At 63.8% G+C, this 57,671-nt stretch carries 44 protein-coding genes and 1 tRNA gene (2 of these 45 only partly in view); 19 read left to right on the top strand and 26 right to left on the bottom strand.

Going from position 1 to position 57,671, the window contains the following annotated elements; translation table 11 throughout:
* The 4 genes from ACXAJV_RS07235 to ACXAJV_RS07220 all read right to left on the bottom strand — a co-directional run.
* Positions 1–15: the start of a M48 family metallopeptidase gene (locus ACXAJV_RS07235; protein ID WP_475083651.1), read on the bottom strand. The gene continues 714 nt to the left of window position 1, outside the view; only the first 15 of its 729 coding nucleotides appear in the window; it begins with the start codon at positions 13–15; its stop codon lies off the left edge, out of view.
* Positions 12–485: a GAF domain-containing protein gene (locus tag ACXAJV_RS07230; protein WP_475083648.1), complete on the bottom strand. Its 474-nt coding sequence runs from the start codon at positions 483–485 to the stop codon at positions 12–14. Before ACXAJV_RS07230 ends, ACXAJV_RS07235 begins: the two co-directional genes overlap by 4 nt.
* An 82-nt stretch (positions 486–567) precedes the next feature.
* Entirely contained in the window at positions 568–1,647 is a 1,080-nt protein-coding gene (locus tag ACXAJV_RS07225) for an SDH family Clp fold serine proteinase (RefSeq protein WP_475083646.1), read from the bottom strand.
* Between the two features lie 86 nt (positions 1,648–1,733).
* Positions 1,734–2,648 carry a S1/P1 nuclease gene (locus ACXAJV_RS07220; protein ID WP_475083644.1) on the bottom strand — a complete coding sequence of 305 codons (915 nt, stop codon included), beginning with the start codon at positions 2,646–2,648 and terminating at the stop codon, positions 1,734–1,736.
* A gap of 223 nt (positions 2,649–2,871) precedes the next feature.
* Here ACXAJV_RS07220 and ACXAJV_RS07215 point away from each other — a divergent pair, with 223 nt between their 5' ends.
* The 5 genes from ACXAJV_RS07215 to ACXAJV_RS07195 are packed head-to-tail and all read left to right on the top strand — an operon-like array spanning position 2,872 to position 10,398.
* Positions 2,872–3,441 carry a TetR/AcrR family transcriptional regulator gene (locus tag ACXAJV_RS07215; RefSeq protein ID WP_475083642.1) on the top strand — a complete coding sequence of 190 codons (570 nt, stop codon included), beginning with the start codon at positions 2,872–2,874 and terminating at the stop codon, positions 3,439–3,441.
* On the top strand, positions 3,438–4,517 hold the full coding sequence (locus ACXAJV_RS07210) for an efflux RND transporter periplasmic adaptor subunit (protein WP_475083639.1): 1,080 nt from the start codon (positions 3,438–3,440) through the stop codon (positions 4,515–4,517). The genes ACXAJV_RS07215 and ACXAJV_RS07210 overlap by 4 nt, the downstream gene beginning before the upstream one ends.
* Entirely contained in the window at positions 4,514–7,612 is a 3,099-nt protein-coding gene (locus tag ACXAJV_RS07205) for an efflux RND transporter permease subunit (protein WP_475083636.1), read from the top strand. The genes ACXAJV_RS07210 and ACXAJV_RS07205 overlap by 4 nt, the downstream gene beginning before the upstream one ends.
* Before the next feature lie 46 nt (positions 7,613–7,658).
* Positions 7,659–8,804, top strand: coding sequence for an alpha-hydroxy acid oxidase (locus tag ACXAJV_RS07200; protein ID WP_475083634.1), 1,146 nt, complete (start codon positions 7,659–7,661; stop codon positions 8,802–8,804).
* A gap of 43 nt (positions 8,805–8,847) precedes the next feature.
* Positions 8,848–10,398: an acetolactate synthase large subunit gene (locus ACXAJV_RS07195; RefSeq protein ID WP_475083632.1), complete on the top strand. Its 1,551-nt coding sequence runs from the start codon at positions 8,848–8,850 to the stop codon at positions 10,396–10,398.
* On the opposite strand, the gene ACXAJV_RS07190 is transcribed toward ACXAJV_RS07195, so the two are convergent.
* Positions 10,395–12,218, bottom strand: a complete 1,824-nt coding sequence (locus ACXAJV_RS07190) for an ATP-binding protein (RefSeq protein WP_475083630.1) — start codon at positions 12,216–12,218, stop codon at positions 10,395–10,397. The two genes, ACXAJV_RS07195 and ACXAJV_RS07190, sit on opposite strands and share 4 nt — an antisense overlap.
* Positions 12,219–12,455: 237 nt before the next feature.
* On the opposite strand from ACXAJV_RS07190, the gene ACXAJV_RS07185 reads away from it, so the two are divergent.
* Positions 12,456–12,863 carry a hypothetical protein gene (locus tag ACXAJV_RS07185; RefSeq protein ID WP_475083628.1) on the top strand — a complete coding sequence of 136 codons (408 nt, stop codon included), beginning with the start codon at positions 12,456–12,458 and terminating at the stop codon, positions 12,861–12,863.
* 98 nt (positions 12,864–12,961) lie between these two features.
* Here ACXAJV_RS07185 and ACXAJV_RS07180 read toward each other — a convergent pair whose 3' ends face one another.
* Positions 12,962–15,994, bottom strand: coding sequence for a TonB-dependent receptor (locus ACXAJV_RS07180; RefSeq protein ID WP_475083626.1), 3,033 nt, complete (start codon positions 15,992–15,994; stop codon positions 12,962–12,964).
* A gap of 239 nt (positions 15,995–16,233) precedes the next feature.
* On the opposite strand from ACXAJV_RS07180, the gene ACXAJV_RS07175 reads away from it, so the two are divergent.
* Positions 16,234–17,319, top strand: coding sequence for a sensor histidine kinase (locus ACXAJV_RS07175; protein ID WP_475083624.1), 1,086 nt, complete (start codon positions 16,234–16,236; stop codon positions 17,317–17,319).
* Complete coding sequence (locus ACXAJV_RS07170) at positions 17,316–18,086, top strand: LytR/AlgR family response regulator transcription factor (protein WP_475083621.1); 771 nt, start codon at positions 17,316–17,318, stop codon at positions 18,084–18,086. Before ACXAJV_RS07175 ends, ACXAJV_RS07170 begins: the two co-directional genes overlap by 4 nt.
* Positions 18,087–18,301: 215 nt before the next feature.
* Here the strand turns inward: ACXAJV_RS07170 and ACXAJV_RS07165 are convergent, their stop codons facing one another.
* From ACXAJV_RS07165 to ACXAJV_RS07130, 8 genes are all read right to left on the bottom strand, one after another.
* Positions 18,302–20,269, bottom strand: coding sequence for a site-2 protease family protein (locus ACXAJV_RS07165; protein ID WP_475083620.1), 1,968 nt, complete (start codon positions 20,267–20,269; stop codon positions 18,302–18,304).
* Positions 20,242–21,870 carry an efflux RND transporter periplasmic adaptor subunit gene (locus tag ACXAJV_RS07160; RefSeq protein ID WP_475083617.1) on the bottom strand — a complete coding sequence of 543 codons (1,629 nt, stop codon included), beginning with the start codon at positions 21,868–21,870 and terminating at the stop codon, positions 20,242–20,244. The genes ACXAJV_RS07165 and ACXAJV_RS07160 overlap by 28 nt, the downstream gene beginning before the upstream one ends.
* Before the next feature lie 8 nt (positions 21,871–21,878).
* Entirely contained in the window at positions 21,879–22,181 is a 303-nt protein-coding gene (locus ACXAJV_RS07155; protein ID WP_475083615.1) for a DUF3467 domain-containing protein, read from the bottom strand.
* A 51-nt stretch (positions 22,182–22,232) separates the two neighbouring features.
* On the bottom strand, positions 22,233–29,132 hold the full coding sequence (locus ACXAJV_RS07150) for a hypothetical protein (RefSeq protein WP_475083613.1): 6,900 nt from the start codon (positions 29,130–29,132) through the stop codon (positions 22,233–22,235).
* 106 nt (positions 29,133–29,238) lie between these two features.
* Positions 29,239–30,222: a BamA/TamA family outer membrane protein gene (locus ACXAJV_RS07145; RefSeq protein WP_475083611.1), complete on the bottom strand. Its 984-nt coding sequence runs from the start codon at positions 30,220–30,222 to the stop codon at positions 29,239–29,241.
* A 65-nt stretch (positions 30,223–30,287) separates the two neighbouring features.
* On the bottom strand, positions 30,288–31,109 hold the full coding sequence (locus tag ACXAJV_RS07140) for an efflux RND transporter periplasmic adaptor subunit (RefSeq protein WP_475083608.1): 822 nt from the start codon (positions 31,107–31,109) through the stop codon (positions 30,288–30,290).
* Positions 31,109–32,482, bottom strand: coding sequence for a TolC family protein (locus ACXAJV_RS07135; protein WP_475083606.1), 1,374 nt, complete (start codon positions 32,480–32,482; stop codon positions 31,109–31,111). The genes ACXAJV_RS07140 and ACXAJV_RS07135 overlap by 1 nt, the downstream gene beginning before the upstream one ends.
* A gap of 574 nt (positions 32,483–33,056) precedes the next feature.
* A tRNA-Ile gene (locus tag ACXAJV_RS07130) sits at positions 33,057–33,133 on the bottom strand.
* 212 nt (positions 33,134–33,345) lie between these two features.
* Between ACXAJV_RS07130 and ACXAJV_RS07125 the strand changes: the two genes are divergently transcribed.
* Complete coding sequence (locus ACXAJV_RS07125) at positions 33,346–34,053, top strand: SIMPL domain-containing protein (protein WP_475083604.1); 708 nt, start codon at positions 33,346–33,348, stop codon at positions 34,051–34,053.
* A gap of 91 nt (positions 34,054–34,144) precedes the next feature.
* Here the strand turns inward: ACXAJV_RS07125 and ACXAJV_RS07120 are convergent, their stop codons facing one another.
* Both ACXAJV_RS07120 and panD read right to left on the bottom strand, forming a co-directional pair.
* The gene (locus tag ACXAJV_RS07120; RefSeq protein WP_475083602.1) at positions 34,145–34,309 is read right to left on the bottom strand and encodes a hypothetical protein; all 165 of its coding nucleotides are present in this window, start codon (positions 34,307–34,309) and stop codon (positions 34,145–34,147) included.
* An 85-nt stretch (positions 34,310–34,394) separates the two neighbouring features.
* Positions 34,395–34,760 carry an aspartate 1-decarboxylase gene (gene panD, locus ACXAJV_RS07115; RefSeq protein WP_475083600.1) on the bottom strand — a complete coding sequence of 122 codons (366 nt, stop codon included), beginning with the start codon at positions 34,758–34,760 and terminating at the stop codon, positions 34,395–34,397.
* A gap of 314 nt (positions 34,761–35,074) precedes the next feature.
* Here panD and ACXAJV_RS07110 point away from each other — a divergent pair, with 314 nt between their 5' ends.
* The 3 genes from ACXAJV_RS07110 to ACXAJV_RS07100 all read left to right on the top strand — a co-directional run bounded on the left by ACXAJV_RS07110 (position 35,075) and on the right by ACXAJV_RS07100 (position 37,874).
* Positions 35,075–35,764: a hypothetical protein gene (locus ACXAJV_RS07110; RefSeq protein ID WP_475083598.1), complete on the top strand. Its 690-nt coding sequence runs from the start codon at positions 35,075–35,077 to the stop codon at positions 35,762–35,764.
* The gene (locus ACXAJV_RS07105) at positions 35,764–36,702 is read left to right on the top strand and encodes a M23 family metallopeptidase (RefSeq protein ID WP_475083597.1); all 939 of its coding nucleotides are present in this window, start codon (positions 35,764–35,766) and stop codon (positions 36,700–36,702) included. Before ACXAJV_RS07110 ends, ACXAJV_RS07105 begins: the two co-directional genes overlap by 1 nt.
* A gap of 221 nt (positions 36,703–36,923) precedes the next feature.
* Positions 36,924–37,874, top strand: coding sequence for a DUF4349 domain-containing protein (locus ACXAJV_RS07100; RefSeq protein WP_475083594.1), 951 nt, complete (start codon positions 36,924–36,926; stop codon positions 37,872–37,874).
* A gap of 60 nt (positions 37,875–37,934) precedes the next feature.
* On the opposite strand, the gene ACXAJV_RS07095 is transcribed toward ACXAJV_RS07100, so the two are convergent.
* The 6 genes from ACXAJV_RS07095 to ACXAJV_RS07070 all read right to left on the bottom strand — a co-directional run bounded on the left by ACXAJV_RS07095 (position 37,935) and on the right by ACXAJV_RS07070 (position 44,630).
* Complete coding sequence (locus ACXAJV_RS07095; RefSeq protein ID WP_475083592.1) at positions 37,935–38,357, bottom strand: secondary thiamine-phosphate synthase enzyme YjbQ; 423 nt, start codon at positions 38,355–38,357, stop codon at positions 37,935–37,937.
* A gap of 46 nt (positions 38,358–38,403) precedes the next feature.
* Positions 38,404–39,522 (bottom strand): serine hydrolase domain-containing protein, encoded by a 1,119-nt coding sequence (locus tag ACXAJV_RS07090; protein ID WP_475083589.1) that lies wholly within the window; start codon positions 39,520–39,522, stop codon positions 38,404–38,406.
* 85 nt (positions 39,523–39,607) lie between these two features.
* Positions 39,608–39,928: a hypothetical protein gene (locus tag ACXAJV_RS07085; protein WP_475083587.1), complete on the bottom strand. Its 321-nt coding sequence runs from the start codon at positions 39,926–39,928 to the stop codon at positions 39,608–39,610.
* Positions 39,929–40,076: 148 nt separating this feature from the next.
* Positions 40,077–42,179, bottom strand: a complete 2,103-nt coding sequence (rpoD, locus tag ACXAJV_RS07080) for an RNA polymerase sigma factor RpoD (RefSeq protein WP_475083584.1) — start codon at positions 42,177–42,179, stop codon at positions 40,077–40,079.
* A 53-nt stretch (positions 42,180–42,232) separates the two neighbouring features.
* Entirely contained in the window at positions 42,233–44,071 is a 1,839-nt protein-coding gene (gene dnaG / locus ACXAJV_RS07075) for a DNA primase (protein WP_475083582.1), read from the bottom strand.
* A 91-nt stretch (positions 44,072–44,162) separates the two neighbouring features.
* Positions 44,163–44,630 (bottom strand): GatB/YqeY domain-containing protein, encoded by a 468-nt coding sequence (locus ACXAJV_RS07070; protein ID WP_271188185.1) that lies wholly within the window; start codon positions 44,628–44,630, stop codon positions 44,163–44,165.
* Between the two features lie 380 nt (positions 44,631–45,010).
* Between ACXAJV_RS07070 and carA the strand changes: the two genes are divergently transcribed.
* Both carA and ACXAJV_RS07060 read left to right on the top strand, forming a co-directional pair.
* Complete coding sequence (gene carA / locus ACXAJV_RS07065) at positions 45,011–46,183, top strand: glutamine-hydrolyzing carbamoyl-phosphate synthase small subunit (RefSeq protein ID WP_475083579.1); 1,173 nt, start codon at positions 45,011–45,013, stop codon at positions 46,181–46,183.
* 277 nt (positions 46,184–46,460) lie between these two features.
* Positions 46,461–47,978: a peptide ABC transporter substrate-binding protein gene (locus tag ACXAJV_RS07060; RefSeq protein WP_475083577.1), complete on the top strand. Its 1,518-nt coding sequence runs from the start codon at positions 46,461–46,463 to the stop codon at positions 47,976–47,978.
* On the opposite strand, the gene ACXAJV_RS07055 is transcribed toward ACXAJV_RS07060, so the two are convergent.
* Both ACXAJV_RS07055 and ACXAJV_RS07050 read right to left on the bottom strand, forming a co-directional pair.
* Complete coding sequence (locus ACXAJV_RS07055) at positions 47,952–48,188, bottom strand: helix-turn-helix domain-containing protein (protein WP_475083575.1); 237 nt, start codon at positions 48,186–48,188, stop codon at positions 47,952–47,954. The genes ACXAJV_RS07060 and ACXAJV_RS07055 overlap by 27 nt on opposite strands.
* Entirely contained in the window at positions 48,185–48,754 is a 570-nt protein-coding gene (locus tag ACXAJV_RS07050) for a DUF2975 domain-containing protein (protein ID WP_475083573.1), read from the bottom strand. Before ACXAJV_RS07050 ends, ACXAJV_RS07055 begins: the two co-directional genes overlap by 4 nt.
* 412 nt (positions 48,755–49,166) lie before the next feature.
* On the opposite strand from ACXAJV_RS07050, the gene carB reads away from it, so the two are divergent.
* Together carB and greA are read left to right on the top strand one after the other, a co-directional pair.
* The gene (gene carB / locus ACXAJV_RS07045; RefSeq protein WP_475083571.1) at positions 49,167–52,427 is read left to right on the top strand and encodes a carbamoyl-phosphate synthase large subunit; all 3,261 of its coding nucleotides are present in this window, start codon (positions 49,167–49,169) and stop codon (positions 52,425–52,427) included.
* A gap of 54 nt (positions 52,428–52,481) precedes the next feature.
* Positions 52,482–52,958 (top strand): transcription elongation factor GreA, encoded by a 477-nt coding sequence (gene greA, locus ACXAJV_RS07040; RefSeq protein WP_475083569.1) that lies wholly within the window; start codon positions 52,482–52,484, stop codon positions 52,956–52,958.
* Positions 52,959–53,370: 412 nt separating this feature from the next.
* On the opposite strand, the gene ACXAJV_RS07035 is transcribed toward greA, so the two are convergent.
* Together ACXAJV_RS07035 and ACXAJV_RS07030 are read right to left on the bottom strand one after the other, a co-directional pair.
* Positions 53,371–55,521 (bottom strand): peptidoglycan DD-metalloendopeptidase family protein, encoded by a 2,151-nt coding sequence (locus ACXAJV_RS07035; RefSeq protein WP_475083566.1) that lies wholly within the window; start codon positions 55,519–55,521, stop codon positions 53,371–53,373.
* Positions 55,518–55,913, bottom strand: a complete 396-nt coding sequence (locus tag ACXAJV_RS07030; protein ID WP_475083563.1) for a BlaI/MecI/CopY family transcriptional regulator — start codon at positions 55,911–55,913, stop codon at positions 55,518–55,520. Before ACXAJV_RS07030 ends, ACXAJV_RS07035 begins: the two co-directional genes overlap by 4 nt.
* 109 nt (positions 55,914–56,022) lie before the next feature.
* On the opposite strand from ACXAJV_RS07030, the gene ACXAJV_RS07025 reads away from it, so the two are divergent.
* From ACXAJV_RS07025 to trxB, 3 genes are all read left to right on the top strand, one after another.
* Positions 56,023–56,961, top strand: a complete 939-nt coding sequence (locus tag ACXAJV_RS07025; protein WP_475083560.1) for a mitochondrial fission ELM1 family protein — start codon at positions 56,023–56,025, stop codon at positions 56,959–56,961.
* Between the two features lie 14 nt (positions 56,962–56,975).
* Positions 56,976–57,413: a protein tyrosine phosphatase family protein gene (locus tag ACXAJV_RS07020; RefSeq protein ID WP_475083558.1), complete on the top strand. Its 438-nt coding sequence runs from the start codon at positions 56,976–56,978 to the stop codon at positions 57,411–57,413.
* 126 nt (positions 57,414–57,539) lie between these two features.
* Positions 57,540–57,671: the beginning of a thioredoxin-disulfide reductase gene (gene trxB / locus ACXAJV_RS07015; protein WP_475083556.1), read on the top strand. It continues 813 nt past the right edge of the window; 132 of the gene's 945 nt are visible here — the first part of the coding sequence; it begins with the start codon at positions 57,540–57,542; the stop codon falls past the right edge of the window.

Here is a 57,671-nt window from a genome sequence, read left to right as displayed (position 1 = left end):
GGTCGCCGGCGTCATGCCACCGTCAGGAGATCGCCGCAAATGGCTTCAAGCCCCGCCCGGTCCTCGGTGTCGAAGGCCCCGAACTCGGTCGAGTCGACATCGAGGACCGCGACGAGCGCACCACTGGCATCACGCACAGGCACCACGATCTCGGAGTTCGACCGGCTGTCGCAGGCGATATGTCCGGGGAAGGCGTGGACATCCTCGACCAGCTGGGTTTCGCCCGTCGCCGCGGCCGCACCGCACACACCCTTGCCGAAGGGGATGCGCAAGCAACCGAGCGTGCCCTGATAGGGACCGACAACCAGTTCGGCCGGCTTGTCCGGATCGACAAGGTAGAAACCGGTCCAGAAGAAGCGCTCACCGAAAGCCTCGCGCAACAGGCAGGACGCCGTAGCATAGCGGGCGGTCAGGCTGGTCTCGCCGGCGATCACCGAGGCGATCTGCTTGCGGACATCGGCATAGGTTTCGGACTTCGCGGACATGGTCGGTATTTCCTTCTGGCGGGCCGGGCACAGATTGGGTGTGCGCCCGTCGGGTTCAAGCCCGCGCTGCAGCCCTCAGCCGCTAGAGCCGCACAAACCCGCGCAGGGAGTGCCGGATGGCGCGATCGATGACCTGCTCAGCGACGTCGCCGCCATCGCCGCCGGCGCTGCCCTGTCCGCCACCATCGCGGCGATCTCCGCGGGGATCGTCGTGCTGGCCGGTTTCGTATTCCAGGCGCGTATTGATCATGCGGATACGGGCATCGACCAGACCGTTGATCATTTCCTCGACCTTGGACTCGACATTCATGCCCAGCTCGCGCGCCTCCTTCGCCGAAATTGCCTGGCTGTGCGACAGTTCGCCGGACGACAGGTAGTCGGCCAGATAATGCTCGGGCTTGCCGGGTTTGCGATGGACCGGATTGACAATCTCGCGCGCCACCTTGACCGCATACTGGTCGTATTTGCGAGCTTCGTGCGCCAGCATCACCAGCACGTCCTGGGTCGCCAGAACGCCCTTCTGCTCGATCAGGGCGTTATAAGCATCGGTGGGGAAGCCGCCATAAATCGTGTCGATCGGGCCGAGCGAGGCGGTCTTGTTCATGCATACCTTGTCGGCCGCCAGCGCGATCATCGTGCCGCCCGACATGGCGATATAGGGAATATGGGCGATGACCCGAGGCTCGCGTTTGGGATTATGGTGGCCCTTGATCTTCTCCAGATGCTGGCGCAAGGCTTGGGCGATCATGTGGGCCGGGCGGGCATAACCGCCCAGCGTGTGCAGAACGACCACGATCTTCGCCCGCGCATTCGCCTGACGGATCGCCGCGACCGCCTGCAGCGCCTCGTCGAAGGCGATCTGTTGCTGGGCACTGTCGCGACCGACGAAATCGTCGCCAAGATCGTGGATCAGGTCGATCAGGACGGTATTGCCGGTCTCGATCTTCTTGCGAAGCTTTTCGTATTCCCGGCGTGCATCCTCATAGTCGGCGAAGCGCTTGCGGCGAAGCTTGACGATCTGACGCTCGTCGGAGCTCGCACGTTGCCGGGCCATATGGTGGGCATAGATATAGATCAGGCAGGCGATCACGGCGAGCGCAATCGCCGCCCCAATCAGGACGGTATTGTCGATGCCTTCCACCACGGCACCCCCCAAGGACACGCATCACCCACGGATGCGAAACGTCCCGGAGATATTAACCAAACCCTAACGAGGCCGACAAGCTGAACCGGTCGGTTTCCGCGCAGCTAGTCGAGCGCGCCGGACAGGGTTGAAGCGCCACCACCGCCGGCCGCGATCTCGCGCTCGCCTGCCAGCTGGTTCAAAAGACCCGCCAGACGCACACCGGCCTGTTTCAGCCGGTCGCGGCTCATGCGCAACGAGCGCTGATAGTAGGCCTCACCTGGCTCGATCGTCTGGTCGGCCCGCGCCCAGTAGTAGGCAAATTCGCGCGAGCGGACGATGTCATGGCTCTCCTGCGCCCAGCCGATGGAATCGAGCTGCGCATAGACGTCCACGCCGCCAAGCGGGATTTCCGCCTCGAGTGCATCGGCCAGATACTGCCAGCGCCCGGCTTCCGGAGCCCAGGGCCATTCCTCGCTCATATGGTCGAGCAGGATTTCGCTGTCCCAGACGCGGTGCAGATTGGTGAAACGCTCGCCGCGCCACAGCACAGGGATATCATTGCCGCCGCGATCACCCTCGATCGAGACATGCAGGGGCTGGTGCACATCGCCCACCCAATGCGCCAGGAATTTCAGCGCTTCCAGCCGCTCTGCATCGCTGCGGGCGTGGTCGGCGAAAATACCGGCATGAAGGTCGATGGCCCGGGTGAGGCAGCCGTCCTCGGCACAGTCTTCCGGGTCGATGTGTGAATCGTCCCGGGTCTGGTTCACATAGTGCCAGGGCGCCGTGTGGCGGTGCGTCGTGCCCCGCACTTCATCAGCCCAGGAACACGCATCGCGGAAGTGGTCGAACTGGGGGTCGAGCGCGATCAGCCGGTCCACTTCGTTCCGCGCGGCCTCGGTGAGATGCCGGTAGGCCAGGTCGCAGACGATGCGGTGCCCGTCGCGGCCATAGGCTAGCGCCGGTGCCGACAGACCAGCCGACAGGCCAGCTGCCGCCAGGACCGCAGACGCGGCCAGACAGATCCAGTTCTTCATGAAACTCGCCCTTGCCCTAGGGGCAGCCCGTCACCGCCCGTTGCGCGCTCTCTATGGGAGGCCAGGGCCAGGCTCTACTGGCCTCAACGGGCATGGAGGGCCTGGCACTACCGAAGCGGGCGGAAACGCGCGAAGCCTTCCAAATTTTCATGCAAGCATTGCAAAACTGTACCGTCTGGACGGTATTGACTGTACCGTCTGGACGGTTTATGTGCAGCGCAACATGAAATCAGACCAGGCCCCCATGTCCGAAAAGCCCACCACCAAGGATCTCATTCTCGATGCTGCGGAAACCGTCGTCTCGCGCGACGGTGCGCGGGCAATGACGATCGACGCCGTTGCTGCGGAGGCGAGCATCTCCAAGGGCGGCGTGCTCTATCACTACCCCAACAAGATCGCCCTGCTCGAAGCCATGGTGACCCGCATGGTCACCGGCGTGCGCGACGATATCCACCGCGCCGAGGCTGAAGCCGAAGCCGCAGGCGACCCGCCGCTGCCGCGGGTCATCGAAGCCCTGCTCACCCGCACCACGGCCGCCGAACCGATCGGCAATGCCATTCTCGCCGCTGCTGCCGAACAACCGCAATTGCTCGATGCCGCCGGCAAGATCCTGGCCGGCGAATTCCAGCGTCTGTCGGCCAAGGCCCCGGACCCGGTGCTCGGCCAGATCATCTTTCTCGCCCTGGACGGGCTCAAGCTCAGCATGATGCTGGGCCTCAGCCACGTTCAGCATATCCAGCTCGAAACCGTGAACGCTCGCCTCGTCGAGATGACCCGGGAGATGTACTCATGACCCGCCTCACCCTTCTCCCGGCGCTTGCCGCCCTGGCAGCCCTTGCGGCGTGTTCGGCCGAAGCGCCGACCGCGGAAGCCCCGCCGCGTTTCGTGCAGCTCGGCGAGGTTCGCGGCATGGCGCCGGAAACCCGTCACGAATTCGTCGGCCGCGTGGAAGCGCGGTTGAGCGTCGACATGGCCTTCCAGGTGGGCGGCCAGCTGGCCGACCTGCCGATCAATGAGGGCCAGCGCATTGAAGAAGGCGCCCTCGTGGCCCGGCTCGACCTGGAAGACTTCGAACGGGCGCTGCGCGAGGCACGGGTCCAGCTCCAGCAGGCCCGGACCGATCTGGAGCGCCAACGCACCCTGCATGAGCGCGGCATCGCCTCCCAGGCGGCGCTGGACAGCGCCCAGACCCAGTATGATCTGCGCCTGGTCGCGCTGGAAAACGCCCAGCAGAACCTGCAATACGCGACGCTGAGCGCGCCCTTCGACGGGCTCATCAGCCGCCGCCTGGTCGACAACTTCACCATCGTCTCGCCGGGCCAGCCGATCGTGCGCATCCAGGACGTCGGCGAGCTGCGGGTCTCCATCCCGGTTTCCGAGGACATGGTCGCCACCTTCGACCAGAACAATCTGATCAAGCTGGAGGCGGCCTTCTCCTTCCTGCCCGGCCAGACCTACGATCTCACACCGCGCGAGCTGGTGAGCGAACCCGAAGATGCCTCCAACACCTATCGTGCCATTGCAGCCCTGCCTGCCGATATCCCGGCCAATATCCTGCCCGGCATGACCGCCACCGTCTGGGCGGAGTTCGAGTACAATGGCCCGGTCTCCACCGATGTGTCGGTGCCGCTGGCCGCTGTTTCTGAACGCCCCGATGGCAGCAACACGGTGTGGGTCTATGACACGGAAGCCGGCACGGTCGCCCCGCGCGTCGTGGAAACCGACGGGCTGCGCGGTGATCGCGTCATTATCACCGCCGGCATCGAGGCCGGTGAACGCATTGTCACCGCCGGCGTCTCCGCCCTGCATGAGGGCATGCGCGTGCGCCCGCTCGACGAGACCCAGCCGCGCTTCGGAACCGCCCAATGAGCACGTCCTCCCAGACCGCCCTCTCCCTCGCCCGCCTCTCCATCCAGAAACCGGTCCTGACCTGGCTGGTCATCCTGTTCTGCGTGCTGGGCGGCCTGTTCGGCTTCATGAATGTCGGCCGGCTGGAAGACCCGTCCTTCACCATCAAGGAAGCGATCATCTTCGCACCCTATCCGGGCGCGACCGCCGAAGAGGTGGAGCTTGAAGTCACCGAGCATCTCGAGATCGCCCTCCAGCAGATGGAAGAGGTCAAGGAGATCCGCTCGGAATCCTCGCCAGGCATTGCGGAAATCCATGTCGAGGTGCATGACACGATCGACGGGCCGGACATGCCCGCCGTCTGGACAGATCTGCGCGCCCGCATCCGCGATGCCACGCCGGGCCTGCCCCCTGGCGCCGGCACGCCCATCGTCTACGACGATTTCGGCGACACTTACGGCATCTTCTACGCCATCACGGCCGAGGGCTATTCCGACAGCCGGATCCGCGACATCGCCCGCATGCTGCGGCGTGAGCTGCTGACCGTCCAGGATGTCGCCAAGGTCGCCGTGGAGGGCGAGCCGGAAGAGCGCATTTTCATCGAGATCCCGCAGGAGACCCTGTCCCAGCTGGGTCTGTCCTATGAGAGCCTGCTGAGCGAACTGAACCGCCAGAATGCCGTCGTTTCGGCCGGCGCAACGCCGCTCGACGAGCGCTATGTGCGCATCACCATTCCGCAAACCCTCGGCGGGGTGGATACCATTTCCAACCTGCTGATCACGCCGGGCAATGGCTCGGAGACCATCCGCCTGTCCGATATCGCCGAGGTCCACCGGGCCAGCGAGGACCGGCCCGACCAGTTGATCTATCACAACAATGTCCGCGCCTTCACCCTGGGCGTGGCGGGGCTGTCGACCGCCAATATCGTCGATGTCGGCCAAGCCGTGGAAGACCGGCTGCGGGAAATCGAACCGCGTTTGCCGGTCGGGGTCGAACTGCACCCGATCTACCAGCAGCACGTCGTGGTGGACGACGCGACCAATTCCTTCCTGCTCAGCCTCGGCCTGTCGATTGCGATCGTGGTCGGCGTGTTGTGCATCTTCATGGGCTGGCGGGCCGGCCTGACCGTCGGATCCGCCCTTTTCCTGACCGTCGCCGGCACGATCTTCTTCATGAACATGTTCGCTATCGAGATGGAGCGCATCTCGCTGGGCGCCCTGATCATCGCCATGGGCATGCTGGTCGACAATGCTATCGTCGTGGCCGAAGGCATGCTGACCGGCGTGATGCGCGGCAAGCCGCGGCTCGATGCGGCCGAGGACGCCGTCCAGTCGACCCAGTGGCCGCTGCTGGGCGCCACGGTGATCGGTATTCTCGCCTTTGCCGGCATCGGCCTGTCGCCGGACGCCACCGGTGAATTCCTGTTCTCGCTCTTCGCCGTGATCGCGATTTCGCTGCTGCTGAGCTGGGTGATCGCCGTCACCGTCGTGCCGATGATCGGTTTCCACCTCTTCCACGCCCAACGCCAGAAGGCGCTGGAGCGCGGTGACGCGCCGGAGGATGATGCAGCCCTCTACGCCGGCCGCATGTATGCCTTCTATCGCGGCATTCTGGAGCCGGCCCTGTCCCGGCGCTGGCTGGTACTGGGCGGGCTGATCGCCATCACGTTCGTTTGCTATGCCGGTTTCGGACAGGTGAAGAATTCCTTCTTCCCGGATTCCAACACGCCGATGTTCTACGTGAATGTCGAGGAACCGGAGGGCACCGACATCCTCGCCACCGCCGCGACGATGCGCGAGATCGGCGCCTTTATCGCCGAACAGCCCGAGACCGTCGCCTTCGACACTTTCGTCGGCTCCGGCGCGACGCGTTTCATGCTGACCTATAATTCCGAACAGCCCAACACCGCCTACGGCCAGGTGATCGTGCGCACCGAACATCGCGACGAGATCCCGGCCCTGGCCGACCGTATCCTGCAGCATGTCCGCGATACCCAGCCGCAGGTCGAGGCGAGGATCGACCGGATCGTTTTCGGTCCGCCGTCCGGCGCCAAGCTGGAGGCGCGCATTCTCGGTCCCGATGCCGATACGCTGCGCGCGATTGCCGACGAGATGGTCGAGGCGCTGCACCAGCGCGGCAATGTCATCGATCTGCGTACGGACTGGCGCAGCCGGGCACCGGTCATCACCCCGGTGATCATCGAGGAGCGCGCCCGCACGATCGGCATCACCCGCGAGAACATCGCCAATGCCATGCTGTTCGCCACCGAGGGGTCGCAGGTCGGCGTCTATCGTGAAGGCGAGGAGCTGATCCCGATCATCGCGCGCGCACCGCAGAGCGAGCGCGACGGCAATAATTATCTCTCCGACCGTCTGGTCTGGAGTTCGCAGCAGAACGCCTATGTCCCGCTCGCCCAGATCGTCTCGCGCTTCGAGGTGGATTTCGAGGACGTGCTGATCCAGCGCCGCGACCGGACCCGGGTGATTTCCGTGCGCGCCAATCCACAGCCGCACGAGACCGCGGCGGAAGGCTTTGTGCGCTTCAGCGAGATCGTGGAATCGGTCGAGCTGCCCGAAGGCTACACGCTGCAATGGGGCGGTGAGTATGAAAGCGCGATGGAGGCCAATGCCTCGCTCGGCAGCCAATTGCCGCTGACCTTCATTGCCATGCTCACCATCTCCTTCCTGCTCTTCGCCAAGGTGCGCCAGCCGCTAATCATCTGGGCTGTGGTGCCGATGGCGGTGAACGGGGTGGTAATCGGCCTGCTGGCGACCAATGTCGCCTTCTCCTTCACCGCCCTGCTGGGCCTGCTGTCCCTGTCCGGCATGCTGATCAAGAACGCCATCGTGCTGGTCGACGAGATCGACATGCGGATTACGGCCGGGGCCGACCGGTTCGAAGCCGTGCGCGACGGTTCTGTCAGCCGCCTGAGGCCGGTGCTGCTGGCCGCCGCCACGACTATTCTGGGCATGACACCGCTACTCGCGGACGCCTTCTTCCAGGGTATGGCGGTGACGATTATCGGCGGACTGACCTTTGCCTCGATCCTGACCATGATCGCAGTGCCGGTGCTCTACGCCCTCTTCTTCGGCATCCGCCGGGGCGAGCGCGACTAACAGTCCGCTTGACGATCCGGTGCGGGCAGGACAACCCTCCTGCCCCATGAGCCGGATCGAAAATGCCCATAATATCGCAGCGCTGCGCCGAGAGGCGCGGCGCCGTCTGCCCCGCATGGTGTTCGACTATATCGACGGCGGTGCCGACGACGAGATCACGCTGGGCAGCAATAATCGCCGCTTTTCCGACTACGAGCTTTTGTTCAAGTCGCTGGTCGACATCTCCGAGATCGACACGTCGACGACGGTGATGGGCGATGCGGCCTCAGCGCCGATCATCGTCACGCCGACCGCCGTTCAGCGCCTCTTCCATCCGCGCGAGGGCGAGGCCGCCGTGGCCCGGGCGGCCAAGAAGGCCGGACTCATCCACTGCCTCTCCACCCTCGCCTCGACCACGATCGAGGACATCGCCCGCTTCAATGACGGGCCGAAATGGTTCCAGGTCTATGTCTGGAAGGACCGCGCCCTGGTCGAACAGGCGCTGGAGCGTGCCCGGGCCGCCGGCTTCACCGGCCTGATCCTCACCGTCGACGTGCCCGTCGCCGGCAATCGCGAGCGCGACCTGGTCAACGCCTTTTCCGTGCCGCCGGAGATCAATGCCAAGACCATCAGCCAGGTCCTCGCCCGGCCGGGCTATCTGTGGGACATCGCGACCACCTCGAAAATCTCCACGGCCAACTGGGTCGATCTGGAAACGCGCGACATGGGGATTGCTGAATTCCTCGACACCCAGTTCGACCGCTCCGTGACCTGGAAGGACGCGGCCTGGATGAAGGAAGCCTGGGGCGGGCCGTTCGCGATCAAGGGCATCTGCCGGGCGGATGATGCAAGACGTTGCGTCGATGCCGGCGCGGACGCCGTGTGGATATCCAATCACGGCGGCCGCCAGCTGGATACGGCACCGGCGACCATCGACACGCTCGCCGATATCGTTGCTGCGGTGGGCGATGAGGCCGAGGTGATCCTGGATGGCGGGATCCGCCGCGGCACCGACATTATCAAGGCCCTGGCCCTCGGCGCACGCGCCGTCGCAGTCGGGCGGCCCTATCTCTACGGTCTCGGCGCCGCCGGCGAAGCCGGTGTCACCCGCGCTCTGGACATTCTGACCAGTGCCCTGCGGCGCGACATGGCGCTGACCGGCGTGACGAGGCTGGACGCGCTGACCCCGGATTTTGTGCGCAAGCCGCGCTAAAACGATCAAAAAACAAGACGATACACGGTTGGAGGATGTCTCGATGTTTGCAGCGGAAAGCCTGGTGCGCACCCTGATCAATCAGGGTGTGGAGGTATGTTTCACCAATCCCGGCACCTCGGAAATGCACATGGTCGCGGCGCTAGACCGGATCGAGGGGATGCGATCGGTGCTGTGTCTCTTCGAGGGCGTGGCGACCGGCGCGGCCGACGGTTATGCCCGCATGGCCGGAAAGCCCGCCTGCACGCTGCTGCATCTCGGGCCCGGCGCCGGAAATGGTCTCGCCAATCTGCACAACGCCCAACGTGGCCATGCGCCTGTGGTCAATATTGTCGGCGACCATGCCCGCCATCACCTGGAACTCGACGCCCCGCTGACCAGCGACGTCGAAGGCGTCTGCCGCCCCATGTCGCGCTGGGTCGGCACGGTAAATGAGCCGTCCGGAGTGTCAGCCATGGCTGTTGAAGCCGTGCGTCAGGCCTATGGTCCGTCACGCGGGGTCGCCAGTCTGATCCTTCCGGCCGACTGCTCCTGGTCGGATGCAGAACCCGATGTACTGCCAGCGGTCGAGCCGCCCGCAGCGACGCCAGTGCCTGCGGATACCGTCACCGAAGTCGCGGATGCCCTGAAAGCCGCAAAGGCGCCAGTCATCCTGCTGGGCAATGATGCCTGTCTGGACGCCGGACTGGAAGCCGCAGGCCGGATCGCCGAAGCCACCGGCGCAAAACTCTTCATGGACACATTCGTGCCCCGTATTGCCCGTGGGCACGGCCGGGTATCCCCGAAGCGGCTGGCCTATTTCGGGGAACAGGCTCTTGAGGAACTGGCCGGCACCGACCTTCTCGTGATCGCCGGCTCCAAACCCCCGGTCGCTTTCTTCGCCTATCCCGACCATCCGGGAGAACTGACGCCTCCGGGTGCCATAACCGTAACATTGGGCAACGCTTCCAGTGACATTCAGGGTGCATTGGTGAGCCTTGCCGCGCAGTTTCCCGATGCGCCTGACCCGAAGCCGTCAAAACTCTCCCAGGCGCCCAAACTCTTCCCGGACGAGCCGCTCAATCCGGGCTATGTCGGAATTTCCCTCCTGCGCCACATGCCCGAAGACTCGGTGATCTGCGACGATGCGACGACGTCGGGCATGGGCGTTTTCCCGTGGATCGAGCACGGCCCCCGGCATGACTGGCTGTGCCTGACCGGCGGCGCCATCGGCTCGGGCATGCCGCAGGCGGTCGGTGCGGCGATGGCCTGTCCGGACCGCCAGGTGTTCGCCCTGTGCGGCGACGGTGCGGCAGCCTATACGCTGCAGGCGCTGTGGACCCAGGCGCGTGAGAAGCAGAACATCGTCAATGTCGTTTTCGCCAATCACTCCTACCTCGTGCTGAATGTCGAGCTGGCCCGGGTCGGTGCCGGCGAACCGGGACCGGCAGCACAGCAGATGCTGTCGCTCGACAATCCGAAAATGGACTGGGTCAAACTGGCGGAAGGCTTCGGCGTTCCGGCCCGGCGGGCTGCGACCGCAGGCGAGTTCGACAACGCCCTGCAAGCGGCGCTTGCCGAAGGCGGGCCGCAGTTGATCGTGGCGGAGATCTAGCGATTGGGGGCGGCTGCGCCCGGCTTGTCCGCCGCCTCGTCTTCTTCCGCTGCAGCAAGCAGGCGGGCCAGAACCGAGCGCAATATGCCCAGTTCAACCGGTTTGGGCAGATAGGCGGCGAAGCCGCCAGCCTCGAACTCGCGGCGATGGTCTTCGGATGCCAGCGCCGTGACCGCGACGATGCTCGCCCGGCCGGACTTGCGCGTCTCGCGGATGCAGCGCATGGCGCTGACGCCATCCATTTCAGGCATCTGGATATCCATCAGCACGATGTCGTAAGTCTGGGAGGTTGCCTTGTTGACGGCTTCCCGGCCGCTGGACGCGCATTCGACGACCAGCCCGTCGCCGCTGACGACCTGCTGCACCATGGCGCGCAACACCAGCTGGTTGGTCACCACGTCATCGACCACGAGAATGCGGACAGGCTTGTCGAGATAGATCGGTTCGGCCGGTGCCGAGACCGCCTTGGGCACAGGCTGGCTGCCGGCAGAGAAAGGCAGGTCGACGGTGAAGGTGGCGCCGCGCCCCGGATCGCTCGACACACCGATATCGCCGCCCATCTGGCGTACCAGCCGGCGGCAGATCGCCAGCCCCAGCCCGGTACCGCCATACTGCCGCGTCGTCGAGGCGTCGACCTGGGTGAAGGCCTCGAAGATGAGATCGTGCTTGTCCCGCGGAATGCCGACACCGGTATCGCGTACACTGATCCGCACCGGGATTACCGCCCCGTTCTCGCTGTCCGGACGCGACAGCACGACGGTGATACCGCCGCGATGCGTGAACTTCACAGCGTTCGAGAGCAGATTATTGACGACTTGGCGGACCCGCACCGCATCGCCGCAAACGTCGAAACGCTCACCGACACCATCCCGGCTGAATACCACATCGACGCCTTTTGCCCCCGCTTGCAGACGCCAATGTTCGACCGTGCTGCGGATCAGCGCAACAAGATCAAAATCGCCTTCTTCCAGATCCATCCCGCCGGCTTCGATCTTGGACAGGTCCAGCACATCATTGAGCAGTTCCAGCAGCGATTTGCCCGACGCATCGATGAGCTTCAGCGAATGCTTCTGTTCGGCGGACAGGTGCGCATCCTGCAGCATGACACTGGTCATGCCGAGCACGCCATTGAGCGGTGTGCGCACCTCATGACTCATGTTCGCGATGAATTCCGACTTGGCCCGGTTCGCCTCCCGCGTCGTCGCCAGCGCGGCTTCCAGCTTGGCATTATATTCTTCCAGCGCGTGCTGCGCATCATGGGCCGCCGACCGGAAACTGCTTCCGAACAGGACGATCCAGCCGCAGGAGAAAGCCGAGGCGGCAACAAGGATGTGCAGCATTTCTGCCGGGCTGAAGGCGAGCAGGCTGCCGTTATTGCGATCCGCCTCCCACAGGACATAACCGAAATAGGCAGCTACCGGCAGCGCGGCGACATAAATCGCCTTGCGCCCCCAAGCGATGTAGGCGCCAAGGACAATCCCGGGCAGGTAAAGCGAAGCTGGCGGAAAGGATCCACGATTGGCAAAGGCGGCAGCGCCGAGCGCCAGCGCGCACAGTCCCAGCATCATGGCGATCGTCAGGTTCGGCCGGCGCAGCCGCAGCCCGACACCCCCCACGATCGCGGCCAGGAAGGCGGTGCCGGCAGCCAGCTGAGCCATGCCCGGACGGCCGTCGACGACCATGACCAGCATGGCCGCGTTGACCAGCCCCATCAGACAGAAAATGACCGTGAAGGCGGCGGCCACGCGGCAACGCACCGCATGTTCCAGATCCAGGCGCGGATCGGCTCCGACCAGCCTGTCTATCCATTGCCAAGACATGCAAGCGCCTCCCTTGCGCCGTACTAGCGCGGCTGGCGTTAACAAGAGTCATACAACCCGGCGCTGGGTCGCCCTGCGGACACACCCGGTCTCGATACAAGCCGCCGGGGCGCCGGAAGGTTCATATCCTATGAAGACCAGCTTAACGCCCCGGCAAGGTTCTCCGCTGACGTTGCCGGACAAGGATCAGGTATTCGACCTGCTCCCGGGGGCACGAACCAGGGCATTGGAGGCTGGATGTATACCGAGGACGGTTTCGAACTCCGCCCGCTCGGCGACACAATGGAAGTCTATGCATCCGGCGAGCAGTTCCATGAAACCCGTCCGCCGGTGATTGCCGCCTTCCAGGCGCTGACATCGCGCAGGCCCGTCACCAAAGTTCTCTGCGATGTACGCCTGGCGGCATACATACTCGACCCAACCGAGCTGGAGATGCGCGCACGCGCGACGGCTCGCGCGCTCGCCGGCTACCGGACCGCCCTGGTCTGCCTGGCGAACCAGCACGAACTGATGGAACGCACGGCGAGCAATATCCGCAGTGAAGGTGGAACCGCCGAACTTTTTTCCAGCAAGGGCGCCGCGCGCGAATGGCTGTCCGGCAGGGATGGCTGCCGCCATGATCCGAAAGCGGTCTCGGCAGTCTAGACGGTTTACGCTCCCGGAATGGCGGCAGTGCCATCGCCGCGCATGAAAAAGGCGGACTCCGAAGAGCCCGCCTTTCCCGTCAGGTCCCCCAAGACCCCCTAGAAGGTCCAGTCGAAACCGATCCGGACAGACCGCGGCGACTGATAGTAGCGCACAGCGCCATAGTTCGGATCCGGCGTACCCGCCGCGGTATCGCCGTTCTCGTTGTAGTCGACACCAGCTTCCAGGCCGAGCACGTTGAAAACGTCCGCACGCAGGACGAGATCACCCCGGTTGTCACCCATCGGCACGGCATAGCGTGCCGACAGATCCAGCCGGGTTTCCCAGTCGCTTTCGAACTCCGAGCCCCGGCGGGAGGCAACACCCTGGCAGTACCAGGACGAAGCGCCGTAGGCGGCCGAGGAGGCTTCGGTCGGGTGGACACCGCGGCACCCGTACAGGCGCGGCGAGGTCACCGACAGATTACCACCGACCAGCAGGTCGTCGAGGAGCTGGTAGCTGCCCCAGACCTTGAACTGGTGACGGCGGTGGTTCGGCAGATAGCCATAGGCGTTGTCGGTCAGACCCGGGTGATCGTACAGGATCGTCGAACCGGCATCGTCCTGGCCATTGTCGGACAGAACCGTGCCCTCGTAATTGCCGTAGGATGTCGACCAGACATAGGAGCCGCGCAGCCCCCACACACCGTCAAACGCCCGCTCGAAGCTCAGCTCGAGTGCGGCATAGTCGCGTTCCGCCGTCGGCAGGTTGAGCTGCTCTTCGGTGAGATGGATGATCGTGCGTTCGGACTGACCCGGCAGCGGATCGCGGGTGTAGACGTCGATCGCCTCGCCCGGATTCATGATGACGTACTGGTAGTCGCCGAACCAGATATTCTCACATCCAGCGATACCGTTGTCCTGGCAGTAGCGGACAATGGCATCGTCGATGGCGACGTCCTCGGACACATTGCCCAGGGTACGCCAGGTGGCGCGGGCACCGATCGTCCAGTCATCATTGAGGTCGTGATCGATACCGATCGAGAACTCGTCCTCATAGGTCGCACGCAGATCACGCGAGGTCTTCGAGATTGCCGGCTCCTGGGAGCCGTTCCCGTAGACGATACAAGCCTCTGTACCAGCCGGAGACATCGCCCCGTCAGGACACGCGCTGACGCCAAGAGCCGCCACACCGGAATTGCCCGTGGTGCGGACATCGCCGAGGACGAATTCACCCGTCGTGGTGTTGAGCGACAGGAGCTCGAAATACTCACGTACGAACAGGTCGGCCCCGCGGAAGCTCATATTGAGCGCCGGCGGGATGTAGTAGCGGCCATAGGAGCCGTAGAGACGCGTTCCGCTGTCGCCGAAGACGTCGTAGTTGAAGCCGACCCGCGCGCCCCAGTTGTTGTCGAGATCAACCGGCACTTCACCGATCAGGTTCTCGAGCAGGAAGTGGTCGTTGCGCACACCGATCTGCAGGTTCAGGCGATCGGATACATCCCAGGAATCCTGAATGTAGAAGGCCTGGTTCTCACCTTCAACCGACCCACCGAACCGGCCGACGGTCGAGCGGATGATTTCGGAGCCCTCCGGCAAACCGTAGATACTGGTCGTGCTCGCAGACACGGTGTAGGCACGCCAGTCGGCGCCGCCCGTGCGGGCAAGCTCGTGCTCCATGGACAGGCGCTCGTTCTCATAGCCGATGCGCAGGTGGTGAGACCCCATGAAGTCGAAGAAGACGTCACCGTCGATCCGGTAGAATTCCCGCCGGGTCTCGTTGAAGTCGTTATTGCCCGACGTTTGCGGGCCGACACGCACAGCGGTGCCGGAACGCTGGTCGACGACGTAGGGCGCATCCGGGTTCGATGCGAGTTCGGAGTGACGGTCTTCGCTGACGCCATAGGCAGCCGAGATGGTGAAATTGTCGGTGAGGTTGCCGGTGTATTTGGCAACATAGCTCGGACCGCCATTCTCATAGACCGTGGTGCCGATGACATCCGTTCCCACCGTGTCGACACCGTCGAACGCGTAGGAGTTCATCGTCGTCTCCCGCGTCGTGTCAAAATAGGTGAGTTCGAAGTGATGGTTATCGGTCAGATACCCGTCCAGCTTCAGGCCGAAGAACGGATCGTCGGATTCGACGACATCGAAAGTCCCGTTGGCAATTGATGCATTCGAGTTGCTCGTGTCGCGCAACTGGTAGAGGCCGTAGAAGAACAGGCGATCCGGAATGATCGGTCCACCGGCTTCCAGGATCAGGTCCATCGCCTCGTTCTCGTCCAGCGAGTTGCGGGACAGGTACGTGTCCGGGCTGTCGGAGCGCAGGGCGTCCGGCGACCAGTTGCCGTGGATGCCGAACTCGAACTCATTCGTGCCCGACTTGGTCACCGCGTTGATAACACCACCCGTCGCGCGGCCGAACTCGGCCGGATAGCCGCCATTCTTCACTTCAACCGTCTGGTAGAAGTCGAACGGCACCGTCGCACCACCCAGATAGGTGTCGAAATTGGTGATGTTCAGGCCGTTGACGTAGAATGCGTTTTCAGCCGCCGAAGCACCACCGACTGCCGTCGCACCGGCGCCGCCACCACCGACACTGCGGAAGTCATTGTCACTCGCCACAACAGTCGGAGCGAACTGGATGATGGATTCAATGTTGCGGCCGACCGGCAGCGTTGCGACCAGGTCTTCCACATCCACATTCAGACCCGACGTGGTCTGCTGGAACTGCAACTGTTGCACGGCCGTGCCCGTCACCACGATGGTCTCGGTCTGGCTCGCTTCGACGGCATTAAACGTATAGTTCGACAGACCGCCGACCCGGATCACAACCGTATCCGCCATATCGGCAAAACCCGGCGCACTGATGGACACATCATAGCTGCCCTGCGGCAGCAGGGTGGCGCGGAAGGAACCATTGGCATCAGTCGACAGGTTTCGGCTGAACCCCTGGGCCTGCGAACGCAGCGTCACGCTGGCGCCGGATACCGGATTGCCATTCGCGTCGACCACCGTGCCGACGACCCCGCCACTTGTGTAGTCCTGAGCGCTCGCGACAGTCGCAACGGTGGGAACAGCGACCGCTGCCCCCATCACGACGGCCAGCGCATAGGCGGTAGAGCCCAGACAGGCTCGCTTGAAACTCTTCATTATTATCCCCTCTTCATGCCCCGCCGGTTCGGTTTTCGGGCGTCGTGGCCCGGGCGGGAGATATGACGCATATCGCGTGGTCCCCGCCCCCCGCAGCGGCAGATGCGACCGCAAATACGATCCCGTCGATCACGGCTCCGTGTTTGCGATGAACGAATGAAAAGCGCGACGAATGGCATCCGTAAGGTTCGCCCGGTCAAATATTCTCGGAATGCGACCTGCGCAACTGGAGCGCCCGAGTGCCAAACAACCTGTCCAACCCCATTCTCAGGATCCGCGTATTCGGCGTGATCCTTGTTGTTGTTCTTGGCCTCGCCCAGCTCATGTCGCTGGTTGTCCTGCCACTGCTGCTGGATATCTATGTCACCCGCGTAACCTACTTCAAGATCATCGCCAGCGTCTCGTTCGGCATTGCCGTGGAACAAGCCTGCTTCACCGCATTCGTGCGGCGCGGGCTGTTGAGCAAACTGTCCTGGCTTGCCGCTGCAGCGGGCTTGCTTGCCTATGCCAGTTTTGATGCAATCATAAGCTTCCTGACGAAGGCGACTGAGCCGCTCTCGCTCGAAACCGCCCTGCTTTATTTCAGCCTCAGCCTGACCGGCAACACGATCTGGACATACGGGATATGGCTGGGCGCCAGCTTGTTCATGCTGTCACAGCACCATGTGGCCGAGGAGCGGCAGAAGAATCTGATGCTCGAGCGCGCTCAATTCGAGACGCGCCTGTCCTTCCTGGAAAACCAGATCAATCCGCACTTCCTGTTCAACGCCCTTAATACCGTCGCGTCATTGATCGTGCTGGAGCGCGCGCCCGATGCACGCAAAGCCGTGATCCATCTTGGCCATCTCCTGCGCCGCAGTCTCAACGGCGAGGGCTCGCCCCTGGCAACGCTGAATGACGAGATCGACGCGGCGAAAGCCTATCTGGCCATCGAAGAGCTTCGGTTTTCCGACCGCCTGAATGTGGACTGGTCAGTCGAGTCCGGGCTGGGCGATGTAACGCTGCCACGTTTCTCACTTCAGCCGCTCGTCGAGAACATCGTCAAGCATGGCGTCGCGCACGCCACCGCCCCGGTCAACGCACGCATCAAGATCCATCGCGTCCTGCACGGCGTGATGATCTGCATCTGGAATGACGGCCTTGCGGAAGTCCCACCTCCCCCCGAGGCGGAACGGCAATCCGGCGTCGGCCTGCGCAATCTCGAACAGCGGCTGGACCTGTTGTTTGCCGGTGAAGCCTTGCTGGAAACAGACCGGCCGGAGCCCGGTGTATTCGAATGCCGCCTGTCACTTCCCTTTCCGGTCCTGAGGGAGGCCGCCGAATGAAAATTGCTATCATTGACGACGAACCGCTCGCCATCTCCAGCCTGCGCCGCACGATAGAGCCCATCCCGGGAACGATCGTCGTGGGCAGCGCCCGTTCGGCCGCCTCGGCGATGCATCTGTGCGAGACACGCCAGCCCGACCTGGTTCTTCTGGATATCGAAATGCCGCAGATGGACGGCATGACCTTTGCCCGGGAGCTGAAACAGGCCGGCAACCCGCTGGTTATCTTCATTACGGCATATGACCGGTTTGCCATCGATGCCTTCGACATCGAAGCGATCGACTATGTGCTCAAGCCGGTCGACCCTGACCGTTTGCGCGGTGCCATCGAACGGGCCCGTTCACGCCTGTCATTGCGCCCGCTGATGCAGGCAGTGGAGAACGCCGCGCTGCGGCTGCACGCCGCCGCGCCACATCCACCGGAAACACCGGAACAGCCGGTCTACTGGGCCAATACCGGCGGCCGTACAATCCGCATCCCGATCGCCGACATCCGGCATGTCGAGGCGTGCCGTGACTATGCCTTCATCCATACCGGCCGGGACCGTCACATGGTGCGCGAGACCATGGCGCGGCTGGAGACCGCCTTCGAAGGCACGGCGCTGCAACGCATCCACCGCTCGCACATTGTCAATCTGGACCGCATCCAGGCTGTCTCCCGCGATACCGGGTTGCGCCTTGTCACGCTCGACAGCGGCGAGGAAATCCCCGTCGGCCGCCGCTTCTACGGCCGCCTCGTCGATGCGATCGACATCGCGGCGGGGTAGAGCGGGACCGCCATTCGTATGACATGGCCGAGATGGCCGTGATCAGGTCGCGGCTCATGAAGGCGCCCGGCATCAAGGATCGCTGACCCATGGCCCTGGTCGCAGCCCGGCGAACAGGCATTTTGATCGGAAACAAGCACGATCGGGACACAGGGCTGAAGCGCTGACCGGAAAGCGTCTGGATTGAACGCCAGCCCGCGACAGGTGAGACCGCTTCAGCCCAATTGCCGCTCAATCTCCGAAAGGCGGGCGTCCTGAAGGTTTTGCAACAGCCCGCGGGTATGAAAGACAAGGCGCTGCCAGAGCGCCTCTGTGCGGAACTCCAGCCGGAGCCGGGCCGTGCTGCTCATCATTTCCGACGGTGGCAGGGGCGCGCTCACTTGAACAACATAGAGCCGCTGGCCGCTTTGCTGATCGACCGACACCCGCTCCTGCAGGCTCAGACGCGAGACCTCCAGCGGCAGATACTCCCCATCGAACCGCAATTCGGCGGCCCGAACGTTGTCGCGAAAATAGTGCACGTAACGTTCAGGAAACCGGCCGGATAGACGGGCCATCCCCGAGTCGGGAAAGAACGCCCCCAAGGTTGCGCCGGCTTCGAAAATCGATCCCGGCTGCAAATCGGTCAGCGGGACAAACACACCGCCAACCTCCGCGCGCAGCGTCTCCTGAGCGATGCGGCTTTCCAGCTGCGCGATTTGGGTAGACAGAGAATGGACTCGTTCGCGCGCCGTTGCCGCGCGCACCGGTTCACTACCGCGTTCAGCGTCCAGCATGCGCCGGGCAATGGCGAGTTCAGCCTCCCGTTCGACGTGCTGTTCACGCAGCGCCCGGCTTTCCAGAAGCACCAACTCGGCGCCCGGCCCGACCCGGCCATAATCTGATATCGCCTCAAGGCGGCCGGTCTCCGGCACGGTGACAGCGTAGTGTCCGGATGCGTCGATCGCGACGACGATATCCTGGCGCACCGGCACGCGGATCAACACGAGCGCCAGGACGATCATGGCGAGAACGCTTAGCCGCACGGTCCAGACCGCACGGTGAGCGTCCGACTGGGATGGTTCCGATGGCGCTGGCGCCCGGGCGAGTGGCGCAAAAAAGAGTGCGACCAGCCCCCACACCACAATCACGGCGCCCACGCCCATATACCGCGGGAGCAGGCTGTAGGCGATAAAGCCAACGATATAGATCCGATACACAAAACTCGCGATCGCATAGGCAAGAATCGCCAGTTCGCCGGACTGGGACGGCGCCCTGCCCAGCCGGCCCAAGGAGCCCAGCCAGAGCTGGACAGCTTTAAAGGCTCGACCGCCATCCTGAGACAGATTGCGATAGCGCACCAGATCAATGAGCGCGAAATACCCGTCCAGTTTAACCAGAGGGTTGGCGTTGAACAGGATGGAGTTGAGGGTCAGGTAGACGAACAGATTACCCAGCAGCGAACGCAGGAAGTCCCCGGTTGTGAAGTGCCAGGCAATGAAGATCAAAACGCCCAGCAGCATGTCCGTGAACAGACCAGCCAGGCTGATAACAACACGCTGTTTGCGGTTGGCCGATACATCCGCGTCGGAACAGTCGACAAACGGGATCGGGAAAAGCGCAATGAATAATATCCCCGCATGAGCGACACGCGTTTTATAGCGTGTAGCGGCCAGCACGTGGCCGAGCTCATGGAAAACCTTCAGGAGCGGCGCCGCGATCCCGAAGGTCAACAAGGCTTCTGGCGAGAAAATGCTCTGATAGGCGCCTGCGATCGCCCAATCGCTTTGAATGCCCAGCGCAACCGCCAAAAGCGTGAGCACCGCCATGGCCCAAAGATAGGCCGGGCCGACGATCGCCCGCGCCAGGCCCCTCAGATAGCGCTGGAAGGGTGCCACGCTGAAGAGTGACACCCTCAAGAACAATGGGTTGATGGCCTCTTGCCCGGCCCGGCCTACCTGGCGGAGGTGTTGTATCGAGTGCAGCAGGCTGGCAATCCCGAGCCGGTCGCGATTGACAGCCTCTGCGTCCCCCGGTGCGGCGGCGCGGCCATGCTTGAGCCGCAGGAGAGCCCGCACAATTTCGCGCGGCAGGACCAGAATACTCCCGGTCGCTTTGTCACGCGCCATCACCCCGCGCTCAGGCTGGTCAAGCGGGCCGTCGAGCTCGATCTGGTTCAGATGCGCCAGTTCAGGATTGTCCATGCCTTCATCCTGACGAATTCGACGATATGGCGCGACCAGACGGCCAGGCGGATCGCCCGGCCCGTATCAATCTGGGCGAAGCCGGACAGGCCCGGCACGATCTGCACCTCGCCTGCCGTCTCGATCATTGCCGTCGCGACAAGTACGGGCGGCGCGGTGGGATCCTCTCCGCGTGTATCCGGCGAAGCCGGGGTGAGAATGCGGACCGGGTAGGCGCGGTCCAATTGCCCGCGCAGGCTCAGCTCACCGGTCTGACCGGCCTCAATAAAGCCGGCGTCGGCGGCGCTGAGCGTCAATTCGAAACTATAACGGGAAGAGGTCTGGACCCTGGCGATCTCCGTCCCTGCGGCCAGAAAGCGTCCACGCTCGCCCCCCGACAGCGCCGCCACCACACGCCCGCCCTCTGGGGCGGCGGGCACGAGCAAGGCCATGCGCGCTTCAATCTGCTGCAATCGCGTTTGCTGCAGGGCCACCCGGGATTGCGCCTGCACGTAGGCACCGTAATCCTCCTGTGCGAGTGCCGCGTTCGCTGCGGCCTCTTCAACAGAGATCTGGTAGAGCGCGGACGCGCGAGCATCCTCCTGGTCGGGCGCCGTCAGCGTGGCGATCGGCGCGCCCGGCTCCAACCGTTCGCCCACCTCCACTCGCATCTCGTCGAGATAGGTGGGGAAATGCAAAGAAACGACGTCTACGTCGCGCGGCCGGACGACGCCTGACGCGGTGATGGTGCGATCGGTTGGAAGCAGCAGAAAAATCAGCAGAGCTGCCGCCGCGACCATCCATCCACGCCGGAGATAGGTGCGCCGCCTAGACCAGTCACGTTGAGTACGATGACGTGTTTCCAAGAGATCGCGCAAGTCTTCGCAGACGGGTTCCGGATCCGGCATCGCTGGATCGAAGAGCAAAAAGCCGAACCCGGCCTGGCCTTCCGCGGGCAGCGAAATGTAAACCTTCCCGGCAGCCGCCTTGTCGAGGAGGAGAATGGTGTCTTCACAGCGCAGATCCTCACCTTCGAGATCTGCAGCAGAGACTGACCGCTTGACGCGCTCTTGCCCCCGCCAGCGCCGCACAAGATCCGCGATCGCGTCGCGCATCGGGTCCAACCGGACCGAGGAGAGCGTCAGCGCCGACTGCTCTCCCGGCCGGCACAGCACAACCACGGCCTCGTCCGCCTGGCCCGAATTGGTCAGCGCATCGCAAGCCATGGCAAATAGACGGCGCACGCCTGTCCGCCCCCCGGATTTCGCAAGATAACGGGTAAACAGGCGCGCGCACCCGGGCGCGCTGTCAGATACACGCCCCGCATTCGCCAAGCCTGGCGTGAACTGGCCCGTGGCGGCGAGCCTGGAAAGGCGCGTTGCGACCTTTTGCAATTGCGTGGCAGGGGGCACTGCATCAAGCACAAAGCCGATTACGCCCTGCTCATCCTGCGGCGCCAGAATGACCAGCTTGTCGCCGATCCGGCGCAGTGCCGACTGGCCCGCCGCGATGGCCGGCACATCAAGCGCCGCAATATCGTCTGGAAGCGTTCCGAGTATCGCGACCGGAGCCTCGCGGGTCCCGGACTGTATGGAGAAAATGCAGGAGAGCGTGTCGAGCATCGCCCTGGTCAGGAACCGATTTTGCCGAACTTATCTTCGTAGGCTTTGACCGACTGGCTGAGAATGACCGCAAGGCGTTTGGCTGCAAAGGGGCTCATCACAATGCGATGCGCCAGATCGACGTCCACTTCCTTGGTCTCGGCCAGATCGCCACGCCAGTGCTGGTGCGTTCCGAAAAGCAAAAAGAATTCTTCGCGATTAGCCGTAGCGGTGCCGATATTGGCGTAATGACTGTCCATTTTGTCATCATGCCAATTGATCTTGATCCCGCCCACTTCGTCCGGTGCACCTGTCGTCTTTTTCTCGCTCATGTCACTTTCCTCCAGGCCTTCAGCCGGTCTCTGTGTGCTCAATTGACCGCGTTATTCTGCCGCCACCATCATCGGGGCATCAGCATTTTGCGGGAGAGCCACAGCAGTCTGATCCAAGTCCAGACGATCTTCGATGATTGTCATCACGCGCTCAAGCAGCAGGCTTTGCGACACGCCGTTCATTTGCAGTGCCCGGCTCATATGCAGACCGAGCTCAGCTTCAATGGCGGCGCGCAGGGCGTCACCCTCCAGCCCCATCGCAATCAGCTCCGCAATGGCGGACATCATCATGTCGCTGAGCACATAATCCATCAGCGTATCGAGGTGGCTGATTGAAACGCCCGGGGCAACGGCGTGCCCATACTCGACCAGACCGCGGTCTGCCTCGGCGCCCGCCTCAGCCCGTACCGGCTCGCTCTCCGGAGCACGGTCGAGGCTCAGGCCGATCGAGCTGGCCGACTGGGCTTTTGACACGATATCAATGGCGCCCGGCCCGGCGAAATTCACCGTCACCAATTGCCAATGCGGCGTAGACTGATTGAACAGATCGCTACCCCATTCGGTCGTGAAATAGCCGGCAAACCCGTCGGAGAAGAGCGCATCTTCTTCCGTATCGCCAAAGAAAAGATCCGGGCCGAGATTGCCGATCATGACGTCAAAGCCGGCTTCGCCGTGCATTTCGTCATAGCCGCCGGTCTCGAAAGCGAAATTCGTGTCGATCCACAACTCACCGAACACACCATTGCCCTGAGCTGTGTAGACCCGGGACATGATGGCGGTATCGCCGATCAGGAAGTCCTGGCCGTCCCCACCGAACATTTGCTCGTCGCCGAAGCCACCGACGAGATAATCGGTGCCGTCATGGCCGCGCAGCACATCATCGCCATCGACCTCAGGCACCAGGCTTTCAAAGAGGACGAGTTTGTCGAGGCCCGACTGACCGTCGAAGCCGCGCGCATTTGGCAGGAATTCGAGATCGGCATTATCCCCCACCAGGAGGTCATCATCGAGACCGCCATCCATGACATCATTGCCGGTCTGCCCCATCAGAACATTATCGCCGTGCGTGCCCTCGGCGGTCAGCGTGTCGTCGCCGCCACTGGCATGATGGATGGTGTCAACGATCAGGATATCCCAACCATCTTGATGCGTGATCTCAGCGTCGTCGCCGACAGCGATGTCTTCACCATCACCCACCGACACCGTATCCCCGCCCTGGCCGGCAATAATGATGGCATTGCCGGCGCCAGTCGTGATCACATCATCCCCGCCCAAAAGCGAAGCATCGGAGCGCAAATAGCCGACCGTATCGGTATTGGAGGTGAGGTAGTAGCCACGATCCCCCAGGATCAGGTTGAAACCATCACCCGCTTGGATCACGTCTGCCTGCTCACCACCGATCAGAACATTATTGCCATCACCGGCCGTGATTGTGTCGCGGCCCGACGCAGCGGCCATATCGGTGGAGGTGAGCTCGTAGAGGATGGCATCTCCCGCATCATTGAGAGAGGTCTGCATGATCCCATCATCGCCCAGGACATGGTTCAGACCGTCCTGCAGCAACGCCGTATCGTTGCCGCCCCCCAAAGCGATGGAATTGATACCGCCCGTGATGGTCACAGCATCATTGCCATCGCGCGCATCCGGTGCGGTCCGGGCAGTTTCCACCATGATGTCGAACAGGAACCAGGCGGCTTCCGCCTCCTCCAGCAGAGCGGCGGAAGGTGAGTTACCCGGATCGACATAGTTCGCGAGCGCGGTCAGCGCATCGGCGCGGAGCCGCATTTCGCCGCTATCGCCCAACAGGGTCAGACCACCGACTGTCGCGGTGATGGTGTCATGACCCAGGCCGCCAAAGGCGAGATCATTGAGATCGGTCGGCGCCGGCTCAGCACCGCTGAGGTTTTCACCCATCACCAGCGTGTCATTGCCGTCCGTATCCAGCGCAAGACCGGTCAGAGTGAGCCCCGGGAAATCGATATCCGCATTGTCCCCGAACAGAATATCCACGCCGAGGCCGGAATTGAGCACATCATTGGCCTCGCCGCCGATGAGCTGGTCATTGCCGCGGCCCGTTGTCAGCGTGTCATCTCCGCCCTGCGCGTTATTGATCGAGCGGATCGAATCCACGCCTGCGCGCAGGTCTTCGCCCTCGAGCACGCCAAAATCGCCCAGCAGGATGTTATCCCCCGACGCGGCGATCAGGCTGTCGCCCGCGCCGCCGCCCATGGCGATATCGTCTGCAGCACCGGCATCGATCGTATCGGAACCTTGCGCGATGCTCTCTTCAAACAGCGAGGTCATACGCTGTGCGATCATATTGCCGCTGAGCAAGACGCTGGCGAAATCACCCGCAATCAGATCCAGCCCGGCCGCACCACTGATCGTGTCAGCACCGCCGCCGCCCAGCAGGATGTCATCGCCGCTGCCGCCGCGAATCGTGTCGTCACCATCCGCAGCATCGATCACGCGAATGTCCAGCACGCCATCAATTGCGCTTGCAATGTCCACATCGCGAATATCAAGCGCGGCTTCATCCAGCGTGAAGGCGAACGTGCCGCCCGCGATCACGTCATCGCCCAATCCGCCGCCGATCGTGTCGTTGCCGCCATTGCCCTCGATCAGATCATCGCCGATCTGACCAAACAGCCGATCATCGCCGGATCCGCCAATAATGATGTCATCGCCATCATTGCTGGCCAACGCATCGATCTCGGACGCGGTGCCCAGACCGCCGCGCTCGCCGGCCGCTTTACCCCAACCCCAGACCTCGACGTTTTGTCCATTGACCTGGATCGTATCGGAACCGGCGCCCCCCTCGATGAGGACCGTCGTACCGCCGATGGCGATGTCGTCATCGCCAGCGCCGGAAAGGACTGTGACCTCACCCGCCGCGGCGAGGTCGCCACGAATGACGTCATCCCCCTTGCCGGTCAGCAGGATATGATTGCCCGCACCCACGGTGATGGTTTCATCATCGCGGTCGGCTTTGAGCTGCGAAATCTCGGTATAGTTTTCCAGCAAGGCTTCGAGATTGACCGGCGCGTCGCCACCCACATCGTAATAGCCGGTGGCGGCAGGATCGGGCGTGTCATCTTCCAGTAGTCCGAGCAGCTCGCGCACGCGCTCGGGCGTTACGTCGCCATTGGCAAATGTGGTAAGAAACACATCGCGCATGCCGTAATCATCGCCGGAAAAGACAATTACATTGCCACCGGGAATATCGATCGTATCGGCGCCCTCTTCCGCGAAGATGATGTACGTACCCCGGGCATCGGCCGGCGCCGTGATGATGTCATCACCGGCGCCCGAGAAGACGACATTCAATCCGCCGACGGGAAGTGTGATCGTGTCCTGCCCCGCCCCGGAATAGGTGATGGTCACCCGATCGCTATCTGCGTCGGAGAAGTTGGACATATCAACGACATTGTCGCCTTCGCCGGCCGGTATGATGACGGCCTTGGCTTCTGGGTCGATCTCACCCTCAAGCGAACCCTCGGCATTGTTCAACGTCACCATGTACCGGTTTGCCAGCGTTCCCAGAACGACCAGATCATCGCCGTCCTCTACCATGTCGGAATTGGCCCCCATGATGCGTGCGCCAAGATTCAGCACTTGCGTGCCGACCTCATCATCACCGCCCCCACCAAGGCCCAGGAGGTTGAGTAAGCCCTCCAGGGACAGAATGCCGCTGCGATCGCTGTCCAGCCCGCTGACCAGGCTGGGTTCGGGGTTGAAGAGTTCCAGCTCGATCGCGGGCAGTTCCAGCTCGTATATGGTTTCGGTCGCACCAAGGAAGCTGATCTCGGAGAAGACAGCGAAATCCATCGTGCCTTCCAGGAGATAGGCGATCTGCTGGTGCGGTGTAATGGCCCCGTTCTTGACCATGAACAGGATCGCATCAAGCAGTTCGGACAAGCGCACCTTGCCGTCGTCATTCGGATCCGTGATGTTGAATTTGAAGTCGAGCTCGCCGCCCCCGCCGATGGTCGCGGCGATCGCATTGGCGAACATCGTGATATCCAGCTCGATATCCACCAGTGAGCCTTCTCCCGCCTCGATGAAGACGCCATCGAAAAGACGGAAGGGATCATAGGAATTCAGGAAATTCTGCACACCGCTGAGATCGTAACCGACTTCAAACTGCGTGATGCCATGGCCTTCAATTCGATTGGAAATCAAAGGCCCGATTTCCAGATCCTCCAGCGCCCCGGTCACGAAGGCCGGAAGGTCCAGCGAGTCGATGAGAAGCTGGGTGAAATCGAGATCGGCTGAGTCGATATTGAACCAGGTATACCGTGCCCGCACGAGCTCTACACCGCTGAAATCACCCAGCAAAAGTGAAATAGCGCCGAACGGGTCTTGCAGCAGCGGAATACTGACGGAGAAACCGTCATCCGGATTACCGAAAGTCCCAAAACCGCCACTGCCATCGTCCGTGGTCAGCCCGGTGGGATCTATTGTGGTGATGTCGATGTCGGAAGCATTGGTCTCGCCCGTAGCCAGCTCATCGCCAAAGCTCGTCAGGTCAAAGCTTCCGAAATGCACCATGCCCCCGCTATCGGCGATATCGACGACAAACTGCGCGATCGAGTTGGCGATCTCCGCGATATTGTCGCCGAGCTTGATGATCGGGAACCAGAGCGCCACCAGATCAACCGCCAAGTCCTTCAACAGGCCGATCGGGTCCTGGAAGATGACATCGATCACTTCAAGCAACGGCCCAACGACCGACATGATCGGATCGACCAGTGGCCGGATCAGCGCATCGTAGAGCTGACTGGCATCGATCCGCACATTCTGGATCCCCAGAGCATCAACGGACAAGCCTTCGGCCAGCGTATAGCTCGCATCGAGTACAAGCTCTGCGGCCACATTCGGCAGGATCGGATTGCCGCCGATTTGCAGCGCTTCGCCAGAGAACGGGTCCAGAATATTGCCGACCACGCCAATTTGCACATCGACCTCGGCGCCGAAATCGAAGCTGACCAGCTCGCCGAAATCCATGTCGTCAAGATACAGGATACTCTCGTAGGCCAACACGTTTCCGCTGCCATCAAGCGGTTCGATATTACTGAAATCACGTTCGATTTCCGCGCCGGCATCGCCGTAGAGATCTGCTTCGAGGAAGGCATGAAGCTGTGCTGTGCCGCCATCAGTCGTCGCATCGGAGATGATTACGCCATCATCGTCGAGCGTCACCGCATTCGCGGACAAGCCGAGCAGGTTCAGCACACTCATGGATCCGCTGAACGTGCCGGCATCCACCAGGAAATCGATCGACACTTCGGCGTCGTCCGTATCGTTCAGCAGGAAGAAACCATTCGCATCCAGACCGAAGCCGATATTGACCGTATAGCTCAGCTCGAGAAGGATCTCGGAGCCTTCCTCCACTTCGATATTCAGGCCGGGAATGCCAAAATCGAAGTCAATGTCCAGCATTTCGCTGAACAGGACGCCCGAGAAGTTGATCGCACCGTATATGAAGGATTCGGCCGTTGTGCCGGAGGTATCGAGATAAGCGTGCAGGTATTCGACGTCCTCGGTGCCAAACACGCTGTTCAATTGCGCGTTCACGAAACCGTTGATCAATTCGACAGTTGAGGGCAGCGCGCCATCCGCGTCGGGAGTCTCCGCATATTCCAGCGCCGGAATGAGGACGCTGTTCATGACATCGTCGAAAAAAGTCAGCCCGGTTCCGATCGCATCCCCGATGATGGGAAGATCGATATCCGCGAGAAAATCATCAAAAAAGCCATCAACGACCTGGAACAGGTCATAAATGCCGTTGAGCATGTAGGACGGATCATTGAGCAGGCGGAGCGCGTTGAAGTCGTTCAGTTCCTCGATCACGCTTTCTGAGGCGACCGGCAACAGCGCGGTGGTCGCGAGACCATCGGCTTTTGCATTGAGAGCGGACGGGGTTTTGAAGTCCTGAATCTCGCCTTGGTTCATCACCAAACGATTGCCAGTCTCATTCCCGGATTGAGCAAAACCTCCACGCCCCGGAGACAGCGCCGCGGCGGCAAAGGCCACGATATCCGGCGCGATGGCCGGTCGTTCCAGCGGCAAGCCAGCCAGCGCAACGGTCTCAAACGAGATGGGGTCGGCGACCGGAGCCGTGCCCTTCGCGAAGTCCGTGGTGACACTGTGCGAGGCTGGAACCGGTGCATCCGAACCCGGCAACTGATAGCCCGGATCCAGAACTTCACCCGCCTGCCCTCCTTCTGCAGACAGCCATTCCGGCACGGCGCCCGCCGCCCCGATTGACGATTGCGGCAACGCGTCGGCTGCATCCGGCACAGCGCGCTCAAACAATTCAAACGGATCAAGGCCGGGCACGAACACATCCGCAAGGCTTGCCGTGTCCTTCGAGAAACCGGTGACCTCGCCTCCCGCATCGAACGTCGAAATCACCTCGGATACCAGCGCCGAGCCGATTTTGTCGGAGGCGGACAAGTGCTCCGCCATCATCGCCGCCAGCAGCGCATCGCCTTCTGGAGTCTCGAGATCATCAGCCACGCCCGGAATATCTGTTTCCGCGACGGCAGAGGGAATGGCATCAGATCCGGGCAGAACCGCCATATGCTGGTTGTCGAGGCTGGGATCGATCAGATCCGCCGTCTGGTTCAAGACCGCACTGCGAAGGTCCGCGAACGCAGTCTGGACACGCTCCCCAGCTTCGGCGAGCGGACCGAGATCCGCCATCTGATGACCGGCACTTCCCGGCAGCCCCGGATCGAGCGTTTCCAAGGCGGAACGTGGCAAGCCGGGCGCCTCGAACTCGTCGAACATAGCGTACTGCTCGGCAAAGGATTGCACGATGCCGGCAAGACTGCCCGACAACGCCGTTGTCGACGCCAAGTCCCATTCGAGATTGGCATCCATCATGATCCTCGGTTCAAGCAGAACCGGCGCCGGAATGGACGGGTTGATAGAGCTGACAGACATCACGCCTCCTCCGACGCACCGGACAGACGGTCCGGCTTGCCGAGCTTTGTGGTCACCCCGTGAAGAGAGACCGAAAATATTTTAGTCACCGCCCCCATGCCGGCGCCTAAAAACTCGCGGACAGAGCAACGGAGAAACGTTGCGCCTGGTCGAAATCCTGCCGTTCAAAAGGCTCCGCGTACGAAACGCGGAGGCTTCCGAAATCACTTGAAATTTCCAAGGACACACCGGCGCTGGCCCGGATCTCGTGCTGATCGTAGAGCATGAGACCACCAACACCCGGCACGGACCAGGTACTGCCGAAATCAACAAACGCCCCCACCACCACCGGGCTGCCGGTAATCGGCCGCTGAACCTCAACTGTTCCGGTGTAGAAATTTGCCCCGCCCAGCGCATCCAGGGTGACGGCATCGCGCGGCCCCAGCCCGCCGAATTCAAATCCGCGAGGCTCGAGATCGCCTTGAAACGCCCGGTCCAGAACCGACACATATTCGCCGTCCAGACCGCGAATGACACCGGCTTTGACGTTGGTTTTGAGCGCAAACCCGCCGCCCAGCGGCACCTCATAGCGCGCGCCGAGCTCGAGCGCCGCAAACTTGCGGTCGCCAAGGCCGGACAGTTGAAGATTGGCATCCAGGCGGAGGCGTGCCGCATCCGGCAGGAAAGGCTCGAAATCACCATCTTCAAAGCGCGTAAAGACATTCACGCCGATGCTCGAACTTTCGCCGAAATCGCGCGCCAGCACTCCAGACATGCTGGAAGCGACAGAAGTCACATCGTCATAGCTTGCAAATGCGCCGACCCCGATGTGCGTGCGCGGCGCCACAGGCTTTTCACGCTCCACGGAGACCCGGACGCCCTGGCTTTCGAACGGGATGTGATCCCAGTTCTGCACGTGGGCCGAGACGGCATAACTCAGCCTGCCGATCTCGACCTCCGGACTGCGCAACAGGGAAATCCGCCCCTCCTCACCATCCGGCCCGCCGCGATAGCGCACCGAGGCCGCGATATCCTTTTTCTCCCCCAATTCCTCGGCGGAAAAGGCGATATGAGCCGTGGGACCGTAGAGCGAGGAATAGCTCGCACCCAAGGACAGGTCTCCCGACTGCGCCCGAGCCGCAGCCGGCGCCAGAATACTCGCAACAAACGAAGCGATCAGGAGGCGGGCAGGTGAGCTTGGCATGTGCTTCCCGGTAGAATGGTGTCGGACTCAAGGTGGAGGAAAACGGAAATCGTGCCGGAGGCGAGGTCTGCAATCGGCGAGACATAGTCGAAGGTCACAGCAGCTGGATCGACCGGACCGCCGTCCACGCTGAGCGCCAGTGTTTGCGCGGCGGTCACGGCCGGCAGACGCTCGCGCGGCACAAACGCTTCAACCCGCAACGGCGAGAGGACGTACAGCATCAGCAAAGACTGGCCCTGCGTAGCCTCGCCGGGGTCGAGAATATCCTCACCGATAACACCGGCGGCCGGGCTTCGCACAGTCGCCAGCTCGATTTTGCGGCGTAGAGGTTCCGCTTCTTGCGCGGCGATCTGCAGCTCCTCTTCGCGGCGCGCCACTTCGGCTTCAGCGCTGCGCAAGTCCAGCTCGACGGTCTCGAACTCGCCATAGGAAACCGCCTGCTGTTCATAGGCCTCTCGCAAGCGATCCACGCGGGCTTGCAACCCGGCACGGCGCTGGCGGGCCGCATTCAGCGAGCCGGTCGCATTGGCACGGGCTTCGATCAGCGCCAGTTCGGCCTCTTCAAGGTCCGTGCTCAGGCGCAAAAGCGGCTGACCCGCCTCGACAGACTGCCCCGGCCGCACGAAAACTTCCGCGACAATGCCGTCGAATGTCGGGCTCAGCTCGATCTGCCGCGAGGCGCGGATACTGCAATCGATCGGACGCGTGCGCGCCTCCTCCGGGGTGGGCAATTGCGCGTCAAGCGGTCCGGTGAACAGCAGGATCAGGGCCGGGATGACTCCCAGGCCGCGCATTACTCAACGGCCTCGTTCAGCGATCCGCCGGTGAGATATTGCAGCTCACCCCAGGCCCGCAGGTATTCCGCCTGATAGAAGGCTTGGCGTTCTTGCGCGACATTGAGGCGGATCTGACGGGACAGCACGCTGTAATTCACACCCTGGCCCAGCGCGACACGATCTTGCTCACGCTCCAGCGCGGCTTCTGCATCGGTCACGGCGACCTCGGATGCGGCAATCGCTTCGGACAACGCCATCATACGATCATGCGCTCCGCGAATACCGGTCTCCACTTCGCGGCGGACAGAGAAGTAATCCAGTGCGGCGATGCGTTCATCCACACGACCGGTCAAGCTGGAGAAACCGCGACCCGACGCGTTGAAGATCGGAATGGAGAGCTGCAAGCCGACCACTTGGTCCTCGGTCACCGAACCACCACCAAAGCGGCTATCCTCTCGATCTTCACGATCGAGCGAGGCATAGGCCGAAAGGACCGGTGCAAAATCATCGAAAATGGACTGCCATTTGCCCATATTGGCCATCACGACCTCAAAGGCCGCCGCCATGATGGCCGGGTTTTCCTCGCGGCCGATCGCCAGGGCGCTCTCAACGCCGGTCGGACGGCCATAACCCGACACAGCCGGCAGCTCACCGGGAAGTCCGCCCGTAATTACACGGCCCGACAAGGCCGAGAGAGTGGACAGGGCGTTTTGGTAGCGCGTGCGCTCGAAGGCAATTTCCGCCGCCATGGAGCCGCGCTCGCTGCGCATCGAGGCCAGATCCACAACCTGGCCTTCGCCAACACCGATCCGGCGCTCGATCCCGCCGACCTGCTGATCCATCAGATCCAAGCGCGCCTGCAGGAAGTCCGCGCGCTGCTTTGACTGGATCGCGATCACATACTGATCGAAGACTTCAGCACTCACATCCTTGACGGATTTGACATACTCCACCTCGGCCAGGGAGCGGGCGGAATTGGCGATGCGGATGCCGAAGATCCGGGAGAGATCGATGATCGGCTGGGTAATCTGGATGCGGTCCGTATCAACCGGGTAGCTGGCCGTACCGGCCTGGAAAACCTGATTGTCGGTCTCCACGACTTCCTGGTCGAGCTGGTCACGCTGCAGAGACGCACTCACCTGCGGCAAATAGCCAAAAATCGCGTTGAGACGCTGGGCCTCGGCGCGATTGATACCCTGCGCAGCCCGGCCGATGGTCGGGTTGCTTTGCAGAGCCGCCTCCATCAGGCTGCCAAGGTCGGGATTATTCACCAGCGCCATGGCACCGAAGGCGGTATCCAGCTGCCCGGTCGGGTTATCGCCACCAAGAATGCGCGCGAGGCGTTCTTCCGACCGCGCTTCCGCTTCCGCGTCAATTCCGGATGCGCGCAAAAGCGACAACCGCTCATCATCCGCCCGATCAATCACGGACGCGCAACCATTTGCGAACAAAGAAAAAGTGAGAACCGCGGACGCAATTGCGCCGCGCCCGTGAATGCCAGATGCCGACACGCCATCCCCCCGGACGAATTAACCAATGGTTATTGTCTATTCCATGCGGTTTTGAATGACGACCCCCAAAAGGCGAAAACTTTTCGCATAGTTGCAGAAATGACCACCCAAGCCAGCCTCGGGTAAATCAGTAACGCGAACCCTGAACCGTCTTCTCGGCACAATTGTTGTGAAACTGGCGTGCCTCGCGAGATCTCGTTCAAACCCCGCAGCCTTGAGCCTGTTCCATGCGAGCAGCGCCCCCGCAGGGTTTCACAAGCACGACCGCGCGCCGGCGGGTCAAGCCGCCCCATCGAAAGCATTTGCAAAGCAAATTGCCCTGAGATCGAAGAAATGGTGGAGCCAGACGAACCAACATCGAACCCGCAGGGTTCGCAAGCGCGACCGCGCGTCGGCCGGTCAGGCCGCCCCATCGGAGGCGTCCGCGAAGCGGACTGCCGTGAGATCGAAGAAATGGTGGGCCCGGAGGGACTCGAACCCCCAACCAAGCGGTTATGAGCCGCCGGCTCTAACCAATTGAGCTACAGGCCCGCCGTATCGGCGTGTTCTTTCGATACCGGGTTGCGCGTGTCTCGCCAAGATGCGGCCGCAGGCGGTCGCATCCGGATGCCGTTTCGGGGAAACCGCGTGCACATTAAGACGTTGCAATCTTGATGGCCGAATTGGGCCGGTGCCATTCAGGCTTCACTCAGCTGCGGCAGTGTTAGTCTGGCGCCAGATATCGAAATCACTGGAGGACACCCATGTTCCGCGCACTTATTGCCACCACCGCCCTGACCGCCCTGACGGCGGGCTCCGCCCTGGCCCAGGTCCAGGAGCCGCAGCCGACCCTGTCGCTCTCGGCGACGGCCGAAGTCCGGCTTGCCCCGGACTACGCACAGGTCAGCTCGGGCGTTGTCAGCCGCGCCGATACCGCCCAGGCCGCCATGCGCGCCAATTCCCGGGCGATGGCCGCCGTGTTCGCCGCGCTGCGCGCGGCCGGTGTCGCCGAAAACGACATGCAGACCTCGCAGCTCTCGGTGTCGCCGGTCTATTCGGACCGCCGCGAGCCGGGTCAGATCGAGCTGAACATCATCGGCTATGAGGCGCGCAACACGGTGACCGCGAAGGTGACGGACACCGAGCGGACCGGCGCCGTGATCGACGCCATGGTCGAAGCGGGCGCGAACAATATTAACAATGTCACCTTCGGCTCGGACAATACCGAGGACGCCATGGACGAGGCGCGCCGCCAGGCGATCGCCAACCTCCTGGCCAAGGCCGAATTGTTTGCCGACGCCGCCGGTTTCGAACTTTGCGGTATCCGCCGCATGGGCGAGGCGCATATGGGCTCGCCGCAGCCGGTGATGATGCGCGCCGCCTTTGCCGAGGATATGGCCGCAACGCCGGTCGCCGCCGGCCAGCTGACGCTCAACGCCTCGGTGAATGCCGACTTCTGCATCGCCGAATAGGCACGGCCTGCCGCGAGACACGAAAAGCCCGGGCATCGTGCCGATGCCCGGGCTTTACTGTGTTCCGGTGCAGGGCCCGGCGCTGCCGCGCCTAGCCGCCTTCGGCTTCCACGGAAATGCTTTCGCCGCCGAATTCGAAGGTGATCGTCTCGCTCTGCTGCTCCTGCCACAGCGCATAAGCGAGGCCTGCCGACAGGATCAGGAGTCCGGCGACCGCGCCGTAGAGCAGGATATTCCGGCTGTTCGATGCACGCATGACTGGCTCCTTGCGTCCGTTAGTGACGAAAGAGAAACGTGCAGTCAGCCATCCGGTTCCGAATGGTTGTATTCAAAGGGCGTGATCAGGCCGCTTTCGGCTTGGAGACGACCTGGTTGTGCTCATCGAACAGCACCACGGTCGGCACATGGTTCTCGGCCTCGGCCGCATCCATGCCGGCATAGGCGACAACAATGATGCGATCGCCCGGCTGGGCCAGACGGGCTGCAGCACCATTGATGCCGAAGGTCCGGCTACCGCGCGGCGCCTCGATGGCGTAGGTGGTGAACCGCTCGCCATTATTGATGTTCAGCACATCAACCTGCTCATGCGGCAGGATGCCGGCAGCTTCCAGATAATCGCGGTCGATGGAGATGGAGCCTTCATAGTGCAGGTCCGCCTGGGTGACGACCGCACGGTGAAGCTTGCATTTCATCATGGTGAGGCGCATCGCGCTCTCCTGATTACACAGAGGTTGTTGCACTGCACATACGTGCGGCTGACCGGAATTTCAACGGCGAAAACCGGATCCGCGGCATTCAGGACTGCGTGAAACCGCCACCGATTGTACCCGGGATCGGGTTTCACCCAACATGCAGGCGGGCGATCCATATCCTGCATTCTGGATGAGCCACCGCCCGGCGCGCAGTCACAAGCAATGAAGTCCGCTCATTCATGATGCTCGCCTCGGCGCGCCCGTCCCTCATCGAAGGTTCATGCGCAGGCTGCAAAACTGCGCTATACTTCGCAGAAAGGGAGCTGGACATGGAAACTCACCTTGCACGCATTACCGGTCTCGTGACGCTGGCCGCCGCTTCGCTCGGCGTGTCGGCCCAGACCCGGCCGCCGGCCGAACCCGTTCGTACGGCCGGCCTGGCCACCCTGCAGCAACAACAGCAACAGCTGCCCGCCCCGGACGCACCGCGCACCATGCCCGTCAACTGGGCCGCGGCCCGCGAGGATGCCCGCACCCAGACGCAGGCCAACCCCCAGTTCGCCGCCGTGCGGCAGGTCCAGCGCTTCCCGCAGCCGGTCAATGACGGCGCCGCCAATGTGACGGCGACGCGCCTGCCTGTCCTCATTCCCACATCGGCGGCGCTGGGTCTGGGCGAGAGCGCCGTCGCCCGCCTCTTCCCGCAGGCCGATTTCTATACCCTGTCGATCACCGGGCCGGACATTCTCGTCGAAGTGTTCGGCACGCGGCTTGCCCATGCCGTTACGCCGGACGCAGCCAGCCGCCGCCGGCTGCGTGCCGCCGATCCGGCGGGCTACCGGGTCAGCCAGACCGAGTATGGCCGGGAACTGTCCTTCAACCGCTATGGTGCGGCCTATTCGGTGACCGTGGAATGCGCCGAGCCCGTGACCGACACGCGCTGCACCTCCGAAACCTATGTCCGCCAGCTCGCCGATGCGCTGATGATTGCCGCCGGCAGCCCCGAACCGGGAGAGGAGTGATGTCACGCGCTGCGGAACTCACACTCGCGGCCGCCGTTGCAACAGCCGGGGTCGCGGCGATGATCTGGTGGCCGCAGGAGGCCAGCCTGCCCCCGCCGGCCCCGGATCCAATGGCAGAGGAGACGCCCATGGCCGACCCCGAAACCGATCCGCAACCGGAAGAACCGGTCCCGGCCGATCCCGAACCGGCCGACCCGCCGGACGAACGGCCCCAGCCGGAAGATCCCCCGGCCCCGTCCGAGGACATCCCGCCCGCCGACCCCGATCCCTATCCCGAACTCCCGCCCGGCCCGGAGGATGATGCCGGCATCGCGTTCAGCTGGATGCCCGCCGGCGATCTCGTGCCCGACAGCGGCACCGGCCAGACGCTGCAGATCAACTATGCCCCGGCCATGCGCTTCCCAATGGAGGCCGGCCAGGCCTATGCCAACAGCCAGGTCTATGGTCATGGCGGCTATCTCGGCCCCGGCGGCGGACAGTGCAATGCCGGCAATTACGCCTATGCCTGGCGCGACAATTTCTGCGAGACCCGGGGCTATGGCACGCCGATGTGCCCGTCCGGCACGGGTCATCAGGGCCAGGATATCCGCCCTGCCACCTGCCACGATGCCACGCACTGGGCCGTCGCCGTCACCGACGGGACCATTACCTCGATCGGCTCCTATTCGGTGCGCCTGATGAGCGATGACGGCGTGCGCTACACCTATCTCCACCTGGAAAAGGACACGCTGCTGGTCGAGGCCGGCGACCGGGTCGGCCAGGGCGAGCGGATCGGCTATGTGTCCAACGAGTTCGGCGGCACGGCGACCACGATCCACCTGCATTTCGAGATCAAGATGGCGGTCGACACCGGCGGCGAGATCCAGAACACGAATGTGCCGCCCTATCTGGCGCTGGTGGACAGTTATGAGCGTCTCCTCACCGCGAATGGCGGCTGACGCATTTTCAGCAAAAGTGGGAACCGGTTTTGCGGTTCGAAAATGCGACCACTCAAGAACCCGGCATTTTCAGCAAAAGTGGGGACCGGTTTTGCGGTTCGAAAATGCGTCCACTCAGACAAGGCCAAGCCGGGCGCCAGGGCTACACGCCTGAATTCGGCCCCGTTCTCCGTCATCATGCTCTGCGGGCGAGGCGCCCTTGGGGAGAAAAGGACAGGATCATGACATCACGCGTTTGGGCGGTTCTCGCTGTCAGTCTGGCACTGACGGCGTGCGAGGGGACCGAGCGGTATGAAAACGACGGCTATGCCGTCAGCGAACAAGCCCTGAACGACGAGGACGTCCTCACCGTCACCGGCAACCGGATTAACCGCGGCAGCGCAGCCGCACCGCCCCCGCCCATGATAGAGGCCGAGCCCCAGCCCGGTTCGGGCGGCGGCGCAGATGCGATCACCGAGCGCCTGATTGCCTATCGCTACAATTACCAGCTGGAGACCCCGCGCGAGGCGACCGAGCCGCTGATCGAAGCGCATCGCCAGGCCTGTCTCGATGCCGGACCAGCAGCCTGCCAGGTCGTCAATGCCAATATCTATGCCCAGGGCGATCGCGGCTCTGCGGGCTCGCTTTCCCTGCGCGCCGCGCCGGACTGGATCGAGGCTTTCCGCGACGGTCTGGCCGGCGAGATCGATGCCGCCGGCGGCCGCATCATGCATCAGGCCCAGTCGGCCGACGATCTGACCGCCTCGATCTATGACGCCGAAGCGCGTCTGACTGCCAAACGCACCTTGCGCACCCGGCTGACCGCGCTGCTGGAACGCCCGGGCGCGAGCGTCGAGGAATTGGTCAGCGTCGAGCGTGAGCTGGCCCGCCTGCAGGGCGAGATCGAGGGCGCCGAGGCGCAATTGCGCGTCATGCGGGGCCGCGTCTCCATGTCGGACCTGACGCTGAACTACACCTCGCGCATCGAGCCGGTCAGCCGCGGTGCCTTCGAGCCGCTGGGCCGGGCACTGCGCAATCTGGCCGGCAATTTCGCTTCCGGCCTGGCCAATGTCATCACCTTCATCGCCTCGGCCCTGCCCTGGCTGATTGTGATCGTGCCGGTCTTCTGGCTGCTGGGCCGCTGGCTGCGCGGCCTGTGGCGCAAGCGCAAGGCCGAACAGGCGGCGGGCTAGCCAGGAGGGACATGTACCTGCGGTACGTGTCCCCTCCCCGCATCCCTTACGCCGCACGCCCTACGCCGCGAGGTGCAGAACCACTTCGCGGCGGTGGGGGCGGTGGCGATGTTCGAACAGGTAGATCCCCTGCCACGTGCCCAGCAGCAGGCGGCCGTCCTCGACCGGGATGCCCAGCGACGTCTGCGTCAGCGCGGCCTTGATATGGGCCGGCATGTCGTCCGGCCCTTCCGTGGTGTGCCACAACCAGGACATGGACGGATCGTCGGCGTCGGGCACCAGCCGCCGGAAGAATTCGGCGAGGTCGCGCTGCACGTCGCTGTCGGCATTCTCCTGGATCACCAGCGAGCATGAGGTGTGCCTGACATAGGCGGTCAGCACCCCCTCCGCAGGATTTACTTTGCGTGCAAAGTTATCGACCTCGGCGGTAAACTCGTAGAGGCCGGGGCCGGTAGTGGGAATGGCGATACGATGCAAGGGCATGGGCGCAAGGTGGCCAGAGCGGCCCCGCTTGTCCAGCCGTTCCGGATCACTGCCAGCAGCGCGGGCCGGCTTCAGGCAATTCCTCATCCACGGCATGGGCAGCCGCCCAGGCGATGGCCATCGGAGACAGAGCCTCCTGCGTGTCCTCGCGATTGGTCAGCACGATCACCGACAGGCCGGTCGTGAGGTCGCGCACATAGGCCGTGCCGGCGTAACCGCCATGGCTGACCAGGGTGCGGCCGTCCCGATGATAGGCCATCCAGCCGCGCGCATAGCCCCAGCGATCGCAAGTTTCCCCGGTGTCGAACAGCCGCTGGATCTCGGCCGTCGCCGCCAGGGCACCGGCATTGATGGTCTCGCTGCCGGACAGCGCGGCTTCCCAGGCCATCATGTCGACGAGGGATGAGGTCACCCCGAAATGCGAGGTCAGGCCAAACTGCCAGACGCGGCGATTGCGCTGCAGACCATCTGCCTCGCTCCAGGCATAGCCTTCGGCGCGATGCGACACGATGGCCGACTGGTCCAGCATGGCCGTCTGATCCATCCCCAGCGCGCTGAAAAACCGGTCCTGAAGATGGTCGCCATAAGACTGACCGGTGACCTGCTCGATCACGAGACCGAGCAGGAAATACCCCTGGTCGGAATAGACCCAGTCCTCGCCGGGCCGGGCCGCCATCTCTGTCGCCATGGCCGATGCGAGCATGTCTTCGGTCGAGTAGTTCAGCAGGAACTCGCCGTTCGGTCTCATCTCGAACCGGTGAGTCAAACCGCCGGTATTGGCGAGCAACTGGTCGATCGTGATGGCCGACCAGGCCTCCGGTGCTTCATCGGGCAGATAGTCCACGACCAGGTCATCCAGCGACACCTGCCCGTCCTCCGCCAGCGTCAGCACGGCCAGCGCCGTCATGTGCTTGGTCAGCGAGGCGAGTTCGAAGACTGTCTCCCGCGTAACCGGCACCTGATGCTCGATGGACGCCAGGCCGTAGCTCCCCACATGGACCGGTTCGCCCTCCCGCAACACAGCGACTGCCATGCCGGGGAAATGCCCCTGCTCCATCAAGGGCTCGACGGCAGCATCGACGAGATCGAGCTGAGGAGCGGTCTGGGCCCAGACCTGGCCGGTGAGCAACATAGCGGTCGCCATGCCAAGCGTTTGAATTTTCACGATAGCTGTCCCCTGATCACGAACAGACAGGAAGACGCCGAAATGCGGCGGCATTATGCTCCTCTGCGCCCTGAGACCCTGACCTTCAAAGCTTGCGAGCCTTCGGAGCAGGGTCTTCAGACGGACGCCCCCAGCTCTCCATCCAGTCCCGGACATCGCTCCAGTCAGCACCGCTGCGCTCCTCGCGGAAGGCCAGCAGTCTGCGCTCATCCTCGGCCAGCACTTCCGGCGACCAGGGTCCTGTTCCGGCCGCCCGCTGCTCAGCCAGGTCTGCCGGCAAACCTGCTTCGCTCGCGGCCAGGTCAGCCAATAGCTCTGCCACGGTGAGATTGCGTGCCGCGGCTCGGGCCTCGAGCAGCGCCGCCGTCGTCTCATCGACCTCAATCGCACGAAATTTGGCGTTCATCGCTAAACTCTAGGGCCGAAGCCCCGGGAAGTCGATTGGACAGGCCGGCAGCCCAATAAAAAAGCCGGCCCGAAGGCCGGCTTTTCATTGAGCGTGTCGCGTCTGGATCCCGGAACGGGTCCGGGATGATCCGCCGCCGCGCGGCGGCTCAATTATCCAGGAAACTCCGCAGCTTGCGCGAACGGCTCGGGTGTTTGAGCTTGCGCAGGGCCTTGGCCTCGATCTGGCGGATACGTTCGCGGGTCACCGAGAATTGCTGGCCGACTTCTTCCAGCGTGTGGTCGGTGTTCATGCCGATGCCGAAACGCATGCGCAGCACGCGTTCCTCACGCGGGGTGAGCGAGGCGAGCACGCGGGTCGTGGTTTCGCGCAGATTGGCCTGGATGGCGGCATCGATCGGCAGGACGGCATTCTTGTCCTCAATGAAATCGCCCAGATGGCTGTCTTCCTCGTCGCCGATCGGCGTTTCCAGGGAGATCGGCTCCTTGGCGATCTTCATCACCTTGCGCACTTTTTCCAGCGGCATGGCGAGCTTTTCGGCCAGTTCCTCCGGGGTCGGCTCGCGGCCGATCTCGTGCAGCATCTGGCGCGAGGTGCGGACGATCTTGTTGATCGTCTCGATCATGTGCACCGGGATACGGATCGTGCGCGCCTGGTCGGCGATCGAGCGGGTGATGGCCTGGCGGATCCACCAGGTGGCATAGGTGGAGAATTTATAGCCGCGGCGGTATTCAAATTTGTCGACGGCCTTCATCAGACCGATATTGCCTTCCTGGATCAGATCCAGGAATTGCAGGCCGCGATTGGTGTATTTCTTGGCGATGGAGATCACCAGGCGCAGGTTCGCCTCGACCATCTCCTTCTTGGCCACGCGGGCCTCGCGCTCGCCCTTCTGGACGGTGCGCACAATGCGGCGCAGATCCTCGATCGGCACGCCGGCGCGCTGGGTGAGGTCGGCCAGATCGTCGCGGATCTTGCCGGCATCGGTCGCTTCGCGATCGATAAAGCGGTCCCAGGCCTTGGACGTGCCGGCCATCGAGGACGGCCAGTCGGGGCTCAGCTCATTGCCGAAATAGCTGTCCATGAACTGCGCCCGCGGCACGCCGTGGGCGTCGGCCATGCGCAAGAGCTTGCCTTCCAGCGACATGCGTTCCTTGTTGATCGCATAGAGCTGTTCGACCAGAGCCTCGATACGCGCATTGTTGAGGTGCATCGTATTGAGCTGGGTGACGATGGAGTTCTGGAGCCCCTCGTACTTTTCCCGGCTCTGCTTGGTCAGGTCCTTGCCCTCGATGCGGGCGGCAACCAGCTTGTCCTGCAGCTTGCGGAAGGCGGCAAAGTCGGACGCGATCGAATCGAGCGTCTCCATGACGCCGTCGCGCAGTTCCGCTTCCATCGCCGACAGGGAGAGCGAGGCACCGTCGTCCTCGTCATCATCATCCTCGTCGTCGCTGGAGCCTTCGGTCTCCTCCTCGTCGTCCTCATCCTCGTCGTCATCGTCGCGGGAGGATTTCTTGGCAGACTTCTCGTCTTCGTCGCCGGACTTGTCCTGCGGGTCGGCCGGCGCGGCCGCGGGAGCTGCGCCCTCGGCTTCGCCCTCACCATCCTCGCCCTCTTCACCCTCGGCCTGCTGGCCGCCATAGGTGGCGTCGAGATCGATGATGTCGCGCAGCAGGACCTGGCCTTCCTGCAGCTCGTCGCGCCAGACCATGATGGCTTCGAAGGTCAGCGGGCTTTCGCACAGGCCGCGGATCATCGCATTGCGGCCGGCCTCGATGCGCTTGGCGATCGCGATCTCGCCCTCGCGGGAGAGAAGCTCGACCGAGCCCATCTCGCGCAGATACATGCGCACGGGATCATCGGTGCGATCCGCGGACGAGCCGGTATTCTGGCCCACCACGGCAGCCTTGCCGCTGGCGGCCGCGACAGAGCGGCTGTCGCTCTCCTCCTCGTCATCATCGCTGTCGTCGTCATCGCCGGAGGCATTCGCCTTGGCGTTGTCGCCGTCATCGTCGACGTCAGTCTCGCTGTCGACGACGTTGATGCCCATCTCGGACAGCTGCGCGAGCACGTCCTCGATCTGCTCGGAGGAAAATTCCTCGCTCGGCAGAACGGCGTTCAGCTCGTCATGGGTCACATAACCGCGTTTCTTCGCGGTCTTGATCATGTTCTTGACCGACTGGTCCGTCAGGTCCAGAAGCGGACCGTCCTGGTTTTCCGATGCGTCGTTGGCTTCGGCCGTTTTGCTCATTTATTCGTCCCTTGTCGCGCTGCCCAGTGCGCACAATTGGAATGTGTTCCGTGTCAGGACTGTTCCGATCGCGAGGTTTCCCGGCGCCAGGCCTCGACCAGCCGCCGCACACTCTCGGAATCATCCCTGCCAATTTCTTCGTTCAGCCGCGCGCGTATCTCGTCGCGCCGGCGCTGTGCCTCGCTTCGTTCCATATAGGCTGCAGCCAGACGCGTCCAAGCCTCTGTTCGTGACCTAAGGGACGCCTCCGTTCCGCCCAGTGCCGCCTGCATGGGGCCGCGCTCTCCGTCCAACCGCTTTATCGTTGCCGCATATCCGGCTTCGGCCAATCTGGCCCTAAGCGTGTCGGTTTGCACAGACTGCCCAGAAGAGCAGGCGTCTAAAACGGCGTCGCGCAGTGAGTCAAGCGAACCGAGGCGCAAAAGCGCCAATGTCTCCACCTGGTCGACCGCGATATCGGGGTAATCGATCGCGGCGAGAAGCAGGTGACGCGCCAGATGATCGGCCGGTTGACGGCCTGCAGCCTGCGTCTTGCGCTTCAATTCGGCACTGGCCCGCATGGGCGGCATCTTGCGCCCGTAAGCTCCTGCGGACCGGCGCATTTGCTGTGGCCGGCTGCCGAACAGCGCTTCCATGCGCTGGTCGAACTCGCGCCGGTATTCTTCCCGTATATCGGTATCGGCGATCTGGGAAACAAGCCCCCGGATCCGCCGCCGGAAACCGGCGCGCCGGTCCGGATCATCGAGCGGTTCAGCATTCACCTCGCGCTCCCACAGCAGATCGGCCAGCGAACGGGTCTCGGTGAACACTGCGCGCAGGGCGTTGGCGCCCTCCTCGCGCAGAAGATCGTCCGGATCCTTGCCCTCGGGCATGAAGGCGAAGCGCAGCGTCTTGCCCGGCTGCAGCAGCGGCAGCGCCCGGTCAGCCGCCTTGAAGGCCGCCCCACGGCCGGCACTGTCGCCATCCAGGCACATCACAGGCTCGCCGCCGGCACGCCAGAGAAGCTGCAGCTGGTCCTCGGTGACGGCCGTGCCCAGCGGCGCCACGCCGTGATCCAGCCCGGCACGCGCCAGGGCGATCACGTCGAGATAGCCCTCCGCCACGATCAGGCCGCGGATCGTCTGCTTGGGATCGGACGCCGCCTTGCGCGCTTCGGGATAGCGGTAGAGCACCGAACCCTTGTGGAAGATCGGCGTCTCGGGCGAGTTGAGATATTTCGCCCGCGCTTCCTTCGACAACGCCCGCCCGCCAAACGCCACCAGGCGCCCGCGCGGATCATGGATCGGAAACATGATGCGGTCGCGGAAGCGGTCATAGGGCGAGCCGTGATCCGGCTGGATCAGCAGGCCGCATTCGACCAGGTCCTCGACCGGCGCCCCGGCGGTCACCAGCTCGTCCTTCAGCGCCGTCCGCCCGTCCGGGGCGAAACCGATACCGAAGCGCACGCAGTCCTGACCGGTCAGGCCACGCCCCTTGAGATAGGTCCGTGCCGCCTCGCCTTCCGGCTGGCGCAGGGCGCGCAGATAAAAGGCCTGGGCCACCTCCATCCATTCCACGAGGGATTTGCGATGAACGGTCTTCTCGTGGGCTTCCGGGTCCGGTTCGGGCAGGCGCAGCCCGGCCTCCCCGGCCAGCCGCTCCGCCGCCTCCATGAAGGAGAGGCCTTCCATTTCTTCCAGCCAGGTGAAGACATCGCCATGCTTGCCGCTGGCAAAGCAATGATAGAAGCGCTTGTCGTCATTGACGAAAAACGATGGAGTGCGTTCTTTCTTGAAGGGCGACAGGCCGACGAATTCGCGGCCCTGGCGTTTCAGCTGCACGGTGCGGCCGATCAGGTCTGACGGGCGGACCCGCGCCTTGATCTCGTCGATGAAATCCTCACCCAGCCGCATCTGAAAGCGTTCGCCTCACCCGTCCGTTGTCACAGCCGGACATGATGCGCCCGAAAGCTTCCGGCGTCACGCGATCAAATCAGGATCAGGTTCAGGCCGCGCCGGCGAGCAGCGTCTTCACCTTGGCGCCCGCCTGGCCGAAATCCATCCGGCCGGCATAGCGGGTTTTCAGCTCGCCCATCACGCGGCCCATATCCTTCAGGCCGGACGCGTCGAGTTCGCTGACGACGGTCTGGGCCGCCTGCTCGATTTCCGTGCTGTCCATCGGCTTGGGCAGGAATTCGCGGACGATCTCCGCTTCCCCGCGCTCGGCCTCGGCGAGATCCAGGCGGCCGGCCTTTTCATAGGTCTCGGCGCTCTCGTCGCGCTGTTTGGCAAGCTTTTGCAGGATGGCCATGATTTCCGTGTCCTCACAGCCGGCGCAGCGGTCTTCCGCGCGCGCCGCGATGTCACGGTCCTTGATCGCCGCAGAGATCAGGCGGAGCGTCGACAGACGCGTCTTGTCGCCAGCCTTCAGGGCGGATTTCAGTTCGTCGGTGATACGGTCGCGAAGAGACATGATGTAACTGGTCCATTCTGGGTGCCCTTTGGCAACCCGTCACGAAATCTCCGGTGTGAAAAAGTGATCGCGCGCCTCCGGGAAGCGCCATTTGTTTCGAGCGTCCGGGCCTGTTGTCCGCAGATGCGTTCCTGACTGTCTGCTCATCCTCGGCTTTGCAGCCTCTGAAACAAGGGCCGGGGGAATATGCCCTCGCCGCATAATAATCAACCCCTCATCGATCCGCGGTCATAAAGATTGATCGATCCGGCCGGGAACCGGACTTGCGGTATTGACCCGGCGGGTCGAAGAGACTAGCGAAGCGCCCGTTTATCCGGACGTCAGAGGCAAGCCGATTCCCCGGCCGCCCGGCGCGCGTCCCCGCAAGGCAGGAGAGCCCCATGTCGCAGCCAGATCCGACGCAGGCCACAGGCGCCATCGCCCTTGCAGACGGCCAGGTTTTCCTGGGCCACGGGACCGGCGCAAGCGGGACCGCAATCGGCGAGCTGTGCTTCAACACGGCGATGACCGGCCATCAGGAAGTCCTGGCCGACCCGTCCTATGCCGGCCAGGTCGTCTGCTTCACCTTCCCCCATGTCGGCAATGTCGGCGCCAATGCGGAAGACGAGGAAGCCGCCAGCGGGCCCGCCCGCAAGGCCGCCGTCGGCATGGTGTCCCGCGCCACGATCACCCCGCCGGCCAACTGGCGCGCCGAATCCTCCTTCGAGGAATGGCTGCGCACGCGCGGCATTGTCTCGGTAACCGGGATCGACACGCGCGCCCTCACCCGCCGCATCCGCGAGAAGGGCATGGCCATGTGTGCCATCGCCCATGATCCCTCCGGCAATATCGATATCGAGGCGCTCAAGGCCGCTGCTGCCGCCGCGCCGACCATGGAAGGCCGCGAGCTTGCCGCCGACGTCACCCGCGAAGCTGCGGGCGAGTGGAGCGAAGGCAATTGGGTGCTCGGCGAGGGCTATGCCGCCGGACCGGAAGACGGTCCGCGCGTGGTCGTGCTCGACTATGGCGTGAAGGCCAATATCCTGCGCCTGCTCACCGGCGCGGGCGCCCGCGTCGCGGTACTGCCGGGCAAGGCCGGTATCGACGAGGTGAAAGCCCTCAATCCGGATGGTGTGGTCTTCTCCAACGGCCCGGGCGATCCGGCCGAGACCGGCAAATATGCCCTGGCGACCATCAAGGCCGTCATCGAGGCCGGCATCCCGGCCCTGGGCATCTGCCTGGGCCACCAGATGCTGGCGCTCGCGCTTGGTGCCAAGACCGCGAAAATGCCCCAGGGTCATCACGGCGCCAATCACCCGGTGAAGAACCACGAGACCGGCCAGGTGGAGATCGTCTCCATGAACCACGGCTTTGCGGTCGATGGCTCGACCCTGCCGGCCAATGCGGCGGAAACCCATGTCTCGCTGTTTGACGGCTCCAATTCCGGCTTCAAGCTGACCGACAAGCCTGTCTGGGCTGTGCAGCACCACCCGGAAGCCAGCCCGGGCCCGCAGGACAGTTTCGCCGTCTTCGACCGCTTTGTCGGCGCACTGAAGGCAAAGGCGGAGGCCTGAGCCTTCTCCCGACGACGTGGTGAAGGTTCCAGCGAGGTTCACAGATGGCCCGGAGATATTCCGGGCTCCCCCCGGAACCGTCACCCTGACGAAGGTCAGGGCCCAGTTCGAAAAACCGGATTGAGCCAGTCCCCGCGGGACGTTGCCCTGCGACCTGGATCCTGACCTTCGTCAGGATGACCTCGTGGAGGCTAGAGCGAACAGCATCGCCGCCGCCGGCTGAACGCAGCGCCAAAAAGGGCTGGCTGCCCGGCGCGCATCGCAGCATCATCTCTTGATGCTCGATCGCCGCACGCTTCTCGCCGCTTCTCTTGCCACCGGCCTGACCGCCTGCAGCCGGTCCGCGCCGCCGGACGGTCTGCTGCGCGTCGCGACAACCAATCTGCCCGACAGTCTCGATCCGGCGCGCGGCGAGTTCGCCTCCGCCGCCCTGGCCTACAAGCAGCTGCATGCCGGGCTGACCGAGTATGCAGCCGACGGATCCGTCGCGCCGGGCCTGGCGGAAAGCTGGACCTTCCGCGATGACGGGCAGCGCTGGTATTTTCATCTGCGCGACGGGCTGACCTGGTCGGACGGGCATCCGCTGACCGCCGAGGATGTCGTCTGGTCGGCCCGGCGGCTGGTAGACCCCACGCAGAGCTTTGCCCAGCTGGGCGATTTCTTCGCCATCGAGAACGCCCGCGCGGTGCTGGCCGGCGAGATGCCGCCCGAGGCGATGGGGGTCAGCGCGCTGAACGAACGGAGCGTCGAGTTCCGCCTCACCGACCCGCTGGGCCTGCTGCCCGTGCTGATGCGCGAATTCTACCCTCTCCCGCGCCATGTCATCGAACGCCACGGCGCCGACTGGGTGCGGCCGGAAAACATGGTCACGGCCGGCGCTTATACGCTGACCGGAGAGAGCCAGCTGCATCTTTCGATGACCCGCAACCCCGCCTATTACGACGCCGCCCGGGTCGCGATCCCGGCCATCCGGCTGGACGCGGTGCAGGATGCCGCCACACGGGTGCGCCTGTTCCGGGCGGGCGATTACGATCTGGCCGACCAGCCGCCGGCCAATCAGATCGGCTTCCTGCGCGACCGGCTGGGCGAGCGTTTCCGCAGTTTCGATGCGCCGGTCCTGCGCTATCTCAAGCTCAATCACGCCCGCGCGCCACTGGCCTCCGCCGAAACGCGCCGGGCGCTGTCCGCCGCGATCGATCGCGGTTTCATCGCCGAGGAGTTCTTTGCCGGCACAGCCAGCGCGACGCGCCATGTCGTACCGGTGATCGATCCGGAAGCCGGGGCCGCCAGCGCCAGCCCGGCGCTGGAGATCGGCAGGCCGCTGCAGATCCGCACCACGCCGGGTGATAATGAGCGTATCGCCCTGGCCGTGGCGGATGACTGGCAGCGCGCCGGCGTGGAAACGGAGATCTTCGTCACCTACGCCACCGATCTCTACCAGGCCGTCGATGCCGGCGATTACGATGTCGCCGTCGCCAGTTTCAACCGGGGCCTGAAGTCCGATCCCTTCTTCATGCTGGACCCGTTCGCGCCCGGCGGATTTGCCGACAATTTCAACTGGCGTGACGCGGATTTCGCCGGCGCCATGGCCCGGGCCCGGCGCGAGACCGATCCCGCCGCCCGCGCCCTCGCCTATCAGCAGGCCGAAGCCCGCCTGTTCGAGGAAACCGCCATCATCCCGCTGCTGCACGAACGGGCGCACTGGATGGTGTCGAACCGGGTCGCGGGAACCCGCAGCGATGTCCAGCCCATGCTCTGGCGGGAATTGTCACTCGTTCCGCCGGAACTCGAATAGATCGCCCGGCTGGCAGTCGAGGGCATCGCACAGGGCGATCAGGGTGGAAAAGCGCACGCCCTTGATCTTGCCCGTCTTGATCATCGACAGGGCCTGTTCGCTGACGCCGATCCGGTCGGCCAGCTCCTTCGAGCGGATCTTGCGGCGCGCCAGCCAGACATCGAGATGGACGATGATCTCGCCGGGCAGGGTCTCGTCCTCATCACTCACAGGATCAGCTCCAGCTCCTCCTGCTTGCGGCGGCCCTCAGCCAGGATATGCGCCACCAGGAAGAAGAGCAGCGCCAGGCCGATGGCCTGGACATCGCGCGAGGAGAAGGCGATTTCCAGCGCGTTCGGCACATGCGGATTGGCGACCGAGAGATAGACGCCCATCACCGTATGTCCGGCGGGCGCCCACAGCGCGTTGACGAGGCTGGCCAGGGCAAACTGGCGGAAGCCCGTCACGGCTTCGGCCGAGAAATACCGCCCCTGCGCGCCTTCGGTGAACAGGCCGCGCAGCCCCCACAGCCCGTAGAGCGTGATCACGACCGGAACAGTGGCAATGCCGGCCGCTCCGAGACGTACAGGCAGGATGAACCAGTCCAGCGACGGGCCTCCCAGCCCGTTGCCGGGGACCGGCCGCTCGAGCATGCCGGACAGGCCGGGCAGCATCCATGTGCCCCAGGTCACCAGCGGCTGAAGCACCATAAGCACCAGCGTGGCCACCGCCAGAAAGCGGCTCAGCCCCCGGATACGGGCGTCATTTCGGTGTGCGGCGGGCGCCTTGTCGATCACGAGCTGCATCCTGAATTAAAGTTTTACTTGAATTTTTTGCGATATTAGTTGAATCGTCAGATATCGGCAATCGGGAGCACCACCGTATCAACCCATACCCCCAGCCGTTGCGGTTCGTGCCTGACTGACCGGGTCTCGCCTTCTCTCTCACACCAGAGCCCGGCCGGACCAGTTTCTCCCGATTGCCGACACCCGCCCTTCCGCGACGATTTTCCGCCTGAAAATGCGGGCTATTTCATATTTAATTCAGGCCGTTACGGCCGAACGCACTGAATCCCTCAGTTTCCCCCTCGCCATCACCGCGATTCCGCGTTAGGTACCCGCTTCAGCACCAAAACCGACGCGCCTGCACGGCATCCTGACCGGGACCGCCGCGACGGGCGCGCGCGCACGACAAAGAAGGCCCGCGCTGATGCCCAAACGCACCGACATCAAATCCATCCTGATCATCGGCGCCGGTCCCATCGTGATCGGCCAGGCCTGCGAGTTCGACTACTCCGGCGTTCAGGCGGTGAAGGCACTGAAGTCCGAGGGCTACCGGGTCATCCTGGTCAATTCCAACCCGGCCACGATCATGACCGATCCGGAGCTGGCCGACGCGACCTATATCGAGCCGATCACGCCGGACATGGTCGCCAAGGTGATCGAGAAGGAACGCCCGGACGCGCTGCTGCCGACCATGGGCGGCCAGACCGCGCTCAACTGCGCGCTGGAACTGAACAAGCGCGGCGTGCTGGATCTGTTCGGGGTCGAGATGATCGGCGCCAAGGCGGACGTGATCGACAAGGCGGAGAACCGCGAGCGCTTCCGCGCCGCCATGGACAAGATCGGTCTGGAAAGCCCGCGCTCGCGTACCGTGCACACCATGGCCGAAGCCGAGGCCGTGCTGCCGGAGATCGGCCTGCCGGCCATCATCCGCCCCTCCTTCACCCTGGGCGGCACGGGCGGCGGCATCGCCTACAATGTCGAGGAATACGAAGCGATCTGCAAAACCGGTCTCGATGCCTCGCCGGTCGATGAAATCCTCGTCGAGGAAAGCATTGTCGGCTGGAAGGAGTTCGAGATGGAGGTCGTCCGCGACAAGGCGGACAATTGCATCATCATCTGCTCGATCGAGAATATCGATCCGATGGGCGTGCACACCGGCGATTCGATCACCGTGGCCCCGGCGCTGACCCTGACCGACAAGGAATACCAGATCATGCGCTCGGCCTCGCTGGCCGTGCTCCGCGAGATCGGCGTGGAGACGGGCGGCTCGAACGTGCAGTTCGCCGTCAATCCGGAAGACGGCCGCATGGTCGTCATCGAGATGAACCCGCGTGTCTCGCGTTCCTCGGCCCTGGCCTCCAAGGCAACCGGCTTCCCGATCGCCAAGGTCGCCGCCAAGCTGGCCGTCGGCTACACGCTGGACGAGATCGCCAACGACATCACGGACGGGGCGACGCCGGCCTCCTTCGAGCCGACGATCGACTATGTCGTCACCAAGATCCCGCGCTTTGCCTTCGAGAAATATCCCGGCGCCGACAACCGCCTGACCACCTCGATGAAATCGGTCGGCGAAGCCATGTCGATCGGCCGCACCTTCCATGAAAGCGTGCAGAAGGCCCTGCGCTCGATGGAAACCGGCCTGACCGGTTTCGACGAGGTCGACATTCCCGGCGTCGAGGAAGCCTCCAGCGAGGATGCCCGCAAGGAAGCCGTGCGCGCCGCCCTGTCGGTGGCCACGCCGGACCGCCTGCGCGTCATCGCCCAGGCGTTCCGCGAAGGCCTGAGCGTCGCCGAAGTGCAGGCCGCCTCGCTGTACGAGCCCTGGTTCCTGCGCCAGATTGAGGCCATCGTCCACGCCGAGGAAGACGTGACGACACTGGGCCTGCCGGACACCACCGAAGGCTTCCGCAATCTCAAGGCCATGGGCTTCTCGGACGCCCGCCTGGCCAAGCTGGTCAAGTGCGAGGAAGCCGATGTGCGCAAGGCGCGCCGCGCCCTGGGCGTGCGCCCGGTCTTCAAACGGGTCGACACCTGCGCCGCCGAATTTTTCGCCGCGACGCCCTACATGTATTCCACCTATGAGATGCCGGCCTTCGGCAGCGAGACGGCGGATTGCGAGAGCGATCCTTCGGATGCGAAGAAAGCCATCATTCTCGGCGGCGGCCCGAACCGGATCGGCCAGGGTATCGAGTTCGACTATTGCTGCTGCCATGCCGCTTTCGCCTTTGGCGAGATGGGCATCGAGTCGATCATGGTGAACTGCAATCCGGAAACCGTCTCCACCGATTACGACACCGCCGACCGCCTGTATTTCGAGCCGCTGACCCTCGAGGACACGCTGGAACTGATCGCCAAGGAACAGGAAAAGGGCGAACTGCTGGGCGTGGTCGTGCAGTATGGCGGCCAGACCCCGCTGAAGATCGCCGCCGAGCTGGAAGCGGAAGGCGTGCCGATCCTCGGTACCGCACCGGACGCCATCGACCTGGCCGAAGACCGCTGGCGCTTCAAGGACCTCCTGGACCGGCTGAACCTGAAACAGCCGCCCAACGCCATCGCCTCGTCCGAAGAACAGGCGCGCGCCGAAGCCGAGAAGCTCGGCTTCCCGCTGGTGCTGCGCCCCTCCTACGTGCTGGGCGGCCGGGCGATGGAAATCATCCGCGAGATCGACAGTTTCGACCGCTATCTGCGCGAAGCCGTGCACGTCTCCGGCAAGTCCCCGCTCCTGCTGGACCGCTATCTCACCGATGCCGACGAGGTCGATGTCGACGCGATCTGCGACGGCGATGATGTGTGGGTGGCCGGCGTGATGCAGCACATCGAAGAAGCCGGCGTCCACTCCGGCGACAGCGCCTGCTCGCTGCCGCCCTACTCGCTCTCGAAAGAGATGGTCGATGAGTTGAAGGCCGAAGCTGTCGCCATGGCCAAGGCCATCGGCGTGAAGGGCCTGATGAACGTGCAGTTCGCGGTCAAGGGCGGCGAGATCTACGTGCTCGAAGTCAATCCGCGTGCCTCGCGCACCGTGCCCTTCGTCGCCAAGGCCATCGGACAGCCGGTCGCCAAGATCGCCGCCAAGGTGATGGCCGGCGCCAAGCTGAAGGATTTCGGCTTGAAGGACCCGGCGCCCAAACACATCTCGGTCAAGGAAGCGGTGATGCCCTGGGCGCGCTTCCCGGGCGTCGACCCGGTGCTCGGCCCGGAAATGCGCTCGACCGGCGAGGTGATGGGCATCGACACCATGTTCGAGGCCGCCTTCGCCAAGGCCGAGCTGGGCGCCGGTGTGAAACTGCCGCGCTCGGGTGGTGTCTTCATCTCGCTGCGCGAGGGCGACAAGGCCGCCATGGTCGAGCCGGCCCGCGTGCTGGTGATGCTCGGCTTCAAGATTCTCGCCACGGCGGGCACCGCCACCGTGTTCGAGGATGCCGGCGTGCCTGTGACCCGCGTCAACAAGGTGTTCGAGGGCCGGCCGCACATTGTCGACCTGATGAAAAACGGCGAAGTCCAGCTGATCTTCAACACGACCGAAGGCCGCCAGTCGCACCTGGACAGCTATTCGATCCGCCGTACCGCCCTGGACATGCGCATCCCGTGCTACACGACAGCCTCGGCCGCGCGCGCCGCAATTCTGTCCTTGCGCCGGATCGATGAAGGAGCGCTTGAACCTGTGGCCCTGCAGACCTACTCTTGATGGTCAACTTCGTGGAGGCTAGCCTGCCTTCCACTCCCGAAGATAAGTGGTCGTATGAACAAGATCCCGATGACCGTCGCAGGGCACAAAGCCCTCGACGAAGAGCTGAAACACCTCAAATCCGTCGAACGTCCGGCGGTGATCGCCGCGATCTCCGAAGCGCGCGAGCACGGCGACCTGTCGGAAAACGCCGAGTATCACGCGGCCAAGGAACGCCAGGGCTATATCGAAGGCCGGGTCCAGGAACTCGAGGACAAGCTGGCGCGCGCCCAGGTGATCGATATCGCCAAGATGTCGGGTGACACGGTGAAGTTCGGTGCAACCGTCACGGTGCTGGACGAAGACACCGAAGAGGAAGCCACCTACCAGATCGTCGGCGACGACGAATCGGACGTGAAATCCGGCAAGATCTCCGTCTCCTCCCCCATCGCCCGCGCGATGATCAACAAGGAGGTGGGCGACGTCATCGAGGTCAATGCCCCGGGTGGCCTGAAAAGCTACGAGATCATGGATGTGAGCTGGGGCGGCTAGGTTCCGGCAGACATCGCAATGAATGCAAAACGGTGTCCGATGGGCGCCGTTTTTGTTTGTGGCCTTTTCCTCCCCGCTTCGCGGAGCGGGGGATGGCGGGGGCTTGCGAAAGGCGCAGAGAGCGGCAAGCCACGCCGCATAAACTGCCTGACGACAAAAACTTGTCCCCACCCGCTGCGGGCGTGCGACACTGGTCGCGCTCTTTGACAGCGTGAAGACACGACACCGCCCCCGGCCAAAGCCGGAGGCGTGGCGGCAGTGTGCGGCCGCCAGTGCGCAATCCCCCTTGGAAAATGGCACACAATGTCACGGAATGATGCCGCTATGGAGCATCCATGATGCCGCCATGTCACGGTCATGCGATCACAATGATGCGCTCGCGCACCTTGGCCGCATGGCCGCGAAAGCCTTGTCAGCGAAGGCCGGGCAGATAGTCAGCCGGGTCGATCCGCTCGCCGTTCTGGTGCAGCTCGACATGGACGTGGGGTCCGGTCGAGCGGCCGGTCGAGCCGACACGGCCGATCTGCTGACCCGACGACACACGGTCGCCGACCGAGACGTCAAACCCTTCCATATGGGCATAAACCGTCTGCCAGCCATTGCCATGATCGATTGCGACGGTATTGCCCCATGCAGCCTCACCGTTGAAGCCGGCGCCAGCATGCACGACCACGCCCGGTCCCGGCGCCACGATCGGCGTGCCGCGCTCAGCCGCGATATCCACACCATGGTGGAATTGCCGGGCTCCCGCCGGACGGGCCGGACGATCGCCATAGCGGCTGCTGATCCGGCCATGGGCCACGCGATGGGTCAGCGACGGGGCCGGCGCCGTCACAGGACGCGTCTCGACGCGGGGTTCGGCCTGGGGGGCCGGCCGGACCTGACGGACCGGGCTGGGCTCGGAGGCGGGTTCGGCATGCGGCGCCGGATGCGGTTCGGGCGAAGGTTCGGCCGCCACCGGGGCGACGGGCGCCTCGCGGCGATTGACCTTGGGTTCGCCGGACGTCTCGCGCTCTTCCTGCAGCGCGCTCAGCTCCTGCTCCATCCCCAATTCCTGGAGATAATAGTAGAGCAGGTGGAAATTGCCCTCGGCCGGATCGTCGGAATAGACCGCACGGGCATAGCCCAGACCGTCCTCGAAACGGCCCGCCTGGCCATAGGCCTGGGCCAGCATCCGCATGAAACGCAGATCGGGCTCATCCTCGCCGAGCGCGGCCTCAAGCGCTTCCGCGCCCGCCTCGGCATCGCCATCGGCGATCATCAGCTGGGCGATATTGATGCGCAGATTACGGCGGCCGTCTTCATCCATGGCACCGGTCTCGATCGCGCCCTGCCAATCGGCAATCGCCGCCTCGGCCTGCCCGAGCTCGAAGAGAGCCCGGCCCCTCAGCTGCAGCGCGATCGCCCGGTCATAAGCTGAACTCTGCGTACTTTCGATCACCGGCGACAGACGCTCGATCGATGCCTGCCAATCCTCATTCTGCTGGGCCTCCTGGGCAGACAGAACCGTCTCTCCCGCTTCAGCCGTCATCGCCCGCGGCTCGGCTTGGGGCTGAACATGCTCGGCCGGCTCGGCAACGACACGCCGTTCGGTGATCAGCGCCTGGGCACCGGCGACCGGCAGTCCGGCGGCGAGGATTGTGGCAGCGAGCCAGGCCGCGCGTCCGCGCCGGCTGGCAGTTGAAGTCATGATGGCCTTGATCCGCATTTCACGATGTCTCCTGTCGTGAGGGCCGAAAGCAGACGCCGGCGGCGCCGCAATCCGCATGGTTTCGATCAGCGCAGCCGCATAAGCCTTGCGCCGTGCACCCCCCAGCGCCTCCAGCGTGTCGCGGTCACAGGCGATTTCCCGCGCCGCATTGAGTTCCCGCTCGATCCAGCGAAGCGGCAGGTTGAACCAGAAGAGCGCGATCAGCGCGGCACCAAGGAGACGGTCCCGCTCATCGCCGCGGCGCAGATGGCTCAGCTCGTGGGCCAGGGCGAAGCGCAGCGCCTCGGCCCGCTGCAGCATGGCTGCCGGAACCAGGACGACACCCCGCCAGCCGGTCAGGATGGGCGACGCTGTGTCGGGCCCGACCCGCATCTCCGGAGCACGAACGCCGATATTTTCGGCAAGCGCTTCAAGCGGCCGGCGTTCCTCGCGGCTGGCCGGGCGGCTGGCCGCGATCAGACGGCGCCGTGCCAGATGGCGCAGCCCCGCCAGTCCCAGGCTGACCACAAGTCCGGCCAGATAGAGCGCCAGGACGATCTGCGTCAGCGACGGCAGCGCCGGAAGCATGAACCCGCCCGCCTCTCCCGCAAGTGGTAACGGGCCTGTCACTTCGGCAAATTGCGGCTCGAAAACCAGCGCTGCGCCGCCCGCTGACACAGTCTGCGGCACGGCATAGATCATGGCGGCCAGCGGTACCGGCAGCAAAGCGACGATCCGCGCCGCACGCCACAGCGCGACATCGGCCTCCGCCTCGCCGCGCCGCTGCAGCCGGGCGAGCGCCCAGGCCGCGCCGCCAGCGATGACCGACAGGCCGCCGCCGAGCAGGAGCGCGTCAATCAGTCCGCCGGTCATGCCTCGTCCTCCCCGCGCTCCGCATCATCGGCCTGTTCGAGCAGCCGGGTCAGCGCGGCGGCTTCCTCCTCGCTGAACAGGCGGCTGGAGGCGAAAGCCGTGCCGGGCAGCGGGCCGTCCATGTCCAGGACATTGGCCGCGAACTCGCGGATCATCCGGCTCATCATCGAGACCTTCTCGACCTTGGCCGTGAACACGGACAGGCCGTGCACATCCTTGCGGCGGATCAGGCCTTTCTCGGTCATCCGCGTCAGCAGCGTGCGCGTGGTGGAATAGGACCAGCCGGTATCGGCCGAGATCGCGTCCTGCACCTCGCGGGCACTTTGCGGCCCGGCATTCCAGAGATGCTTGAGAACGGTCAGTTCGGCCTGGGAGGGCGGTGATGCAGACATGCGGATACTCCAGCCTTGTCGCGCTACATATGTCGCATGTTGTTACACGCGTAGCGCAGCCCGTCAACCGGCCTTGACGCGCCCACGCCTGCGCCGTCTAAGTCGGAACATGTCCAACCCGTCTTCCACACTTGCAACACTGACCATCTGGGTCGTCTCGGATGGCCGCCGCGGCATCGAGAACCAGGCGCTCGGCCTGGCGGAAGCCGTCGCACGCGAACTGGACAATCCGACACGGATCGAACGCGTGACGGTGCGCAAGGACGGTTTCGTCACCCTGCCCGCCAACTCGCATCCCGATCTGTGGGTTGGTTGCGGACGCGCCGCCATCGCGCAGGCGCGACGCCTTCGCCGTGTCTTTCCGGATTGCTTCTACGTCTATGTGCAGGATCCCCGCGGCCGCTATTCGAGCTTCGACCTGATCGTGGCACCCGCGCATGACAGGCTGCGCCGGGAGAACGCATTGCCGATGATCGGCTCGCCCAACCGCATCACAGCGTCTCAGCTGGATGAGGCCCGGGCCCGATTTTCCGCACAGATCGATGCGCTGCCGGCACCACGGGCTGCCGTCCTGATCGGCGGGGCCTCCAAGCGCTACCGGATGACACCGAAGATCGGCCGCTATCTGGAAGAGCGGATCGCCGGCCTGCTGGACCAGGGCGTCAGCGTGATGGCGACCGTGTCGCGGCGTACGCCGGACACGATCCGCAAACGGCTCGCCGCACGCTTCGGCAGCGATCCGCGCGTCTGGTTTTTCGATGGCGAGGGCGACAATCCCTATTTCGCCTTCCTGGCCGCCGCCGACTGGATCTTCGTCACGGAAGAATCGACCAATATGATCCTGGAAGCGGCCACGACCGGAAAGCCGGTCTACCTGCTGGCGATGGACGGCAAGCCGGGCAAGTTCTCGCGCCTGCACGCCGCGCTGACTGCGCAGGGCGCCCTGCGCCCCTTCCTCGGCACACTTGAAACCTGGACCTATCCGCCCCTGGACGAGACCCGCCGCATGGCGCACGCCGTCATCGACCGGTGGCAGCCTGCACCGTAATGAGGTTCCCTTTCATGTCCTCACCTTCCAACGACCCGGTCGTGTGCCGGCACGGTCATGTCGCGCTGGCCAGCCAGCCCCGCGAAGCCGATCTCGACAGCTGGGCCGAAAACGGTGTGGCGCTGATCGTCAATTCGCGCACGCCGGAAGAAACCGCCGCCCTGCCCTTCGACCTCGCCGACGCTGTCGCGAGCCGGGGCATGCAGTATGTCGAGCTGCCGATCGGCGGCCCCTGGGGGGCATCGCCGGAGCTGACCGTGCGCCTGGGCCGCCTGCTGGCAGCCCATCCGGATAGCGGCATCGTCCTGCATTGCCGCAGCGGTACCCGCTCGGCCCATCTCTACGCCGCCTGGCTGATCCAGACCGGCGAGGCGCCAGAAACCGTATTCGAGACAATGGGCTGGCCGGGCAGCCGCGATATGGCGCTGGTGCAGGCCCTGCTTCCGCTTTGACCTGCATGGCCGGTCTGCAGCAGGAGAGGCGTGCACGTCCGGCGGGACTCTCTATATAGGGGTCCGATCACATCCAAGAGACACAGCGGCACCGGCCTGCCCGCAAGACTGACCAGAGGTTTATTCATGTCCGACACGCGTCACGAACGCCTGATCATCATCGGCTCCGGCGCCGCCGGCTATACGGCTGCCATCTATGCCGCCCGCGCCATGCTGAAACCGGTCCTGATCGCGGGCCTGCAGCCGGGCGGCCAGCTG

Source organism: Maricaulis sp. ABE4_448 (genome assembly GCF_056160825.1).
The sequence above is the reverse complement of the archived record's forward strand: the minus strand, read 5'-3'. Positions and strand labels throughout refer to the sequence as shown.

Excerpts from the sequence above, each read along its gene's own strand:
- ACXAJV_RS07230 (WP_475083648.1), bottom strand. The coding sequence starts at position 485 with ATGTCCGCGAAGTCCGAAACCTATGCCGATGTCCGCAAGCAGATCGCC.
- ACXAJV_RS07220 (WP_475083644.1), bottom strand. The coding sequence starts at position 2,648 with ATGAAGAACTGGATCTGTCTGGCCGCGTCTGCGGTCCTGGCGGCAGCT.
- ACXAJV_RS07215 (WP_475083642.1), top strand. The coding sequence starts at position 2,872 with ATGAAATCAGACCAGGCCCCCATGTCCGAAAAGCCCACCACCAAGGAT.
- ACXAJV_RS07210 (WP_475083639.1), top strand. The coding sequence starts at position 3,438 with ATGACCCGCCTCACCCTTCTCCCGGCGCTTGCCGCCCTGGCAGCCCTT.
- ACXAJV_RS07205 (WP_475083636.1), top strand. The coding sequence starts at position 4,514 with ATGAGCACGTCCTCCCAGACCGCCCTCTCCCTCGCCCGCCTCTCCATC.
- ACXAJV_RS07200 (WP_475083634.1), top strand. The coding sequence starts at position 7,659 with ATGAGCCGGATCGAAAATGCCCATAATATCGCAGCGCTGCGCCGAGAG.
- ACXAJV_RS07195 (WP_475083632.1), top strand. The coding sequence starts at position 8,848 with ATGTTTGCAGCGGAAAGCCTGGTGCGCACCCTGATCAATCAGGGTGTG.
- ACXAJV_RS07190 (WP_475083630.1), bottom strand. The coding sequence starts at position 12,218 with ATGTCTTGGCAATGGATAGACAGGCTGGTCGGAGCCGATCCGCGCCTG.
- ACXAJV_RS07185 (WP_475083628.1), top strand. The coding sequence starts at position 12,456 with ATGTATACCGAGGACGGTTTCGAACTCCGCCCGCTCGGCGACACAATG.
- ACXAJV_RS07180 (WP_475083626.1), bottom strand. The coding sequence starts at position 15,994 with ATGAAGAGTTTCAAGCGAGCCTGTCTGGGCTCTACCGCCTATGCGCTG.
- ACXAJV_RS07170 (WP_475083621.1), top strand. The coding sequence starts at position 17,316 with ATGAAAATTGCTATCATTGACGACGAACCGCTCGCCATCTCCAGCCTG.
- ACXAJV_RS07165 (WP_475083620.1), bottom strand. The coding sequence starts at position 20,269 with ATGGACAATCCTGAACTGGCGCATCTGAACCAGATCGAGCTCGACGGC.
- ACXAJV_RS07160 (WP_475083617.1), bottom strand. The coding sequence starts at position 21,870 with ATGCTCGACACGCTCTCCTGCATTTTCTCCATACAGTCCGGGACCCGC.
- ACXAJV_RS07155 (WP_475083615.1), bottom strand. The coding sequence starts at position 22,181 with ATGAGCGAGAAAAAGACGACAGGTGCACCGGACGAAGTGGGCGGGATC.
- ACXAJV_RS07150 (WP_475083613.1), bottom strand. The coding sequence starts at position 29,132 with ATGTCTGTCAGCTCTATCAACCCGTCCATTCCGGCGCCGGTTCTGCTT.
- ACXAJV_RS07140 (WP_475083608.1), bottom strand. The coding sequence starts at position 31,109 with ATGCGCGGCCTGGGAGTCATCCCGGCCCTGATCCTGCTGTTCACCGGA.
- ACXAJV_RS07125 (WP_475083604.1), top strand. The coding sequence starts at position 33,346 with ATGTTCCGCGCACTTATTGCCACCACCGCCCTGACCGCCCTGACGGCG.
- ACXAJV_RS07120 (WP_475083602.1), bottom strand. The coding sequence starts at position 34,309 with ATGCGTGCATCGAACAGCCGGAATATCCTGCTCTACGGCGCGGTCGCC.
- panD (WP_475083600.1), bottom strand. The coding sequence starts at position 34,760 with ATGCGCCTCACCATGATGAAATGCAAGCTTCACCGTGCGGTCGTCACC.
- ACXAJV_RS07110 (WP_475083598.1), top strand. The coding sequence starts at position 35,075 with ATGGAAACTCACCTTGCACGCATTACCGGTCTCGTGACGCTGGCCGCC.
- ACXAJV_RS07105 (WP_475083597.1), top strand. The coding sequence starts at position 35,764 with ATGTCACGCGCTGCGGAACTCACACTCGCGGCCGCCGTTGCAACAGCC.
- ACXAJV_RS07100 (WP_475083594.1), top strand. The coding sequence starts at position 36,924 with ATGACATCACGCGTTTGGGCGGTTCTCGCTGTCAGTCTGGCACTGACG.
- ACXAJV_RS07095 (WP_475083592.1), bottom strand. The coding sequence starts at position 38,357 with ATGCCCTTGCATCGTATCGCCATTCCCACTACCGGCCCCGGCCTCTAC.
- ACXAJV_RS07085 (WP_475083587.1), bottom strand. The coding sequence starts at position 39,928 with ATGAACGCCAAATTTCGTGCGATTGAGGTCGATGAGACGACGGCGGCG.
- rpoD (WP_475083584.1), bottom strand. The coding sequence starts at position 42,179 with ATGAGCAAAACGGCCGAAGCCAACGACGCATCGGAAAACCAGGACGGT.
- dnaG (WP_475083582.1), bottom strand. The coding sequence starts at position 44,071 with ATGCGGCTGGGTGAGGATTTCATCGACGAGATCAAGGCGCGGGTCCGC.
- ACXAJV_RS07070 (WP_271188185.1), bottom strand. The coding sequence starts at position 44,630 with ATGTCTCTTCGCGACCGTATCACCGACGAACTGAAATCCGCCCTGAAG.
- carA (WP_475083579.1), top strand. The coding sequence starts at position 45,011 with ATGTCGCAGCCAGATCCGACGCAGGCCACAGGCGCCATCGCCCTTGCA.
- ACXAJV_RS07060 (WP_475083577.1), top strand. The coding sequence starts at position 46,461 with ATGCTCGATCGCCGCACGCTTCTCGCCGCTTCTCTTGCCACCGGCCTG.
- carB (WP_475083571.1), top strand. The coding sequence starts at position 49,167 with ATGCCCAAACGCACCGACATCAAATCCATCCTGATCATCGGCGCCGGT.
- greA (WP_475083569.1), top strand. The coding sequence starts at position 52,482 with ATGAACAAGATCCCGATGACCGTCGCAGGGCACAAAGCCCTCGACGAA.
- ACXAJV_RS07035 (WP_475083566.1), bottom strand. The coding sequence starts at position 55,521 with ATGACCGGCGGACTGATTGACGCGCTCCTGCTCGGCGGCGGCCTGTCG.
- ACXAJV_RS07030 (WP_475083563.1), bottom strand. The coding sequence starts at position 55,913 with ATGTCTGCATCACCGCCCTCCCAGGCCGAACTGACCGTTCTCAAGCAT.
- ACXAJV_RS07025 (WP_475083560.1), top strand. The coding sequence starts at position 56,023 with ATGTCCAACCCGTCTTCCACACTTGCAACACTGACCATCTGGGTCGTC.
- ACXAJV_RS07020 (WP_475083558.1), top strand. The coding sequence starts at position 56,976 with ATGTCCTCACCTTCCAACGACCCGGTCGTGTGCCGGCACGGTCATGTC.